52 protein-coding genes and 1 pseudogene (2 of these 53 only partly in view) are annotated in these 56,277 nt (G+C 72.3%); 27 read left to right on the top strand and 26 right to left on the bottom strand.

Annotated features, from left to right (window positions below; translation table 11 throughout):
- On the bottom strand, window positions 1–784 hold the 5' portion of the coding sequence (locus IE264_RS22250; protein WP_032759383.1) for a sensor histidine kinase. The gene continues 383 nt to the left of window position 1, outside the view; the window shows 784 of its 1,167 coding nt (coding positions 1–784); its start codon is at window positions 782–784; its stop codon lies off the left edge, out of view.
- On the bottom strand, window positions 781–1,500 hold the full coding sequence (locus IE264_RS22245) for a response regulator transcription factor (RefSeq protein ID WP_032759382.1): 720 nt from the start codon (window positions 1,498–1,500) through the stop codon (window positions 781–783). The genes IE264_RS22250 and IE264_RS22245 overlap by 4 nt, the downstream gene beginning before the upstream one ends.
- A 133-nt stretch (window positions 1,501–1,633) precedes the next feature.
- On the opposite strand from IE264_RS22245, the gene IE264_RS22240 reads away from it, so the two are divergent.
- The 5 genes from IE264_RS22240 to IE264_RS22220 all read left to right on the top strand — a co-directional run bounded on the left by IE264_RS22240 (window position 1,634) and on the right by IE264_RS22220 (window position 6,846).
- Window positions 1,634–2,137, top strand: coding sequence for a hypothetical protein (locus IE264_RS22240; protein ID WP_032759381.1), 504 nt, complete (start codon window positions 1,634–1,636; stop codon window positions 2,135–2,137).
- Window positions 2,134–3,192 (top strand): efflux RND transporter periplasmic adaptor subunit, encoded by a 1,059-nt coding sequence (locus IE264_RS22235; RefSeq protein ID WP_190167680.1) that lies wholly within the window; start codon window positions 2,134–2,136, stop codon window positions 3,190–3,192. The genes IE264_RS22240 and IE264_RS22235 overlap by 4 nt, the downstream gene beginning before the upstream one ends.
- Entirely contained in the window at window positions 3,189–3,977 is a 789-nt protein-coding gene (locus IE264_RS22230; RefSeq protein ID WP_229887683.1) for an ABC transporter ATP-binding protein, read from the top strand. Before IE264_RS22235 ends, IE264_RS22230 begins: the two co-directional genes overlap by 4 nt.
- Window positions 3,974–5,188, top strand: a complete 1,215-nt coding sequence (locus IE264_RS22225) for an ABC transporter permease (RefSeq protein WP_015610513.1) — start codon at window positions 3,974–3,976, stop codon at window positions 5,186–5,188. The genes IE264_RS22230 and IE264_RS22225 overlap by 4 nt, the downstream gene beginning before the upstream one ends.
- 194 nt (window positions 5,189–5,382) lie before the next feature.
- A complete protein-coding gene (locus tag IE264_RS22220; RefSeq protein ID WP_229887681.1) occupies window positions 5,383–6,846 on the top strand; it encodes a hypothetical protein in 1,464 nt (487 codons plus the stop codon).
- Between the two features lie 96 nt (window positions 6,847–6,942).
- Here IE264_RS22220 and IE264_RS22215 read toward each other — a convergent pair whose 3' ends face one another.
- Together IE264_RS22215 and pdxH are read right to left on the bottom strand one after the other, a co-directional pair.
- Complete coding sequence (locus IE264_RS22215; RefSeq protein WP_032759379.1) at window positions 6,943–8,469, bottom strand: PAS domain-containing protein; 1,527 nt, start codon at window positions 8,467–8,469, stop codon at window positions 6,943–6,945.
- 406 nt (window positions 8,470–8,875) lie between these two features.
- Window positions 8,876–9,502, bottom strand: a complete 627-nt coding sequence (gene pdxH, locus IE264_RS22210) for a pyridoxamine 5'-phosphate oxidase (RefSeq protein WP_032759377.1) — start codon at window positions 9,500–9,502, stop codon at window positions 8,876–8,878.
- Window positions 9,503–9,789: 287 nt separating this feature from the next.
- On the opposite strand from pdxH, the gene IE264_RS22205 reads away from it, so the two are divergent.
- Both IE264_RS22205 and IE264_RS22200 read left to right on the top strand, forming a co-directional pair.
- Window positions 9,790–10,890 (top strand): citrate synthase 2, encoded by a 1,101-nt coding sequence (locus tag IE264_RS22205; protein WP_032759376.1) that lies wholly within the window; start codon window positions 9,790–9,792, stop codon window positions 10,888–10,890.
- Between the two features lie 82 nt (window positions 10,891–10,972).
- Window positions 10,973–11,524 carry a VOC family protein gene (locus IE264_RS22200; protein ID WP_032759375.1) on the top strand — a complete coding sequence of 184 codons (552 nt, stop codon included), beginning with the start codon at window positions 10,973–10,975 and terminating at the stop codon, window positions 11,522–11,524.
- Window positions 11,525–11,538: 14 nt separating this feature from the next.
- Here IE264_RS22200 and IE264_RS22195 read toward each other — a convergent pair whose 3' ends face one another.
- Window positions 11,539–12,228: a DUF4232 domain-containing protein gene (locus IE264_RS22195; protein ID WP_032759374.1), complete on the bottom strand. Its 690-nt coding sequence runs from the start codon at window positions 12,226–12,228 to the stop codon at window positions 11,539–11,541.
- 185 nt (window positions 12,229–12,413) lie between these two features.
- Window positions 12,414–13,028 carry an SMI1/KNR4 family protein gene (locus IE264_RS22190; RefSeq protein ID WP_032759373.1) on the bottom strand — a complete coding sequence of 205 codons (615 nt, stop codon included), beginning with the start codon at window positions 13,026–13,028 and terminating at the stop codon, window positions 12,414–12,416.
- Window positions 13,029–13,662: 634 nt separating this feature from the next.
- On the opposite strand from IE264_RS22190, the gene IE264_RS22185 reads away from it, so the two are divergent.
- The 7 genes and pseudogenes from IE264_RS22185 (at window position 13,663) to IE264_RS22155 (ending at window position 19,339) form a co-directional block, all read left to right on the top strand.
- Entirely contained in the window at window positions 13,663–15,054 is a 1,392-nt protein-coding gene (locus IE264_RS22185) for a cytochrome P450 (protein ID WP_032759372.1), read from the top strand.
- A gap of 140 nt (window positions 15,055–15,194) precedes the next feature.
- Window positions 15,195–15,527: an SCO4225 family membrane protein gene (locus IE264_RS22180; protein ID WP_032759371.1), complete on the top strand. Its 333-nt coding sequence runs from the start codon at window positions 15,195–15,197 to the stop codon at window positions 15,525–15,527.
- A gap of 188 nt (window positions 15,528–15,715) precedes the next feature.
- A complete protein-coding gene (locus tag IE264_RS22175; protein WP_032759370.1) occupies window positions 15,716–16,714 on the top strand; it encodes a GNAT family N-acetyltransferase in 999 nt (332 codons plus the stop codon).
- Between the two features lie 436 nt (window positions 16,715–17,150).
- Window positions 17,151–18,176, top strand: coding sequence for a MarR family transcriptional regulator (locus IE264_RS22170; protein ID WP_190167684.1), 1,026 nt, complete (start codon window positions 17,151–17,153; stop codon window positions 18,174–18,176).
- An 88-nt stretch (window positions 18,177–18,264) separates the two neighbouring features.
- Window positions 18,265–18,501, top strand: a complete 237-nt coding sequence (locus tag IE264_RS22165) for a FitA-like ribbon-helix-helix domain-containing protein (RefSeq protein ID WP_032759369.1) — start codon at window positions 18,265–18,267, stop codon at window positions 18,499–18,501.
- Window positions 18,498–18,914 carry a type II toxin-antitoxin system VapC family toxin gene (locus IE264_RS22160; RefSeq protein ID WP_051821978.1) on the top strand — a complete coding sequence of 139 codons (417 nt, stop codon included), beginning with the start codon at window positions 18,498–18,500 and terminating at the stop codon, window positions 18,912–18,914. Before IE264_RS22165 ends, IE264_RS22160 begins: the two co-directional genes overlap by 4 nt.
- 26 nt (window positions 18,915–18,940) lie before the next feature.
- Window positions 18,941–19,339: pseudogene (locus IE264_RS22155) on the top strand (nuclear transport factor 2 family protein).
- A 261-nt stretch (window positions 19,340–19,600) separates the two neighbouring features.
- On the opposite strand, the gene IE264_RS22150 reads toward IE264_RS22155, so the two are convergent.
- The 9 genes from IE264_RS22150 to IE264_RS22110 form a co-directional block, all read right to left on the bottom strand.
- Complete coding sequence (locus tag IE264_RS22150; RefSeq protein WP_032759367.1) at window positions 19,601–24,796, bottom strand: hypothetical protein; 5,196 nt, start codon at window positions 24,794–24,796, stop codon at window positions 19,601–19,603.
- 251 nt (window positions 24,797–25,047) lie between these two features.
- Window positions 25,048–25,653 carry a TetR/AcrR family transcriptional regulator gene (locus tag IE264_RS22145; RefSeq protein WP_032759366.1) on the bottom strand — a complete coding sequence of 202 codons (606 nt, stop codon included), beginning with the start codon at window positions 25,651–25,653 and terminating at the stop codon, window positions 25,048–25,050.
- Window positions 25,641–26,375 carry an enoyl-CoA hydratase family protein gene (locus tag IE264_RS22140; RefSeq protein WP_015610496.1) on the bottom strand — a complete coding sequence of 245 codons (735 nt, stop codon included), beginning with the start codon at window positions 26,373–26,375 and terminating at the stop codon, window positions 25,641–25,643. Before IE264_RS22140 ends, IE264_RS22145 begins: the two co-directional genes overlap by 13 nt.
- Window positions 26,372–27,973, bottom strand: coding sequence for a 4-coumarate--CoA ligase family protein (locus tag IE264_RS22135; protein WP_032759364.1), 1,602 nt, complete (start codon window positions 27,971–27,973; stop codon window positions 26,372–26,374). Before IE264_RS22135 ends, IE264_RS22140 begins: the two co-directional genes overlap by 4 nt.
- A gap of 143 nt (window positions 27,974–28,116) precedes the next feature.
- Complete coding sequence (locus IE264_RS22130; RefSeq protein ID WP_015610494.1) at window positions 28,117–29,277, bottom strand: acyl-CoA dehydrogenase family protein; 1,161 nt, start codon at window positions 29,275–29,277, stop codon at window positions 28,117–28,119.
- Window positions 29,274–31,301: an ATP-binding protein gene (locus IE264_RS22125; protein ID WP_078657580.1), complete on the bottom strand. Its 2,028-nt coding sequence runs from the start codon at window positions 31,299–31,301 to the stop codon at window positions 29,274–29,276. Before IE264_RS22125 ends, IE264_RS22130 begins: the two co-directional genes overlap by 4 nt.
- Window positions 31,302–31,386: 85 nt before the next feature.
- Window positions 31,387–32,985 (bottom strand): acyl-CoA carboxylase subunit beta, encoded by a 1,599-nt coding sequence (locus IE264_RS22120; protein ID WP_015610492.1) that lies wholly within the window; start codon window positions 32,983–32,985, stop codon window positions 31,387–31,389.
- Window positions 32,982–34,724: an acyclic terpene utilization AtuA family protein gene (locus IE264_RS22115; RefSeq protein WP_032759361.1), complete on the bottom strand. Its 1,743-nt coding sequence runs from the start codon at window positions 34,722–34,724 to the stop codon at window positions 32,982–32,984. Before IE264_RS22115 ends, IE264_RS22120 begins: the two co-directional genes overlap by 4 nt.
- Window positions 34,721–35,527, bottom strand: coding sequence for a TIGR03084 family metal-binding protein (locus IE264_RS22110; protein WP_032759360.1), 807 nt, complete (start codon window positions 35,525–35,527; stop codon window positions 34,721–34,723). Before IE264_RS22110 ends, IE264_RS22115 begins: the two co-directional genes overlap by 4 nt.
- Window positions 35,528–35,742: 215 nt before the next feature.
- Here IE264_RS22110 and IE264_RS22105 point away from each other — a divergent pair, with 215 nt between their 5' ends.
- The gene (locus IE264_RS22105; protein WP_032759359.1) at window positions 35,743–36,456 is read left to right on the top strand and encodes an NUDIX domain-containing protein; all 714 of its coding nucleotides are present in this window, start codon (window positions 35,743–35,745) and stop codon (window positions 36,454–36,456) included.
- 22 nt (window positions 36,457–36,478) lie between these two features.
- Here IE264_RS22105 and IE264_RS22100 read toward each other — a convergent pair whose 3' ends face one another.
- Entirely contained in the window at window positions 36,479–37,465 is a 987-nt protein-coding gene (locus tag IE264_RS22100) for an EamA family transporter (protein WP_032759358.1), read from the bottom strand.
- 166 nt (window positions 37,466–37,631) lie between these two features.
- On the opposite strand from IE264_RS22100, the gene IE264_RS22095 reads away from it, so the two are divergent.
- Complete coding sequence (locus IE264_RS22095; RefSeq protein ID WP_051821977.1) at window positions 37,632–38,549, top strand: LysR family transcriptional regulator; 918 nt, start codon at window positions 37,632–37,634, stop codon at window positions 38,547–38,549.
- Between the two features lie 111 nt (window positions 38,550–38,660).
- Here IE264_RS22095 and cpt read toward each other — a convergent pair whose 3' ends face one another.
- Both cpt and IE264_RS22085 read right to left on the bottom strand, forming a co-directional pair.
- Window positions 38,661–39,182, bottom strand: a complete 522-nt coding sequence (gene cpt, locus IE264_RS22090) for a chloramphenicol phosphotransferase CPT (protein WP_032759356.1) — start codon at window positions 39,180–39,182, stop codon at window positions 38,661–38,663.
- 54 nt (window positions 39,183–39,236) lie between these two features.
- Complete coding sequence (locus IE264_RS22085; RefSeq protein ID WP_032759355.1) at window positions 39,237–42,092, bottom strand: FAD-binding and (Fe-S)-binding domain-containing protein; 2,856 nt, start codon at window positions 42,090–42,092, stop codon at window positions 39,237–39,239.
- Between the two features lie 252 nt (window positions 42,093–42,344).
- Here IE264_RS22085 and IE264_RS22080 point away from each other — a divergent pair, with 252 nt between their 5' ends.
- The 9 genes from IE264_RS22080 to IE264_RS22040 all read left to right on the top strand — a co-directional run bounded on the left by IE264_RS22080 (window position 42,345) and on the right by IE264_RS22040 (window position 50,299).
- Window positions 42,345–43,889: a sensor histidine kinase gene (locus IE264_RS22080; RefSeq protein WP_032759431.1), complete on the top strand. Its 1,545-nt coding sequence runs from the start codon at window positions 42,345–42,347 to the stop codon at window positions 43,887–43,889.
- Window positions 43,886–44,308: a roadblock/LC7 domain-containing protein gene (locus IE264_RS22075; RefSeq protein WP_015610482.1), complete on the top strand. Its 423-nt coding sequence runs from the start codon at window positions 43,886–43,888 to the stop codon at window positions 44,306–44,308. Before IE264_RS22080 ends, IE264_RS22075 begins: the two co-directional genes overlap by 4 nt.
- Window positions 44,305–44,676: a DUF742 domain-containing protein gene (locus tag IE264_RS22070; RefSeq protein ID WP_015610481.1), complete on the top strand. Its 372-nt coding sequence runs from the start codon at window positions 44,305–44,307 to the stop codon at window positions 44,674–44,676. Before IE264_RS22075 ends, IE264_RS22070 begins: the two co-directional genes overlap by 4 nt.
- Window positions 44,657–45,322, top strand: coding sequence for a GTP-binding protein (locus tag IE264_RS22065; RefSeq protein ID WP_015610480.1), 666 nt, complete (start codon window positions 44,657–44,659; stop codon window positions 45,320–45,322). The genes IE264_RS22070 and IE264_RS22065 overlap by 20 nt, the downstream gene beginning before the upstream one ends.
- On the top strand, window positions 45,319–46,581 hold the full coding sequence (locus tag IE264_RS22060; RefSeq protein WP_032759354.1) for a cytochrome P450: 1,263 nt from the start codon (window positions 45,319–45,321) through the stop codon (window positions 46,579–46,581). Before IE264_RS22065 ends, IE264_RS22060 begins: the two co-directional genes overlap by 4 nt.
- The gene (locus IE264_RS22055; RefSeq protein ID WP_032759353.1) at window positions 46,578–47,807 is read left to right on the top strand and encodes a cytochrome P450 family protein; all 1,230 of its coding nucleotides are present in this window, start codon (window positions 46,578–46,580) and stop codon (window positions 47,805–47,807) included. Before IE264_RS22060 ends, IE264_RS22055 begins: the two co-directional genes overlap by 4 nt.
- A 98-nt stretch (window positions 47,808–47,905) precedes the next feature.
- Window positions 47,906–49,024 carry a phosphoserine transaminase gene (gene serC / locus IE264_RS22050; protein WP_032759352.1) on the top strand — a complete coding sequence of 373 codons (1,119 nt, stop codon included), beginning with the start codon at window positions 47,906–47,908 and terminating at the stop codon, window positions 49,022–49,024.
- Between the two features lie 93 nt (window positions 49,025–49,117).
- Complete coding sequence (locus tag IE264_RS22045) at window positions 49,118–49,729, top strand: Uma2 family endonuclease (RefSeq protein WP_032759351.1); 612 nt, start codon at window positions 49,118–49,120, stop codon at window positions 49,727–49,729.
- Between the two features lie 36 nt (window positions 49,730–49,765).
- Complete coding sequence (locus IE264_RS22040; protein WP_051821976.1) at window positions 49,766–50,299, top strand: DinB family protein; 534 nt, start codon at window positions 49,766–49,768, stop codon at window positions 50,297–50,299.
- 15 nt (window positions 50,300–50,314) lie between these two features.
- Here the strand turns inward: IE264_RS22040 and IE264_RS22035 are convergent, their stop codons facing one another.
- The 6 genes from IE264_RS22035 to IE264_RS22010 all read right to left on the bottom strand — a co-directional run bounded on the left by IE264_RS22035 (window position 50,315) and on the right by IE264_RS22010 (window position 53,203).
- Window positions 50,315–50,728 (bottom strand): DUF4259 domain-containing protein, encoded by a 414-nt coding sequence (locus IE264_RS22035; RefSeq protein ID WP_032759349.1) that lies wholly within the window; start codon window positions 50,726–50,728, stop codon window positions 50,315–50,317.
- A gap of 10 nt (window positions 50,729–50,738) precedes the next feature.
- Window positions 50,739–51,461 (bottom strand): class I SAM-dependent methyltransferase, encoded by a 723-nt coding sequence (locus tag IE264_RS22030; RefSeq protein WP_032759348.1) that lies wholly within the window; start codon window positions 51,459–51,461, stop codon window positions 50,739–50,741.
- 38 nt (window positions 51,462–51,499) lie between these two features.
- Window positions 51,500–51,895, bottom strand: coding sequence for a nuclear transport factor 2 family protein (locus IE264_RS22025; RefSeq protein ID WP_015610472.1), 396 nt, complete (start codon window positions 51,893–51,895; stop codon window positions 51,500–51,502).
- Complete coding sequence (locus IE264_RS22020; protein WP_015610471.1) at window positions 51,892–52,158, bottom strand: (4Fe-4S)-binding protein; 267 nt, start codon at window positions 52,156–52,158, stop codon at window positions 51,892–51,894. Before IE264_RS22020 ends, IE264_RS22025 begins: the two co-directional genes overlap by 4 nt.
- A gap of 13 nt (window positions 52,159–52,171) precedes the next feature.
- Window positions 52,172–52,480 (bottom strand): GNAT family N-acetyltransferase, encoded by a 309-nt coding sequence (locus IE264_RS22015; RefSeq protein WP_032759347.1) that lies wholly within the window; start codon window positions 52,478–52,480, stop codon window positions 52,172–52,174.
- 72 nt (window positions 52,481–52,552) lie between these two features.
- Window positions 52,553–53,203: a hydrolase gene (locus IE264_RS22010; protein ID WP_031124760.1), complete on the bottom strand. Its 651-nt coding sequence runs from the start codon at window positions 53,201–53,203 to the stop codon at window positions 52,553–52,555.
- Window positions 53,204–53,358: 155 nt separating this feature from the next.
- Between IE264_RS22010 and IE264_RS22005 the strand changes: the two genes are divergently transcribed.
- Window positions 53,359–53,823, top strand: a complete 465-nt coding sequence (locus tag IE264_RS22005; RefSeq protein ID WP_015610468.1) for a MarR family winged helix-turn-helix transcriptional regulator — start codon at window positions 53,359–53,361, stop codon at window positions 53,821–53,823.
- Between the two features lie 48 nt (window positions 53,824–53,871).
- Here the strand turns inward: IE264_RS22005 and IE264_RS22000 are convergent, their stop codons facing one another.
- A complete protein-coding gene (locus tag IE264_RS22000; RefSeq protein WP_078657579.1) occupies window positions 53,872–54,909 on the bottom strand; it encodes a MarR family transcriptional regulator in 1,038 nt (345 codons plus the stop codon).
- A gap of 487 nt (window positions 54,910–55,396) precedes the next feature.
- Here IE264_RS22000 and IE264_RS21995 point away from each other — a divergent pair, with 487 nt between their 5' ends.
- Window positions 55,397–56,059, top strand: coding sequence for an HAD family hydrolase (locus IE264_RS21995; RefSeq protein ID WP_015610466.1), 663 nt, complete (start codon window positions 55,397–55,399; stop codon window positions 56,057–56,059).
- Here the strand turns inward: IE264_RS21995 and IE264_RS21990 are convergent.
- Window positions 56,040–56,277, bottom strand: the 3' portion of a protein-coding gene (locus tag IE264_RS21990; protein ID WP_373301930.1) for a helix-turn-helix domain-containing protein. The gene runs 1,025 nt beyond the window's last position; 238 of the gene's 1,263 nt are visible here — the last part of the coding sequence; its start codon lies off the right edge, out of view — the gene reads right to left on this strand; it ends in the stop codon at window positions 56,040–56,042. The two genes, IE264_RS21995 and IE264_RS21990, sit on opposite strands and share 20 nt — an antisense overlap.

Below are 56,277 nucleotides of genomic sequence, written 5' to 3'. Positions count from 1 at the left end.
CCTCCGCCGCCAGCGCCTCGGTGACCGTGGCGGTGGTCGCGTCCAGGTCGACCCGTTCGCGCCGCCGCAGCCCCTCGTCGGAGACGGCGAGGAGCAGCAGCCCCTCGATGAGCTGCTCGCTGTTGTCTGCGGTGTCGATGAGCTTGTCCCGGATCCAGGCGACCTTCTCGGGCGTCGGGTCGTCGGCGAGACCGATCTCGGCGGCGGCCCGCTGCACGGCGAGCGGGGTGCGCAGTTCGTGGGCGGCGTTGGCGGCGAACCGCTGACGGGCGGCGACCAGCTGCTCGATCCGGTCGAGCATCCCGTCGAAGGTGTCGGCCAGCTCCTTGAGCTCGCCGGGCGGGGCCTGGAGCGCGATCCGCTCGTGGAGGTTGGAGCCGGAGAGCCGGCGGGCCCGGGCGGTGATCACGCCGACCGGCCGCAGCACCCGGCCCGCCATCCACCAGGCGAGGGCGACGGAGAGCGCCGAGTAGACGGCGAGGGAGATCCCGGAGACGGTGAGGAGCTGGTTGAGGGCGGCGTCCCCGGCGGCGGTGGAGACCTTCCGCGCGACCGCGTACTGGCCGGGCTGGATGACGGTGGTCTGCGCCCAGTCGGAGGACGGCAGCGCGGGGGCGGCGGACTCGCCCAGCTCGGAAGCGGGGACCGTGGGGACCACCGCGGTCATGACGCTGCTGTAGAGGCCCTCGCTGACCAGCACGTAGACGAGCCCCATGAGCAGGACCCCGGCCAGCACCAGGAGTCCGCCGTACAGCGCGGTGAGGCGGGTGCGCTCGCTGTTCACCGGGCGTCCTCCGGTCCGGTCAGGGGTGCGGGGCCGCTCCCCGTGCCCGCCGCGGGGCCGTCCCCGATGCGGTACCCGGCCCCCGGCACGGTCTCGATCACGGGCGGCGCCCCCAGTTTCGTACGGAGCTTGGAGAGGGTCACCCGGACCGCGTTGGTGCGGTAGCTGGTGTCCTCCTCCCACACCTCCTCGATCAGGTCGTCGCCGCTGACGACCGCGCCCTCGGCCCGCAGGAGGGTCTCCAGCACGGCGAACTCCTTGCGGGAGAGAGACAGGTAGCGGCCGTCGCGGCAGACCTGGCGGCGGGCGGTGTCGAGCGTCAGCCCGGCCCGCTCCAGCACCGGTGGGAGCGCGGGGCGGGAGCGGCGGCCGAGCGCGAGGACCCGGGCGAGGAGTTCGTCGTACGCGAACGGCTTGGTCAGGTAGTCGTCGGCGCCGAGCCCGAGGCCGGCCACCCGGTCCCGTACGGTCCCCGAGGCGGTGAGCATCAGGATCCGGGTCAGCAGGCGGGCGCCGACGACCCGCCGGCACACCTCGTCGCCGTGCAGGCCGGGCAGGTCGCGGTCGAGGATCATCACGTCGTACGCGCCGAACCGGAGCTTTTCGAGCGCGCTCGGCCCGTCCGGGGCGATGTCCACCGCGACGGCGTCACGGCGCAGCCCCTCGGCGATCATCTCCGCCAGGAATTCCTCGTCCTCCACCACCAGCACGCGCATGGGCCCTGTGTACCCGAAAGCGATGTTTCGTCGGTGTAAGCATCGGCGCTGAGAGAAACGAAACCGCCTCCTCGCGCACGCTCGGGCCGTCCGTTCCGGACCTGCCCTGTCAGCAACGTACGAGGAGCCCTTCATGATCTTTCTCCCTGCACGGCAGCGCGGCATGGCCGCCGCCTGTCTGCTCGCCGCGACCGTCGTCCTGTCCGCCACGGCCTGTTCGGGCGACGGCGGCGGGACGAAGAGCGGCGGGTCGGCCTCGGACACGAAGAAGACGAAGGAGGACCAGGCGCTGGAGCACCGCAAGTGCCTGCGGGAGCAGGGCCTGAAGATCCCCGAGCCGAAGCCGGGTGAGGCGGGCGTGGGCATCACCCTGGACGGCGGCGGCATGAGCCAGAAGGAGATGGAGAAGGCGTTCAAGGCCTGTCAGGACAAGGCGGTCGGCGGCGGGCCCAAGGAGCTGACCCAGGCCGAGAAGGACAAGATGGTCGCCTTCGCCCGGTGCATGCGCAAGAACGGCTTCGACATGCCCGACCCGAAGTTCGAGGGCGGGGCGATGCAGGCGGCCCCCGCGCTGAAGGCCGAGGACATGAAGAAGTTCGAGAAGGCCGGCAAGGCGTGCGAGAGCGTGGGCCGATGAGGCGCGGACGGGTCGTCGCCGCGGTGGCGGCGGTGCTCGCCGTGACGGCCGGGACCATCGCGGTCACCCAGCTCGGCGGGGCCGAGGAGCCCGCTGGCTCCAGGAACACCGGGCTGCCGCCGGCCACCGCCCCGGTCGAGCGCGGCGACCTGCGCGACAGCGCCCAGGCCGACGGAACCCTCGGCTACGACAAGCAGCGCAAGATCAACTCCGGCGCGGCGGGCACCCTGACCTGGACCCCGCGCACCGGCTCGACCGTCGAGCGGAACGAGCGGCTGTACGAGGTCGACGGCCGGGCGGTCCGGCTGATGTACGGCTCGGGCCCGATGTACCGGACGCTGAAGGCGGGCGACAAGGGACGGGACGTCGAGCAGCTGGAACGCAACCTCGCCGCCCTCGGCTACACCGGCTTCACCCCGGACACCGAGTACACCGAGCTGACCGAGGCGGCCGTCAAGCGCTGGCAGAAGGCGCAGGGCAGCAAGCGGACGGGCAAGGTGGGGCCGCAGGACATCGCGTTCGCCCCGGGGAAGGTCCGGATCAAGAGCGTGGAGACGGCCGTGGGCGACCTGGCCCAGCCGGGTGCCCCCGTCCTCACCACCACCGGCAGCGAGCGCATCGTCACCTTCCAACTGGATGTGGCGGAGAGCCAGTTGGCCAAGGCGGGCACGGAGGTCAGTGTCGATCTGCCGGACGGCACGAGTGCGCCCGGCACGGTCTCCTCGGTCGGCCGGACCGCGAAGCCCGGCGACGACCCGCAGGACAACAGCCCCAAGGTCACGCTGACCGTCTCCTTCGACAAGCCGGACGACGTCGGCGGCTTCGACCAGTCACCGGTCACGGTGAACCTCACCGGCGAGACCCGCAAGGACGTCCTGACCGTCCCCGTGAACGCGCTCCTGGCCCTGCCCGGCGGCGGTTTCGGCGTGGAGGTCGTACGCGGCTCCGCGGTCCGCGAGGTGAAGGTGGAGCTCGGCATGTTCGCCGAGGGCCGGGTCGAGGTGTCCGGCGGCGGGCTGAGCGAGGGCATGAAGGTCGGGGTGCCGAAGATATGAGCGGTACGAACGAGGTCGAGGACGGCAACCGTACGGCCGCCGGCCTCCGGGGCGTCCCGAACGAGGACGGCACCCGTACGGTCGTCGGCCTCCGGGGCGTCACCAAGGAGTACGCGGGCGGGGTCACCGCCCTGCGCGGGGTGGACCTCACCGTGGCGGAGGGCGAACTCCTCGCCATCGTCGGCCCGTCCGGCTCCGGCAAGTCCACGCTGCTGCACATCGTCGGCACCCTGGACCGCCCCACCGCCGGATCCGTCCACATCGCGGGCCACGACGTGGCGGCCCTCTCCGACCGCCGCCTCTCCGCCCTGCGCGCCCAGCACGTGGGCTTCGTCTTCCAGGCGTTCCACCTGGTCCCGGGCGTCAGCGCCCGCGACAACGTGGCGGAAGGCCTGCTCTACTCCGGCCTCCCCCGCTCCGCACGCCGCCGCAAGGCCGCCGAGGCGCTGGACCGGGTCGGGCTCGCGGACCGCCAGCACCACAAGCCGCACCAGCTCTCGGGCGGCCAGAAGCAGCGGGTCGCCATCGCGCGGGCCGTCGTCGGCGAACCGGCCCTGCTGCTGGCCGACGAACCGACCGGGGCGCTCGACTCGGCGTCGGGGGCGGCGGTGATGGAGCTGCTGCGGGACCTGAACCGGGAGGGGGCGACGATCGCGGTGATCACGCACGACACGGAGATCGCGGGGAGCCTGCCGCGCGAGGTGCGGATCAGGGACGGCGAGGTGGTGGCGGACGTACGGAACCCGCCTTCCGTCCCGTCCATGGCGGCGGGGGCGGAGCTGTGAGCCGCACCGGCAGGGGCAGGGGCCGGCTCAAGGCGGCCCGGCTGGGCCCCCGGGACGTCCTCCACGTCGGCTCGTCCGGCCTGCGCAGCCGCCCGATGCGGGTCGTGCTCTCCGCCCTGGGCATCGCCATCGGCATCGCGACGATGATCTCGGTGGTCGGCATCTCCGCCTCCAGCCAGGCCCAACTCCTCCGCGAATTGGACAAGTTGGGCACCAACCTCCTCGTGGCCTCCCCGGGCGACTCGATGTTCGCCGGGCAGGACGTGACACTGCCCGAGGGCTCGGTCGGGATGGTGGGCCGGATCAAGGGGGTCCAGGAGGTGGGGGCCACCGCCGACCTGGACGCGACCGTACGCCGCAACGAGAAGATCGACGAGGGCGATACGGGCGGGATCGCGGTCAGGGCGACGACGGCCGACCTGCTCCGCGTGCTGCGCGGCGAGGTCAGCAGCGGCAGCTGGCTCAACGCGGCGACCGGCCGCTACCCCTCCGTCGTACTCGGCCATGTCTCCGCCGAACGCCTGGGCATCACGAAGCCGGGGCAGCAGGTATGGATAGGTGACCGGTACTTCACGGTCACCGGCATCCTCGCCCCGCTCCCGCTCGCCCCGGAGATCGAACGCTCCGCCCTGGTCGGCTGGGAGGGCGCGAAGCGCCTGCTGGGCTTCGAGGGCCACCCGACGTCGGTGTACGAGCGGTCGGACGACGCGGCGGTGCAGGACGTACGCAAGGTGATGGCGGCGACGGTCGACCCGCAGAACCCGCAGAACGTCAAGGTGACCGACCCGTCGTCGGCGCTCCGCGCGAAGGCGGCGACCGAGGGGGCGTTCAGCAGTCTGCTGCTGGGCCTGGGCGGCATCGCGCTGCTGGTCGGCGGGGTCGGGGTGGCCAACACCATGATCATCTCGGTCCTGGAGCGCCGGTACGAGATCGGCCTGCGCCGCTCGCTGGGCGCGACCCGGGGCCAGATCCGCATCCAGTTCGTCACGGAGTCCCTGATGCTGTCCGGCCTCGGCGGCCTGGCGGGGGTGGCGCTGGGCGCGGCGGCCACGGGGGTGTACGCGCACTCCGGCGGGCTGCCGTGGGTGGTCCCGCTGTGGGCGGTCGGCGGAGGCTTCGGCGCGACGCTGGTGATCGGCACGGTGGCGGGCCTCTACCCGGCGGTCCGGGCGTCCCGCCTCTCCCCGACGCTGGCGCTGCACGCGGCGTGAGGACGGAACCCGGCAATCCCCCGGAGGTGTCGGCGCGCAGAGCAAGCGCCGCCGCCTCCGGTGGTTGCCGGAAGCAGGAAGGCAACGGCGCCCCCCACTGCCCGCTCCCGCCCTGGTTCAGCGGGCCGGGCCCGGCCGATACTGGGCTCGCCGGACGTACTGCCGTCCTGCGGGGGAGACACGGGGGAAACCGGATGAGACACGTGCCTCTGTTCCGGTGGGTGCTGGCCCTCGGGCTGGCGCTGATCGCATGGTCGGGGTACCTCTCCGCGACCACGCCGGACTTTCCCGAGCTGAGGCAGGTCCAGTTGACCGTGCTCGACGAGAAGCCCGACGGTGCGTGCACGGTCACCTGGACCGACCCCTTCCGGGGCGGTGACCGGAAAGGCACCTATCAGTGCGACGCCGGGCGGGACCCCGTCCTGAAGGCGCCGCGCTGGGACGGCTCGGATCTCGGTTGGGACACCGGATGGGTGCGCGCCGAGGGCCCGGGCCACGGCGAGCTGTACTCGATGGAGGACGACGGCGGGGCCGCCGCTGAGCGGATGGACCGCTCCGACACGGCCATCGTGTTCGGGCTGCTCCTGACGGTCGTCGCCCTCGTCGGCGGGAACATCCGCTCGCTGTCCCGGGCGCGCGGGGTGCGGCCGCGCCTCATCCGCCGGGCGCGGCGGCTGCGGGAGGCCGCCGACCTGGTGGCCCGGGACCACCGCAGGGCCGTGGAGGCGGTGCGGACGGCCTGGACCCCGCTGCACCGGGAGCTGGTGGACGGGGAGCTGGCCCGGATTCCGGTCACCCGGCTGAAGGGCGTGACCGAGCAGCGGCTGCGGGCCGCGGAGCTGGAGAAGGCCGGCGTCCGGACCGTGCGGGACGTGCTCGACGCCGGGACGTGGACGCTCGCGCACTTCTTCGGCATGGAACGGGATGCGGCCGAGCAGACGGTGGCCGCCGCACACAGGACGGCAGACACGGTGGGCCGGGACGTGGCCCGACACATGGGCCTGCGGATGGACACGTACGGCCCCGAACCGCGCACCACGGCGCTGCTCGCCGCGCTGCGGGTGCTGGTGGACGCCGGGCCGCAGGCGCGGAGCGCCGGCCTGGCGGGTGAGGAGCTGGCCGCGCGGCTGGAGCCGCTGCTGGTCACCGCCGCACCCGCGGCCGGGTTCCGGGAGATGCTGCGGACGGGGAGCCGCGAGCGCAAGAACGTCCTGGCGGCGGTGGACAAGCTGCGCCTGGTGCTGGCCGAGGCCGAACGGGAAGGCTGGACGGAGCAGTTCGCCCAGGCCTCGGTCGACCTGCTGCGCGGGCCGGACGCCGACGCGGACGAGCTCGCCACCTGGACGGACTTCGAGGCCCGGCCGTCGGCGTACTACGCCACGCTCGCGGAGGTCACCGGGGACGGCACCTCCGCGACGGACCGAAGCTCCGCAGGGACGAGGACCGGGACCGGGACCGGGGCGGTGGCCAGGGTCGTGGCCAGAGCGAGAGCGAAAGCCGGGGCGAGGACCGGGATCGGGGCCGGGGCCGGGACCGGGGCCCGGGCCGGGACCGGGGCCCGGGCCGGAATCGGGGCCCGGGCCGGAATCGGGATCGGGCCGGAATCGGGATCGGAGCCTGGATCGGGGCTGCGGCCCGCCGCCGGATCCAGGCGCTGACGAGACGGGGTCCAGGGAGCCTCTAGCCCCCACCGGACCGGGCGGCCCGGCTACCCCACTCCCCCGGGCCCCCGCTCCCCCCGCCACCTCGGCTTCCTATCCCCGCTCCTGCCCCGCCCGCGCCAGGTCGGCGGCCGCCGCGACGCGGGCCGCCACCGTCTCCGCGTACGCCGTGTCCGGGCGTTCGAAGGCGGACCGGTTCGCCGCGCGCAGGAAGGTCAGCACGCCCAGCGTCCGCCCCCGGCTCCGGAGCACCGTGCACAGGGCGTGGGCCGCGTCCCGGGGCCAGCGGCGCTCCGCCGCCCAGGCCGCCCCTCCGGCCTCGCCGGTGCCCGCGCTCGTACGGACCGAGCCGATGCGCTCGACCGCCTGGAGGGCCGGGTGCCCAGGGCCGTAACGGACCGGGATGGAGCCGCCCGCTACCAGCAGGCACGGACCGGGGGCGTCCGAGGGCGTGGCGGCGGTACGCACCAGGCGCTCGCCCGCGGTCAGCTCCCCCGCCGTCAGGCCGCCCGGCGTCAGGTCGAGCAGGACGTGGTCGGCGAACCCGGCCAGCGCGAAGTCGAGCAGGGAGGTCGCCGCCTCCATCGGGTCCTCGCACTCGGCGGCCGCGCGGGCCGCCCGGTGCAGCTGGCTCGTCCGGAACCGCAGCCGGTCCGCCTCCTGCTGCGCGAGCTTGGCGGTGGTGACATCGCGGAAGAGCCACCCCACCCCGAGCGGAACCGGTTCCTCCGCCAGCGGGGAGGCCAGTCGCAGGAACCCGCTGCGCCAGCACCGCCGCCGCTCGCCCTCCGCCGTACGCAGCGTCACCCAGAACTCGGCCGGGGCGCCCGGCGCGCCTTCGGCGAGCACATGCTGCAGGGCCGCCTCCAGCTCCTCGACGCCCTGGACCACCAGCTCACCGAGCGGCCGGCCGAGGAGAGTGGTGCGGCCGCCGCCGAGCGCCCGGGAGGCGTACGCGTTGACCACGGTCGGGCGGAGGTCGACGTCGACGAGCACCACGCCCCAGGACGCGTCCTCCAGGAGTGCCTCGCTCAGCGCGATGGCCCGCTCCAGGTCGATCTGGGCGTGCACCTCGCTGAACGCGCAGTACACCCCGGCCGGCTTGCCGTCGGCGCCCAGCACCCGGGCGGACTGGGTGCGCACCAGCACCCGGCTGCCGTCCTTGCGCAGCAGCGCGAACTCGTGGACCTGGCGCCCCGGCGCGTCCATGGCGGACATGAGCCGCCCCTGCACCTCGTGCGCGTCGGCCCGGCGCACCGCCCACCCCGCGAACCCCGTACGCCCCACGGCCTCCTGCGCGGACCAGCCGAGGATGCGCTCGGCCTCGCGGTTCCAGTGGGTGACGGCGCCGCCCGCGTCGAAGGCGCAGAGGGCCGCGTCCATGCCGTCGAGCAGGGCGGCGAGCAGCTCGGCCCCGGAGTCGGCGGCGGGAGCCCCGGCACCGGAGGCGGGCGGTCCGGGGCACATGGGCTCCCCCGTGTCCCCGGCATCGACGGGCCCGCCGGAACCGGCACCCGAGCCGCCGCCGGAGCCACCTCCGGGGCCTCCCGGGGGCCCGCTGCCGGGGCCCTCGTCCGGTCCGAGCGCATCGGTGGTCCCGCTGCTCCTGGAAGCACCCACTCCGTACCCCCCGCAGAACGTGTCGGCCGTTTCCCCGCGCGTCACCGCGCGTATTGCTGCACGTCAGACCATTCAACTCGAACGTGACCCAGCGCACATCCCACTTCGCCAAATAAATGGGTTGAACGGCCGCCGGGGCCGCTCGTAGGCTTCTCAGCACACAGGAAAGGAGGTGTTCCGGAAGTGATTTCTTCTCGGACTCGTGAGGTGACTGCGGGCTGACGCCCGTCGTCACGCACTTTTCGCAGTGCATGGCCGGATGCCGGCCAATCCCAAGCAGTCACCGACCCGCAGGCTCGCCGGTAAGTCCGGCCGGCTCCTCTGTGCACGGAGGACCCAGAGCCTGCGGGTTTCTGCGTTTCCCGGACGTTTCCCCAGCTGAGGACCGGTCCAGCGGCCCTCAGCCCTAGGGACAGAGCCGCTCCACCTTCCAGGAACCTTCCTCCCTGACATACCGCAGCCGGTCGTGCAGCCGGTTCCCGTGCCCCTGCCAGAACTCGATGGTCTCCGGGACCACCCGGAAGCCGCCCCAGTTCGGCGGGGCGGGCACCTTCTCGCCCTCCGGGTAGCGCGCGGCCAGCTCCTCGTACCGGCTGATGAGCTCCGCGCGGGAGCCGATCACCGTGGACTGGTCACTGGCCCAGGCGCCGAGCTGGGAGCCGTGCGGGCGGGTGCGGAAGTAGCCGACGGTCTCCTCGCGGGAGACGCGGGAGGCGGTGCCGGTGACGATCACCTGGCGGGCCATCGGGTGCCAGGGGAAGAGCAGGGAGACGTACGGGTTGGCGGCCAGCTCGCGGCCCTTGCGGGAGCCGTAGTTCGTGAAGAAGACGAAGCCCCGGTCGTCGTACTGCTTCAGCAGGACCGTACGCGAGGAGGGGCGGCCGTCCGGGGTCGCGGTGGAGACGACCATCGCGTTGGGCTCGTGGAGGACGCCGCCCGCGGCGACCTGGCGGAACCAGCGGGCGAACTGGTCCATCGGGTCCGGGCTGAGGTCGGACTCGGTGAAGTCCTCGGAGCGGTACTGCTCGCGCATGGCAGCGGGATCGATGGTGGAATCGTCGGGGAGGGGTCCCGAAGAACCTTCTGGTGTGGGCACGGGGCCATCCTGCCGCAGCGGCCGAGTGTGCCCGGCGAGGAGGTCCCGTAACCACGCACCGCCGAAATGGGGTCCTGTGCCGGATGTCACGCTTCCCCGCTCCGTGGGAACCCGCCAATATCTTGGGGCGGGCCTTGTAGAAGGCCCCCGGGGCGCCGAAGCACGGGGGCGCCGGGGCCGCAGGGGCCGTCGCCCGCCCGCCGCCGAACTGAGGGAGCCGCCTGATGTCCGACTTCGTACCCGGTCTTGAGGGAGTCGTCGCGTTCGAAACGGAGATCGCCGAACCGGACAAGGAAGGTGGTTCGCTCCGCTACCGCGGGGTCGACATCGAGGATCTGGTCGGTCACGTCTCCTTCGGCAATGTCTGGGGCCTGCTGGTGGACGGGGCGTTCAACCCCGGGCAGCCGCCGGCCGAGCCGTTCCCGATCCCGGTGCACTCGGGTGACATCCGGGTCGACGTACAGTCCGCGCTCGCGATGCTGGCCCCCGTCTGGGGCCTGAAGCCGCTGCTGGACATCGACGAGGCGACGGCCCGGGACGACCTGGCGCGGGCCGCGGTGATGGCGCTGTCGTACGTCGCCCAGTCGGCGCGCGGCCAGGGCCTGCCGATGGTGCCGCAGAGCGAGATCGACAAGGCGCACTCGGTGGTCGAACGCTTCATGATCCGCTGGCGCGGCGAGCCGGACCCGAAGCACGTGCAGGCGGTCGACGCGTACTGGACGTCGGCGGCCGAGCACGGCATGAACGCCTCGACGTTCACGGCCCGGGTCATCGCCTCGACGGGTGCGGACGTCGCGGCCGCGCTCTCCGGCGCGGTGGGCGCGATGTCGGGCCCGCTGCACGGCGGCGCCCCGTCCCGGGTCCTCGGCATGATCGAGGAGATCGAGCGTACGGGGGACGCGACGGCGTATGTGAAGGGTGCCCTGGACCGGGGCGAGCGCCTGATGGGCTTCGGCCACCGCGTCTACCGGGCGGAGGACCCGCGCGCCCGCGTCCTGCGCCGCACGGCCCGTGAGCTGGCGGCGCCGCGCTTCGAGGTGGCGGAGGCGCTGGAGAAGGCCGCGCTGGAGGAGCTGCACGCGCGGCGCCCGGACCGGGTCCTGGCGACGAACGTCGAGTTCTGGGCGGCGATCGTGCTGGACTTCGCGGAGGTCCCGGCGCACATGTTCACGTCGATGTTCACGTGTGCCCGTACGGCGGGCTGGTCGGCGCACATCCTGGAGCAGAAGCGCACGGGCCGCCTGGTGCGCCCGTCGGCGACGTACGTGGGCCCCGGCACGCGGAACCCGCGCGAGATCGAGGGGTACGCGGACATCGCGGGGTGAGTGGCCCCGTAGGCGTACGGGTGGTGGATGTGCCGGTACGGGGTACTCGTACCGGCACATCTGCGCCCCGAGGAGGCCCACGGTGACCGCTCCCCGACCGTCCCTGACCCTGTCCAGCACGGTGCTCGAAGCCCCGGACGCGGCGGAGCTGGCGGACTTCTACCGTCGCCTGCTGGGCTGGGAGACGGTGCAGGAGGAGCCGGACTGGGTGAAGCTCCTGCCACCGGGCGGTGGATCGGGCCTGGGTTTCCAGACGTCGAAGCCGTACGTCCCCCCGGTCTGGCCCGCCTCCCTCACCTCGCAGGGCGACCAGCTGATGATGCTGCACCTGGACTTCGAGGTGACGGACCTGGAGGCGGGCGTGGCCCACGCGGTGGCGGAGGGCGCGACACCGGCGGAGTTCCAGCCGCAGGGCGACGTACGGGTGCTCTTCGACCCGGTGGGCCACCCGTTCTGCCTGTTCGTCCGCGACCATGTCCTCGGCGAGACCCCGGCGATCAGCCCCGAGTGGGTCGCGGAGCAGGCCCGGGACATCAGGACGCAGAACCCGGTGGCGGCGGAAGCCGTGACGCCGGACCGCCGGGAGGCGGCGGGCACGGCGGAGCCGGGCTCCGGGGACGCGGTTCCGGCCTAGCTGCCCTGGCTGCCCTAGCTGAAGGGAACGGCGTCCTTCGGCGCGGTGTGCCAGTTGGTGACGACCGGCTTGTCGACGTTGATGGTGCCGACCTTCAGGGAGACCGGGTTGGCGTCGTCGTTGCCGATGGCGACGATGATGCTGTCGAGCTCCTTGCCCCAGTCGGTGTTGGTGGTCTTCGGGTTGACCCCCGCATAGGCGACGGTTCCCCCGCTGAGCGTGATCGCCTTGCCGACGGACTGCTCGGCGGGCCCGGCCTCGGTGCCGTCGGACCCGAAGGCGATGGTGGGCAGCGCGGCCGGCAGGACGCAGGTGATCCCGGACTTGGCCTTCGCCATGACGAGGATGTATCCACCGGCCTGGCTCTCGGACCGGGTGCTCCAGGAAAGGTCGTTGGCGCCACAGACCTGCCCGACCTGCTCCCGCTCCCCGGACCCGGTGTCGGCGCCGGAGCCTTCCCTGCCGCCGGAGGCCGAGGCGGACGGGTCGGCGTCCGGGGCGCCCGCGCTGGCGGACGGGGTGGCTGCGGGTCCATCGGCACTGGCGGACGGCTCCGAACCGGCGGAGGGCGAACCGCTCTGCGCGGCACCGGTGTCCACGGCCCCGCCCCCGTCGCTGTCCTGGCACGCCGTCATCAGCAGGGCGCCGCCGACGAGTGCGGCGGAGACGAGGAGGGCCTTGCGACGGTTGCGGTTGCCGAACATGAAATCCCCTGGGTGTGTGGTCGATGGCCGGAGCCGGACATGCTTTCCGGCTTCCTGCTGCGCTCCGGATCACCCACTAGGAGCGCGCCCCGACCCGCGGGGATCCCGGCGTCTCCGTTCCCGGACAGCGCTGTCACCGACCGGTGACATGCCCACAGGGCGCCCGACCCCGCCTTCCTGTCATTTCATTCCATGTCCTCGTACCCTTCGTGGAACAGCGCGGAGAAGCTGGAGAACTCCTGCAGATCGCCGTACTTCGGCGCGAACAGGTAGGCGGCCCACTCACCATCGGGCCCGGCAGAGGTCGGATCGAGCAGCCAGAAATCCTCGCCTCCGGCGACTTCGATGGACCGGCGGAACAGCTGCACGTAGTCGTCGTTGGCAGGATCCTCCCCATAGATCCGTATCACGCTGGAACCGGCATCGCTGTCCCGCATCCAGGCGACCTCGCCGCACGGACGAACGAGATCGACCCACCCCTTCACCCGCTTCCACCCGTTGCTGGCAAGGAAAAACCCCCTGAGGCTCGGCGGGAACCTCACCCCGAGCCGTTCCTCGGCCGCCGCCAACTCCTCGTCAGAAGAGGGCGCTTCACCCAGCCACTGCTCAAGCCGCCCCTCCTCCTCCAGCAGATCCCACTCGTCCTCGTCCAGCAGGTCGGCCAGCTCTTGATCGGAAGCCTCGTTCTTCATGTACCGCTCGTCGTACCGCCCCAGGAAGCCACGCCATTCCTCCGGCGTGGTCAGGGTGTCGGTAACTCCGCTTTCTGCAGCCTTGGTTGTCTTATCCATGCGGGTCATGCTCGCAGGCCCCTATGACATCGCAGCCGGGACCAGGGCCGGCCGCCGAGACCCGGCACGACCACCCGTACCGGCGATAGGGGCGATCACCCGCTGCCACCCGGCCGAGGGGACCACACCAACCGGATGCGGTTGGCGCTCGTATGCCACAGGCGGTGTCGAAGAGGGGCAGAATCAATCCTGAAGTAGTGGGCTCAAGTGGGGACTCTTTGCTCGACGGGGGAGATATGTCCGTTTCTCAAGAAGTCAGCAAAAACGAGCCTTCGGCCGCATAAACCCGCAGGTCACGAACTGTGGTCCCCGCGCGTGCGGGGGTGGTCCCCCCTGCCGAGGTCCAGGGTCGCGAGGCCCAGGGTGGTCCCCGCGCGTGCGGGGGTGATCCCCACAACCGCAACTCGAAGGGGGTGTGGGGTCCGTGGTCCCCGCGCGCGCGGGGATGGTCCGCCAGGCATCGGCGAACCGCTCGTCATGCCCCAAGGCCAGGCCCCCGGGCACCGAGCACCAATCACCAAGCACCAAGCACCAAGCACCAAGCACCAAGCACACGTAACGCCGCCCTCCTCCAACTCGTTGTCGCCAGAGGCGAGAGACATGGGTGGTCGGCGCCCGTGAAAGCCCAGGAGGCTTGGGAAACATGATCGAAGACGGCGGCGGCGCCCGAGGATGCCCGGCATCGCGGGAGGAGCCGCGCGTCGCGCACTCCCGTACGCTGCGATTCTGGCTCGATCCGGCGAATATCGCGGTGCGCCTCGGTCAGGCAGGTCCCGTCGTCAGGACGAAGGCCGGACCAGCGGTCGCCTTCCAGGTCAACGACCCGTCGCTGATCCGCAAAGTCGGCTGCGGGGAGGACATCTTCCAGGCCTGGAGCGCGGACCCGTGCCTTCGGGACTTCACCGGAGACGGCTTCGCCGGGGCCGAGGGCCAGGCCCACCGGGACCGGCGCGCGCTGATGAAACCGGCGCTCGCGGCACCCCGTCTGACGGCTCTGGGACCGTCCGTACGGGACAGCACCGAAGGTCTGCTCGCCGGGCTTCCCGCCGACCGCCCCGTCGACGTCCCCGTCGAGATGAGCCGCCTCGTGGCGGGACTCGTCATTGAGACCGTGCTGAACAGCGGCATCTCCCCGGACACGCTGGCCGCACTCGCACGAGCACGTTCCGTGCTGTCCGCAGGGGTGTTCTGGAAGTACGCGCTGTCGCCGTGGCCCTGGGTGCCCGCGCCGCGCGGCCGCGCCTTCCGCCGTGCCTTGGGGACGCTGAACGAGGCCACCCGGGAGGTGTACGAACGCCACCAGCCGGACGGGGACGGCAACGACGTCGTCTCCCTGCTCAAGCGCTCGTCCGACAACCGGCCGGACGCGGCGCTGCACGACCTGCGGGCGCTGCTGTTCGCCGGCATCGAGGCCACGGCCTCGACCCTCGCCTGGGCCTGCTACGAGCTGGGCCGCCACCCCGACCACCAGGCGGCCATCCGGGCCGAAGCCGACGCCGTCCTGGGCGCCGACGCACCGGCCGATGCGGTCCGGCCCGAGCAGATGCCCCGTACCGCCGGCTTCATCAGGGAGGTCACGCGACTCCACGGCATCCCGTTCCTGGTACGCCGCCCCCGCCACGCGACGTACGTGGGCGAGCAGCCGGTACCCGCCGGCGCCCTGGTGACCCTGCCCATGGGCGCACTGCGTCGTGACCCCGCCCGGTACGCGCGGCCTGAGGAGTTCGACCCGCTGCGCTGGTCGCCCGAGGCCCACCCCCAGCTCTCCCCCGCCGCCCTGCTCCCCTACGGACTCGGCCCCCGGTACTGCCCCGGCGCCGCAGCCTCCGAGATCCTGACGCCCGTCGCGCTGGCGAGCCTGGTCCGCTCGCGGACGCTCCGTACGACGACGCCCGACAGGACCGTACGCGTCAGCCTGGAACTGACCCCCATGCCCAAGGGCCTGACCATGCTCGCAGCACCCCGTGAGCCGCACCCGCCGCTCGTTCCCGGACCGGCATCCGGTGAGCAAGCCGACCCCGTCCGACGGCCCTGAGCGCAGGGACCCCTGGTTGATTCACAGATACGAACGTGAGTACGGCAGCTCATGTGGCGGGCGTCAACAGACGGCAGAGTTCGGTTCGTTGGCAGAACAGCCGCCGCACCGGGCATACCGGCATCCCAGGGAGAACCGACATGGCCAAGACCACTCGTTCGCTGCCGCAGTCCCTTCGCCACTACTTGGTGAACCCTCTGGCTCTGGGCTACCTGGGCATCGTGCTCGGGGTGTGCCTGTGGGTCGCCGCGGACGCCTTCTTCGCCTCCTCCTCCGGAGACGCCAGCTTCGCCGGAGTCTGGGCCGTGCTGGCCACCGCCCCGACGTCGCTTCTGGTTCCCTTCGAGGGCCCCGTAGCCCTGATAGGGATCCCGATCGGCGCCATCGTTCAGGCCTTCGCACTCGGCGCCATGTACCGCTACGCCACCGAGCGGCGGGCCCACGGCACCGCGAACGGCGTCAGCAGCGCCTGAACCCCGGAATCCGGATCGCTCCGGATCACTCCGAAATCCACCAGCGCCGCCTCGTCATCCGTGGCCGATCCCCCTCCGCGCCGGTCCGGCCCCCGCGAACAGTCCTGCTGCCGAAATCGAGTTACGTTGTCCGATCGGCCCGGCCTACGCTCGCTGACCTCAGGTCCGACATGACGGGAGGCCCGCGAATGGACGTGAACAGGGGCGGCGGCCTTGGGGCTCCGGGACGATTGCCCGGCTATCTCTTCCGGCCGTACCGCGGCGACGAAGACCACCTCGCGATGGCGGCCGTGCGGCTGGGTTGTGCGGGGCGGGACGAGGTCGACGCTCGCTCGGTCGTGGAGGGAATCCCGACGGCAGCCGAGATCGCCGAAGCCTCCGCCGAGCTGGACAACCCGTCCGAGAACCAAGTCCTGGTGGAGCACAACGGGGACATCGTCGGCTACGCGACGATCAGGTGGTGGCAGGAGCGGGACGGCACATGGCTGTATCTGCACCGTGGCTACCTACTGCCCGACCACCGCGGCGCGGGCATCGGCTCGGACATGCTCAGCTGGGCCGAGAGCCGTATCCGTCACCTCTTGCAACACCACGGAACCGCACGGACAGCCGTGTTCGGCGCGAACGCGATGGCCTCCGAAACGGATTCGACGCAACTGCTGCTCGAAACCGGGTACCGGCGTGTCTTCAGCCTGGTCGAGCTGGAACTGGCCGATCTCCGAAGCCTTCCCGAGTACGACGGCCGTTTGCCGGCTGGTGTCACCGTGGGTGCCGTTGATCCGACCAGTTACCACGCGGCCTGGAAGACGGTCGTTGATTCCTACGCACAGGCTGCCTTCACCGAGAAGTGGACCTTCGAGCGCTTCCTCGCCACGGCCGTCCCGACCTGCTGGCGAGCTGCTTGGCATGAGGACCAGTTGGCCGGCGTCGCCCTGTGCTCCCTCCGCCGGCACGACCCCACCGTGGGCGAGGTCGAAGAGTTGAGCGTCCGGGCAGAGTCGAGGCGTCTGGGGCTGGGGCGTGCACTGCTGCTGGACGGATTGCGGTCTCTCCGCGAGCACGGCGCGGAGTCTGCCCGGCTGTACACCGGGACCGCGAATCCGCACCGCTCCTACGACCTCTACGAGAGCGTCGGGTTCCGGCGCCAGAACGAACACGTCCGGTACCGGAAGCCGATCGGCATCTGATGCGACGGAGGCGGCCCGGGGCTCGGGGCCCAAGCTCCGGGGCCCAAGCGTCGGGGGCGGTCGGTTCGCTCTTTCGGGGGTACGTAAACGGGGTCCCGGCCCGAAGCTCGGGTCTCGGGATGCGGGGGTCGGGATGCGAGGTTCGGGGTTCGAGCGCCTTCTTTAACCAGTAGGTAAGAGAAGGGGGTTGGGATAACCTCCCCCCCCCTCCCTGACCCGTCACGGCTGGGGAAGTATGACTAATTGTGACAGCTTGCGGCGCAGCGTCACGACTGCTTACGGTTCGAGAACTACAAGAACCAAACGACCCCGACACGGTGTTGCAAGCACCAGGCCGGGGTCTGACCGCAAGATCGATCCCGTGGAAGGCGATCCCGTGGCTACTCAGCACACTAGCTCTGCCCTGCGTGCCCCCGCACGCTCCGCCGCGTACCCGATGGCCAAGCCCGGGTACGGCAAACGCTCCGCGCCCAACCAACTTCCTCGTACCCGAGCGGACTTCGCTCTCCTGCCTGCGCGTGAGCGGTACGTTGCCGGGTTCGTCGACCATCTCCCCGAGGGTGCGGCGATGAGTGTGAAGCAGCTGGCCAAGCAGCTCCCGCTCTACGGGCAGCAGGCCATCAGCAGCGCCCTGACCGCCCTGTCGGTGGCCGGGCACCTGCGGCGCGTCCGCTGCGCGCTCGGCGCGGGCGACGAGACCCGGTGGGTGTTCCGCACCTTCTGGTCCCGCACCGCACACGACAACGAGTGGTGGCAGGCCTACCTCACCGCCGAGAACACCACCCAGGCCGACAGCTCCGCGCCGGATACCCCGGCCCCCGACACCGCTCCGCCGTCTTGGGTCCCGGACGAGGAACCGCCGCCGCCCGCATCCGAGGAACCCGGTACGGAACAGGGCCCCGAACCCACCCCCGTACCGCATCAACGCACGCCGGACCAGGCGCCGGACACACAACCCGTGCCTCCCGCCCCAGCACCTCACCCTTCCGAAGCCGGCCCTTCCCCCGCCTACCTCGCCCTGGCCCGCCTCGGCCACGAGGACCACCGCCTCCCCCTCTCCGCCGACGACTGCGCAGAACTCGAACCACAGGCAGCGGAGTGGCTCACCAGGGGCGTCAGCGTCGACTACCTGATCACCGCCCTCACCGCAGGACTCCCCGCCCGGGTCGACACCCCCCTTGGCTTCGTCCGCCGCCGCCTCACCGACAAGATCCCGCCCCGGATCCCCACGACCGCGAGCGCTTCACCCGGCGCCCCCGGCACCGCCCCAACTCGCCGCATCCTCATGGAATGCACCGACTGCGGCCGCCCCGGCCAACCAGAAGCCCTCCCCGACGGCCTCTGCCGCCCCTGCCGCACCACCCACCGACCCGACACCGATCAGGTCCCGATCCACCCCACCGACACCGCCGACGTCAAGGCACGCATGAGCAACCTACGCGGCCTCCTCAGAACCGTCTGAGGCCAACGATCGGCGGATCAGCTCGCGCCTCTCCGCCAGACGACAGAAGCCACTAGCAGAGTGCAGGCAATGGGACTAAAATGCTTGCATGGCTACCATCCACCTCCGAGAGGTACCGGACGAAACGATGACCACCTTGAAGGTCCGGGCTGCCCGATCGGGGCAGTCCTTGCAGGCCTACCTCCTGCAGCTTCTGATTGGCGAGGCAGCCTTGCTAACCCCGGAAGAAGCGGCCGAGCAGGCACGTGGAATCGCCGCACGAGGCCAGGTCACCGCCGACGACGTATCCGATGTCCTGGCCGAAATGCGTGAGGCGCGTTCGTGAAGGTGCAGGTTCTCGATACCTCCGCGCTCGTGGAGTTCCTCGTAGGTTCGGACACCCTCGCCGAGCGGGTGCGGAACCACACTGCCGGGAACCGGCTCGCCGCCCCACACGTAGTCGACCTGGAGTGTGCGTCGGTCCTACGGGGCCTGGTTCGAGGCAACAAGCTTCCCGAGGACGAGGCGACCCGCGCGCTGGACCTGCTGGGCTGCATGCAGTTGCACCGCTACGACCACACACCCCTCATGCCCCGCATCTGGGAACTCCGTCACAACATGTGGCCTTACGACGCCTCTTACATCGCCCTGGCAGAGACACTGGACGCCGAACTCGTGACAGCGGACCGCAAGCTCGCGGGAGCCCCCGGTCTTCGCTGCACAGTGACTGACCTGCGGGGCGATCAGGGACTTCGCTGATGACCCCTCTTCGACAGAATTACGGGATGAGCGAAGAGACGACGGACGTGGGCACGGCAATAGCCGGCGAATTGCAGCTGATGGATCCCGATGTGCGTGCGTCACGGTCACTCGCCTAGCGGCTCCTCGACCCGGAGTTCATCGAGGTCGGGGCTTCGGGACGGCGGTGGACGTATGAGGAGATGCTCGCCGCACTCCCCGAACTGAGCGGCGGGGACGTGGACGGCCCGTGCCACGAGACATCCAGCATGACCGGTGTCGTACTGGCCCCAGGGGTGGTGCACCTCACCTACGAGAGTGTCCTCGGCGGCAACCGGGCCCGCCGGAGTTCGTTGTGGCGCAGGAAGCACGGCGAGACGGCGTGGCAGATGTACTACCACCAGGCGACGCCTGTCCCTGCGGGTGAGGGGCAGAATCGCTCCTGACGTGCACGGCTTACAGCGAGGACCGTTCGCGGCACGGGGGGGATATGTCCGTTTCTCAAGAAGTAAGTAAAAACAGCCCATCGGCCACGTAAACCCGCAGGTCGCGAACTGTGGTCCCCGCGCGTGCGGGGGTGTTCCCGTTCCGCCGGTCGGGCCGCCGGTGACGGTGAGGTGGTCCCCGCGCGTGCGGGGCTCGTCCCGCTGCCCGGCGGCCCCGGTGGTCGGGGTGCGGGTGGTCCCCGCGCGCCCGGTGCCGCCCCCTCACACCCCCGTAGGCGGCGGCACCGCCGTAGTCCGCAGGCCCAGGCGGTCGTGCTGGTCCGTGATCTCCGTCGGGTGGGCGGCCAGTAGGCGGCCCGCTACCGGGAGGGGCATCCGGATCACCACCGGGCGCGGGAGCGTCAGGTCGCGTTCCGCCACCTCCGTACGGGAGGTGCTTACCCGGTTCGTCACCCGGGCCACCACCCTTACGTCCAGGGTGAATTGGACCAGCACCGACGTGAACTTCGGTTTGTGCAGGGGCATCGAGCCCGCTCCGTTCGCCGCAGCGCCGCTCGCCGAGCCCGCTCCGTCCACGTTGCCCATCAGCTGGTTGAGGCGGAACTGGTCGGCGTTCAGCACTCCGGCGCCGAACAGGCCGCGTGCCTGTCTGCTCTGCTCGGCCTGGCTCTGGCCCTCCGTCTGGGTGGGGCGGGGCGCTCCCAGGCTGCTCTGGGCCGCCGTTTCGAACGTCATCTTGTCCCCGGCCCCCAGGATCCGGCCCGCCCGCAGCCGCGCGTGCACCGATGCTTGCAGGTCCTGGCCCGCCGCCCCGCTCGCGTGGACCGGCGGCAGCTCGGCCCCGGCGTTCGTGAGCAGGGGCAGGGCCGCGATCAGCCACTCGGTGGAGACCGCCTCGCCCAGTGTGTAGGCCGCGGCCTGGCCCTTCTGGCGGAAGCGGTCGCCGCCGCCTGCCGCCCGTACGGTTGTGTTCACCAACTCTCGTACGTGGGCCGCTCCCTGGAAGCCGTTCACCTGGGCCTCCATCGGAAGCGGGATGCCGTCGGCCCGCCAGGCGCCGAGGCCGGCCACTCCGCTCGTCGGGACGCCCGGTGCGGGGCGCGGGGCCCGGCGTGGGACGCTCACCCGGCGCAGTGCCGTGAGGTCGCTCTCCAGGATCCGGTGGACCAGTGACGTACGGCCCGAGCCCGCCATCGCCAACCGGCGGTCACCCTTGTGGAGTTCGAGGCTGGCCACGATCGGCACCCGCATCTTCGCCGACTTCGCCGTCTTCGCCTCCGCGACCGTCTTCATGCCCAGCTGGCCGCGTGCCGCCTCGCCCCCGCGGCGCCCGGAGCCCGACGCGACGCCCAGCCCTGCCGCCGCGCCCGCGCTCTTGACCTGCCCCGCTCCGGCGTCCGGCTTCCCGGAGCCCGCGAGGATGCCCTCCACGCCGGTGGTCTCGCCCTCGCCGTGGGAGGTGGCCTGCTGGGCGGCGGCCGAGGTGATGTACTCCATGTCCCGGCCGTCGTCCGCCTCGCCCTCGCGGACTCCGTCGCCGCTGCGGACGATCTTGAACACCGCCCAGTACGGCGTGTTACGGCCGTCCAGCAGCTCCACCGTCACCCCGCCGTCCATGGCACTCGCCAGCAGGCCGGTGGAGCCGTCCCGGTCCAGGACCCGCAGCAGGCGCTGCACGTTGTCGTTGCGGTCCCGCAGCTGTTGGCGGGGCAGGATGTCGTCCGCCAGGTCCTGCTGCCCGGTGATCGCGAGGTTGCCGCGCAGCCGGTCCAGCAGCGGGACGAAGTCCGGCAGGTCCTCGATCATGCCGAAGCCCAGCGGCAGTTCGCGGGCGAGCGCCGGCCCTTGGCGGACCGGGCTCGCTGCCTGGCCGCCGGTCGCCGTCGATGCCGATGCCCGCGCCCGGGACGGGGCCGGAACCGATGTCGAAGTCGAGGCCGCCGCAGTCGATGCTCCCCCGCGTTCCCCGCCCCCGGAGGCCTCGGCCGTCCGCTCGGCAGCCGGCCGCCGGTCCTCCACCTTCAGCGCCTTCCGCGCCGACTCCGGCAGGTCCACCCCCGCCGCCCGCAGCTGCTCCGCCGTCAGCCACACCGCCGCCGTGCCCGGCAGCGTCCGCGCCGCGCTCGCCACGTACGGGCCGCCGCCCGTCACCTTGACCTCCGCCACCATCGTGACGAGCAGATCGCACCGGACCAGATACAGCGGGGCCTTCTTCGGTGTGTGGGCGTTGCGTTCCACGGTCCCCGACACGGTCGCGGACTCGGTGTCACTCCTGCTCGTCGACCGGTACCCCGACAGGCCCTCGCCGACCCGCCACTCGGTGCCGTTCTGTACGCCGGTGACGCCGACCTGCACCGTGCTGGACGTGCCCTCCCCCTGCTGGCCGCCGGCCTGGTGGCCGCCCATCACGAACGTCTCCGTCCCTGGACCTGCGGCCTCGTGAACCAACTGGGGCGCGGCAAGGGCCAGCCTCGTGCCCACCGCGCCGTTCAGCGCGGCCAGCCGGCGCGGGTACCGCAGGTTCTTCACCACCCACCCCGAGGACGCGGCCTGCCGCAGCGCGGCCGTGATCGCCCGCGGGCCGAAGCGTTCCTCGACCGCCAGCCGGGGCGCCAGCCCCTCCGTGGCGAGGGCCGTGTCCTGGCGGCCCGCCTCGCCGCGCGCAGCGGCGCGGGACAGCAGGGCCAGGGCGAGGTCGCGCACCGGCTGCCCGTCGCCGAGCGTCTCCACCAGCTGCCAGTCCCGTACCACCTGCCCGGCCGTCGGCGTCGGGGCCAGGCCCGCCAGGTCGCCGATGCCCGCCGCCCCGGCCACGGGCCGCGCCGGGCCGGGGGCCTGGTCGGCGCCCGCGTCCAGCCGCGCCTTCTCGTCCGTGCCGACGGTGAACTCGGACGGCGTCAGCAGGCGTACGTCCTGCTCCTCCATGTGCAGCCCGGTCAGCAGCTTGGCCTCCGGCACGTCCCGGCCGGGGCCGCCCGGGGTCAGCGCACGGGCCAGCTTGCGCTGCCGCGAGGTCATGGTGACGTCCACGTTCAGCCGCAGCGCCGCCCCGAACGCGCTCGCCTTCTCCGAACCGTTGGTGAGGACGTCGGTACGGGTGGTGGGGCCGCCCTGGTTACGTCGGGTGCCCGAGCTCTGCCGCTCGTAGCGGGCCGATCCGGTGAGCACGCCCGGTATCAGCCGGGCCTGGGCCAGCACCATGCCCCCGATGGAGCGCGAACTGCTGCGGCCGCTCTGTGCGTTGGCGGCGACTCCGGAGTGCGCGCGGACCAGCCAGTCGTCGATCTCGCCGAGATGGCGTGTCGCGCCCATGGTTCCGTGCACCCGCAGCTGTACGTCATGGGAGTGCATCGTGGTCTTGCGGCGCAGCCGGACCCGGATGCCGGTGGACAGCAACTGTTCTTTGTTCACGCGCAGGTTGGCCTCGGAGAGGGCGGCCATCAGCTCGCGGTAGTTGGTGCGCTGCGCCTCGTCCTCCTCCCGGCTGAGGTCGGCCGGGGGTGGCGTGGCGCCGAAGGCGGGCAGGTATCCGGCCAGCCGGGGGTCGGTGGCGAACATCTCCCGTACGGCCTTCACCATGGGGGCGGTGTCGAGCCGGCCGATCGTGACGCTCGATCCCATCGCGCCGAAGGGCAGGTGGCGTGCGTCCCCTCCGCCCTCGGACTCGGATTCGGTGTCGGTGTCGGTGTCCGCATCCGAGTCGGTGTCCGCCGCCGGCTGTTGCGGGTCCGGCTTCTTGATGAACTCGCCCGCCGTCACCCCGGGCGGCAGCGGCAGCCCCAACTCCTTGACCTCGTCGGCCCGCAGACCGATCCAGACCCGCATCGCGTGCGTGGCCACCCGCGCCTGTGGGTTCAGGATCGCCCGGACCGACCGGGGGCCGGTTCCCTCCACGGTGAACTGGGCGGTCCCGAGGTAGAGGACCTTCTCGCCCCGCACCTCCGCGCCCTGTCTGCTGGAGACGGTCTGCTCGTTGACGCTGAACCGGGCCTTGCGGGCGGCGGCGACGGGCATCGCGGTGGCCCGTACGACCGCCGCGTTGGCCGCGGCCCCGACCCCGATCGCCGGGCCGATCCCGCCCGCCACGGACCGGCCCTTGCCCGCCGACTCGGTCGCGGTGTGCTGGGCCTGCTGATGCGTACGGAGCTGGGTCTTCCCGGTGCCCCAGGCGGGGGTCAGTCCGGTGACGACCGCGCGCATGCGGTAACTGCCCGCGCTGGTGCCGTCCTTGGAGTACAGGTCGTCCCCGGTGACGCCGTCGCCGCCCAGCAGCCGGGGCAGGTCCTCCAGCACGGTCGGGGTGGCCGTCGCCTCGTACAGCCGGGAGCGACCGGGGGCGCCGGGCGCGGTCAGCGAGGGGTGCAGGACGGAGGCGACCGCGTCGAAGAGGCCGCCGCCGCCCTGGTGCGGGCCTGCGGTGTCGGAGACGCCGACCGGGGCCAGCGAGTCGGCCAGCGCGACCCGCCGCGCGAGGTCCGGGTCCACCTGCTGCGACCGGCCCGACGGCCCGGTGGCGGGGGCGGCGAGGGTCGGAGCCTCGGTGCCGGCCGGGATCAGGTGCTCGGTGGGCACCCGCTGGGTGAGCCCTCCCGAGCCCCGGAAGACCTGCTCGTCCCCGCCCGCCTGCGGCCGGACCCGTACGACGTACAGCACCCGGCGCGGTACCTCCACCGAGCCCTTGTCGCTGCGCAGCACCCGCGGTTCGGCCACGCCACGCTGCGAGCGGGAGTCGCGCGAGGACTGCCAGGGCTGCACGCTCCCCGTCGCCGCGGCGCCCAGCCACAGCCCCGGCAGCACCGGGGCGAGCCCGAACGCCGTACCGCCCGCGCCCTTGCTGGAGGAGTTGCCGACCGTGCTGCTCGCGGTGGCCCCGCTGTTGTGCTGGACGTCGACCTTGGTCTCCTTGCCCTCGGCGTCGTCCACGGCGGCGAGCGGCGCCCCGCCCGGATCCGGCGGGGCGCTCGCCAGGTCGGCGGCCGGGTGGAACGTGGGCGGCAGGTCGTCGGGGGCGGGCGCGATGCTCACGGTGACGTCGAACCCGTCACCGCCCTCCGCGCCCTCCACCGCGAACGCCCGGCCCCGGCCGAAGAACGACTCGGGCCGCCCGGCCAGCTCGGCGGAGATCCCGGCCACCGTTCCGCCGCCGTGCCCCACGACGGCCGCGACCGCGGTGCTCACGAACTCCTGCCCGGTCAGCCCGTACGCCGTGGAGAGCCCGCCCGCCTCCAGCTCCATCAGGTACGGCGGCAGCACGAGCCCCTGTTCGGCGCGCTCGTCGATGGCGGGGGGCCGCGGGGCCATGGGCCGCTTCCCGCGCCGCACCGCACGCGTGGTGGCCTCGTTGCCCAGTGTCTGCTGCATGCCCTGGAGGGAGCCGGGGCCGCCGCTGAGGACCCCTGGCCCGGCCGGGCGCATGAGGCGGGGCGCCCGCCCGGTGTCCTCGGACACGCCCCTCATGCTCGCGGTGGGACTCGTCCTCGCGGTCGGATTGGTCCTCGCGCTCGCGCTCGGACTTCCGCTCGCGCCGTCGCTCCCTGACCCCTGCGACCACTGCTGCTGCTTGCGCACAGCGTCAACGTAGCCAGCGGTACGGCGGCCTACGGCCGATCCTGCGGCCGTACGGACGTTCGCCGCCGACTTCTCATCCGCGCGTCAACTCCCGTACACCGCAAGGTCCGCATCGGACCCGGTCCGGCACCGCGGAGGCCTTACCCCAGCCCCTCCTCCACCAGCGCCGCCCACTGCGCCACCACTCGCGCGCGGCGGGCGGTGTCGTCGGTGAGGAGGTTGGCGAGGCCCAGGCCGCGGGCCATGTCCAGGAGGCCCTGGACCGTCTCGCGGACGCCGGGGCGGGACTCGTCGGCGGCCAGGAGTTCGACGGCGATGCGGTGGGTCTCCCGGCCCACCCGCGCCTCCAGCTCCGTCACGCGCGGGCGCAGCTGGTCCTCGTTCGACGCCGCCACCCACAGCTGCAGCGCGGCCCGGAACAACGGCCCCGTGTACAGGTCCACCAGGGCAGCGACCACCTCCGCGCGGCCCTGCACGGGGAGCGCGCGCAGGGCGGCCGAACGTTCCTCGGCCACGTACTCCACCGCCCCCGTGAACAGGTCCTCGCGGGTCGGGAAGTGGTGCTGGGCCGCGCCGCGCGAGACCCCGGCCCGCTCGGCGACCACCGAGACGGTGGAGCCCGCCCAGCCGTGTTCGGCCAGGCAGGCCACCGCCGCCTCCAGGAGCCGCTGCCGGGTCGCCCGGCTGCGGTCCTGCTTCGGCGCGTGGGCCGATCGCGCAACACTGGAGGATGTCACCGCACCCATGCCGGGTCCCGTCGTTCAAGGAAGGCCGTCATCCCCTCCCTGGCCTCCTCGGAGGCGAACAGCGCGGCGGAGCGGGCGATGAGGTCTTCGGCGTACTGGTCGAAACTCTCCAGCACCGTAGCCGTGACCAGCTCCTTCGATGCGGCCAGCCCCTGCGGTGACGCCCTGCGCAGGCCGTCCAGGACCGGGACGAGCGCCTTGTCCACGTCCTCGGCCGCCAGCGTGACCAGGTTGATCCTGGCGGCCTCCGCCGCGTCGAACCGCTCCCCGGTGAGGAAGTAGCGGTTCGCCGCCGTACGGTCCATGCGCGGCAGCAACGTCAGGGAGATGACCGCCGGTGCCAGGCCCAGGCGTGATTCCGTGAGCGCGAAGGAGGACGACGGCCCCGCCACCGCGATGTCGCAGGCCGCCAGCAGGCCCAGGCCGCCCGCCCGGACGTGGCCCTCCACCCGGGCCACGACCGGTTTCGGCAGGGCCACGATCTCCCGCATCAGGCCCACGAACACCTCCGGGTCCGGCGGCGCCTTGAGGTCCGCCCCGGCGCAGAACGTCGTACCGGTGTGGGTCAGCACCACCGCCCGTACGGTGTCGTCCGAGGCGCACCGCGCGAGCGACTCCCGCAGCTCGCCCACCAGAGCGGCGGACAGCGCGTTGCGGTTGGCCGGGGAGTCGAGCGTCAGCGTCGCGACACCCCGCTCCCCCGTCCGTACGATCAGGGTCACTTCTCCTCCGATGTTCCTGAATGATCCGTCTTCTCGCGGTCGCGCAGCTCGCGCCGGAGGATCTTGCCGGACGCCGCCCGGGGCACCGCATCGATGAACTCGGCCTGCCGCACCTTCTTGTACGGGGAGACCCGCTCGGCGACGTACGCCATCACGTCGTCCTCCGTCAGCCCCTCCCCCGCCGGGCTCCGGACCAGGAACGCCTTCGGGACCTCGTTGCCGTCGGCGTCGTACACCCCGATCACCGCCGCGTCCGCCAGGTGCTCGTGGGTCAGCAGCAGCGCCTCCAGCTCGGCGGGCGCGACCTGGTACCCCTTGTACTTGATCAGCTCCTTGACCCGGTCGACCACGTACAGCCAGCCGTCCTCGTCCGTCCGGCCGACGTCCCCGGTGTGCACCCAGCCCTCGGCGTCGATCATGTCGGCGGTGGCGTCGGCGCGGCCCAGGTAGCCCTTCATCACCTGGGGGCCGCGGATGAGGATCTCGCCGTCCGCCCCCGGCTCCGCGTCCTGCGCCGGGTCCTCCAGGGACACGATCCGCATCTCGGTGTTCGGCAGCAGCTTGCCCACCGTGCCCGGCGGCGGCTCCTCCACGGAGAGCGGCACCACGTGCGTGCCGGGCGACAGCTCCGTCATCCCGTACGCCTGCCGTACCGGCGGGAGCCCCAGCCGGGCCGAACACGCGGCCGCGAGCTCGGCGTCGAGCGGCGCCGCCGCGCTGACGATGTACTGGAGCGAGGACAGGTCGTACTCCCCCACCAGCGGGTGCTTCGCCAGCGCCAGCACGATCGGCGGAGCCACGTACAAACCGGTGATCCGGTGCGTCTGGATGGCCTCCAGGAACTGCGCCAGGTCGAAGCGGGGGAGGACGACGACCGTGGAGCCGCAGCGCAGGGGTGCGTTCATGAGGGCGGTGAGGCCGTAGATGTGGAAGAAGGGCAGGACGGCCAGAATACGGTCGCCCTCCCCCATCGGGATGAACGGTCTCAGCTGCTCCAGGTTGGTCGCGATCGACCGGTGCGTCAGCATCACGCCCTTGGGCGTGCCCGTCGTGCCGGAGCTGTACGGGAGAGCCGCCACGTCCTCGCCGGGGTCGATGGCGATCTCCGGCTCGGGGGCGGGCGAGGCCAGCATGTCCAGGATCGAGGTGTGGCCCTCCGCCTGGTCGCAGACGTAGATCTCCTGAACTCCGCCGGTCAGTTCGGCCGCCCGGCGGGCCGTCTCCAGGAGCGGGGAGACGGTCACGATCCACTTCGCGCCGCTGTCCGCGAGCTGCTTGGCGAACTCCTCGGCCGTCGCCAGCGGGTGGACCGTCGTGACGGAGGCTCCGGCGCGGGTGGCCCCGTAGAAGACCGCCGGGTAGGCGATGGTGTTCGGGCTGTGCAAGGCCAGGACGTCGCCCTTCCTTAGCCCCGCGTCGGCGAGTGCGGCGGCGATGCGGCGGTGGAAGCCGTCGAGCTGGGCGTACGTGAGGGAGGTGCCGTTCGTCCCGTCGATCAGGGCGACCGTGTCACCGAACCCGGCGGCCCCTCCGAGGACCGCTTCGTGGATGGGCACATCGAGGGCCGGTACGTCTGCGTACTCACTGCGGAACACCATGGCAGTACCCCTGTCGTCGCGGAGGCCCGCGCCGCCCGGGAGGCGGCGCGGGGCGCCGTGCGGGTGTGGAGAGTCAGAATCGCCCCTGGGGATGGAGAAGGGGGAGAGGTCGGACGGCTCGGGTTCTCCGCCGGCCGCGGGTTCTAGTACGACTTCGGCAGGCCCAGCGACTGGTGTGAGACGTAGTTGAGGATCATCTCCCGGCTGACCGGCGCGATCCGGGCCACCCGGGACGCGGTGATCAGGGAGGCGAGCCCGTACTCGCGGGTCAGACCGTTGCCGCCGAGGGTGTGGACGGCCTGGTCGACCGCCTTCACGCACGCCTCGCCGGCCGCGTACTTCGCCATGTTCGCGGCCTCGCCCGCCCCGATGTCGTCGCCGTCGTCGTAGAGTCGGGCGGCCTTCTGCATCATCAGGCGGGACAGCTCCAGGTCGATGTGCGCGGTGGCGAGCGGGTGCGCGATGGCCTGGTGGGAGCCGATCGGGGCCTTCCAGACCTGGCGGGTACGGGCGTACTCGACGGCCTTGCCGAGCGCGAAGCGGCCCATCCCGATGCCGAACGCGGCCGTCATGATCCGCTCCGGGTTCAGCCCGGCGAAGAGCTGGAGCAGCCCCGCGTCCTCGTCGCCCACCAGGGCCTCGGCCGGCAGCCGTACGTCGTCCAGGACGAGCTCGAACTGCTTCTCGGGGGCGTGGAGTTCCATGTCGATCTGGTTCCGCCCGAACCCTTCGGCGTCGCGCGGCACGATGAAGAGGCAGGGCTTCAGCTTCCCGGAGCGGGCGTCCTCGGTGCGGCCCACGATCAGGGTCGCGTCGGCGATGTCGACGCCGGAGACGAAGACCTTGCGGCCGGTGAGCAGCCAGTCCGTGCCGTCGCGGCGGGCGGTGGTGGTGATCCGGTGGGAGTTGGAACCGGCGTCGGGCTCGGTGATCCCGAAGGCCATGGTGAGGGTGCCGTCGGCGAGGCCCGGCAGCCACTTCTGTTTCTGTTCGTCCGTGCCGAAGCGGGCGATGACCGTGCCGCAGATCGCGGGGGAGACGATCATCATGAGGAGGGGCGAGCCGGCCGCGCCCAACTCCTCCAGCACTATGGAGAGTTCGGCCATGCCGCCGCCTCCGCCGCCGTACTCCTCGGGGAGGTTCACCCCGAGGTAGCCGAGCTTGGCGGCCTCCGCCCACAGCTCGTGGGTGTGGGAGCCCTCGCGGATGACGGTGGTCATGTAGTCGCGCCCGTAACGCTTTCCGAGGGCGGCGACGGCGGCGCGGAGCGCCTGGTGCTCTTCGGTTTCGAGGACGGTGCTCATGCGTTCTCCTCCGGTACGGATGCGGATGCGGGTGCGGGTGCGGGTGCGGGTGCGGATGCGGCTACGGGGGTGGCGTCCGGGTCCTCCTGGACCACGGCGAGCAGCGCGCCCACCTCGACCTGGTGGCCGGGGGCGGCGTGCAGGGCGGTGAGGGTGCCGGAGGCGGGGGCGAGGATGCGGTGTTCCATCTTCATCGCCTCCAGCCAGATCAGCGGCTGCCCGGCCTCGACCCGGGCCCCAGGCGCCAGGCCCTCCGCGAGGCGGACGACGGTGCCGGGCATCGGGGCGAGGAGGGAGCCGGGGTCGGTCTGCGTGGCGGGGTCGGTGAAGCGGGGCAGGGCGGTGAAGGTGTACGAGGCTCCGGCGGTGTCCACGTGGAGCCGGTCGCGGTCCCTGGCGAGCTCGAAGTGGCGGGTCACGCCGTCCAGTTCGAGGGTGACCCGGTCGGGGGCCGCGGCGAGGACCCGGACGCCGGGGGCGTCGTACGGCTCCGGGGTGCCGGTGCGCGGGGTGCGGTAGGCGATCTCGTGCTCGGTGCCGTCCGGTTCGCTGCGGAAGCGCTTGACCTGTGGCTGGGAGGGGAGGTTGCGCCAGGCGCCGAAACGGGTGGGGGCGGGGCCCGGGGAGGCCGTGGCGCGTACGGCTTCCGCCAGGGCGGCGGCGAGGGCGGCGGTGGCGGGGTCACCGGCTCCCGGGGCGGTCAGGTCCGCCAGGTGCCGGTCGTAGAACCCGGTGTCCAGGCGCGCCGCCGCGAAGTCCGGGTGGCGCAGGGACCGTACGAGCAGCTCGCGGTTGGTGACCGGGCCGTGGATACGGGTCCGTTCCAGGGCTCCGGCCAGCAGCCGGACCGCCTCGGTGCGGGTCGGGGCGTGGGCGATGACCTTGGCCAGCATCGGGTCGTAGTGCACGCCGATGGTGTCGCCGCCGGTGTACCCGGTGTCCAGGCGCAGTCCGGGCGCGTCCGGCACCTCCAGCGTGAGCAGTGCTCCGGTCTGCGGCTGCCAGTCGCGCGCGGGGTCCTCGGCGTAGAGCCGGGCCTCCACCGCGTGGCCCGAGGCCGCAGGAAGCACCGGGTCCAGTGGTTCCCCCTCCGCGACCCGCAGTTGCAGGGCGACCAGGTCCACCCCGAACACGGCCTCCGTCACCGGGTGTTCGACCTGGAGGCGGGTGTTCATCTCCAGGAAGTACGGCCGCCCCTCGGCGGAGACGAGGAACTCCACGGTCCCCGCCCCCCGGTAGCCGACCGCCCGAGCAGCCGCCACGGCCGCATCGTGCAGCCGGGTGCGCAGGCCCTCGTCCAGACCGGGTGCCGGGGCCTCCTCGATGACCTTCTGGTGGCGGCGCTGGAGCGAGCAGTCCCGGGTCCCGAGCGCCCACACGGTGTCGTACGCGTCGGCCATGACCTGCACCTCGACGTGCCGGCCCCGCTCCACGTACGGCTCCGCGAACACCTCCCCGTCCCCGAAGGCGGACGCGGCCTCGGCGGCGGCCGCCAGCAACTCGGCCGGGAGTGAGCCGAGTTCGCGGACGATCCGCATCCCGCGCCCGCCCCCGCCCGACGCCGCCTTCAGCAGCAACGGCAGATCGTCCTCGCTCGCCGTGGCCGGGTCCACGGGGGCCAGCAGCGGCACCCCCGCCCCGCCCATCAGCTCCTTGGCCCGGGTCTTGGAGGCCATCAGCTCGATGGCCTTGACCGGCGGCCCGACCCACGTGAGCCCCGCGTCCTGGACGGCGGCGGCGAAGGCGGCGTTCTCGGAGAGGAAGCCGTAGCCCGGGTGGACGGCGTCCGCCCCGGCGGCCAGGGCGGCGGCCACGACGAGGTCGCCGCGCAGATAGGTGTCGGCGGGGGCGGACCCCGGCAGCCGTACGGCGAGGTCCGCCTCCCGTACGTGCAGGGCCCCGGCGTCCGCGTCGGAGTACACGGCGACCGTGGTGATGCCCAGGTCACGGCAGGTGCGGAAGATCCGGCAGGCGATCTCGCCCCGGTTGGCGACGAGCAGGGAGTGGATCACGTCTCTCCTCATGAGCGGGTCACATCCGGACGGTTCCTCGTGGGGCCTCATGCGCGGGTCACATCCGGACGGTTCCTCGTGGGGCCTCATGCGCGGGTCACATCCGGAAGACGCCGAAGCCGCCGCGGGCGCCCTCGACCGGTGCGGTGTGGATCGCGGACAGGCACATCCCGAGGACGGTCCGGGTGTCGCGCGGGTCGATGACCCCGTCGTCGTACAGCCGCCCGGACAGGAACATCGGCAGCGACTCCGCCTCGATCTGCTGCTCCACCATCGCGCGCAGCCCGGCGTCCGCCTCGTCGTCGTACGGCAGCCCCTTCGCTGCGGAGGACGCACGGGCCACGATGGAGAGGACCCCGGCGAGCTGCTGCGGCCCCATGACGGCGGACTTGCTGCTCGGCCAGGCGAAGAGGAAGCGCGGGTCGTAGGCGCGGCCGCACATCCCGTAGTGCCCGGCCCCGTACGAGGCACCCATCAGGACCGACAGGTGCGGGACCTTCGAGTTGGCGACCGCGTTGATCATCATCGCGCCGTGCTTGATGATGCCGCCCTGCTCGTACTCCTTGCCGACCATGTAGCCGGTGGTGTTGTGGAGGAAGAGCAGCGGAATGTCCCGCTGGTTCGCCAGCTGGATGAACTGGGCGGCCTTCTGCGACTCCTCGCTGAACAGCACCCCCTGCGCGTTGGCGAGGATCCCGACGGGATACCCGTGCAGCCGCGCCCACCCCGTCACCAGGCTCGTCCCGTACAGCGGCTTGAACGCGTCGAAGTCCGAGCCGTCGACCAGCCGGGCGATCACCTCGCGCGGGTCGAAGGGCACCTTCAGGTCGCCCGGCACGATCCCGAGCAGCTCGTCCTCGTCGTACTTCGGCGGCTCGGCGGGGCCCGGATCAGCATGTGCCTTACGCCAGTTGAAGCGGGCGACGATACGCCGGGCCTGCCGGATCGCGTCCTGCTCGTCGACGGCGAAGTGGTCGGCGAGACCCGACGTACGGGCGTGCATCTCGGCCCCGCCCAGGGACTCGTCGTCGCTCTCCTCGCCGGTCGCCATCTTCACCAGCGGCGGTCCGCCCAGGAAGACCTTCGACCGCTCCCGGATCATCACGGCGTGGTCGGACATCCCGGGGACGTACGCGCCTCCGGCGGTCGAGTTGCCGAACACCACGGCCACGGTGGGGATTCCGGCGGCGGAGAGCCGGGTGATGTCCCGGAAGAGCGCCCCGCCAGGAATGAAGATCTCCTTCTGCGACGGCAGGTCGGCGCCACCCGACTCCACCAGGCTGATGCAAGGGAGCCGGTTGGCGAAGGCGATCTCGTTGGCGCGCAGGGCCTTCTTCAGCGTCCACGGGTTCGACGCTCCGCCGCGTACGGTCGGGTCGTTGGCGGTGATCAGGCACTCGACGCCCTCCACCACCCCGATCCCGGTGATGAGCGAGGCGCCCACCGCGTAATCACTGCCCCAGGCGGCCAGGGGCGACAGCTCCAGGAACGGGGTGTCGGGGTCCACGAGCAGCTCGATCCGCTCCCGCGCCGGGAGCTTGCCGCGCCCCCGGTGCCGGGCCACGTACTTCTCGCCGCCGCCCGCGAGCGCCTTGGCGTGCTCGGCCTCCAGCTCGGTCAGCTTCTCCAGCAGGGCGGCCCGATTCGCCGCGTACTCGGGGCTGTTGGTGTCGAGCCCGGTGGGCAGGACGGTCATGCGGACACCTCCGGTGACGGGCCGTGGCCGTGGTCGCGCTCCAGCAGGGGTACGGGAATGGGCAGCCACCGCGACCGCAGCCACTCCCCCACTGCCTTGGCTTGGGGGTCGAACCGGGCCTGCGCGGCCACTCCCTCCCCCAGGAGCCCGTGCACGGTGAAGTTCAGGGCGCGCAGGTTGGGCAGGACATGGCGTACGACGGTGAGTTCGGCGGTCTCCGGGAGGAGTTCCCGGAACCGCGCCACGGTCAGCTCGTGCGCCAGCCACCGCCACGCGTCGTCGTCCCGCACCCAGACACCCACGTTGGCGTCGCCGCCCTTGTCGCCGCTGCGGGCGCCCGCGACGAGTCCGAGGGGGGCGCGGCGGGTAGGCCCGGCGGGGTACGGGTCGGGGAGCGGCGGCTCGTCAAGTCCCTCCAACAGCCGGGTGCTGGAGGGTGGTTCAAGGGCTTCGCGGCCTCCGTCCGGCAGCACGGCGGTGTGCTCGACGTCCCCCGCCGGTATGTGGACGGCCTCGAACACCCCGTAGGGAGCGCCCTTTCCGGGTGGGGCGGTGACGTGGAAGCCCGGGTAGCTGCCGAGGGCCAGTTCGACGGCGGCTCCGGAGACGGCCCGGCCCACCGCGTCGGAGTCCCGGTCGCGGACGACGAGCCGGAGCAGGGCGCTGGCCCGCTCCTCGGTGTCGGCGTCGTCCCGGTCGGTGCGGACCAGCTCCCAGCGCACCTCCTCGGGCCGCCGCGCACCGCCCCGCTCCAGGGCATCGTCGAACTGGGCTTCCACCAGGCGGGCCTTGGCCTCGATGTCCAGGCCCGTGAGGACGAAGACGACCTCGTTGCGCCAGCCGCCGAGCCGGGAGAGCCCGGCCTTGAGGGTCGGGGGCGGTGCCTCGCCGCGCACCCCGTCGATGCGGACCCGGTCGGGGCCGTCTGGCGTGAGCCGTACGGTGTCGAGGCGGGCGGTGACGTCGGGGCCGGCGTACCGGGCTCCGCCGGTCTCGTACAGGAGCTGGGCGGTGACGGTGGAGAGGTCGACGACGCCCCCCGTACCGTCGTGCTTGGTGATCACGGAGGAGCCGTCGGCGTGGATCTCGGCGAGCGGGAAGCCGGGGCGGCGGATGTCGTGGGTGCTGAAGAAGGCGTAGTTGCCGCCGGTCGCCTGCGTACCGCACTCCAGGACGTGCCCGGCGACCACGGCCCCCGCGAGGGCGTCCAGGTCGTCGGGGGCCCAGCCGAAGTGGGCGGCGGCCGGGCCGGTGACGAGGGCCGCGTCGGTGACCCGGCCGGTGACGACGATGTCGGCCCCGGCGCGCAGGCAGGCGGCGATGCCGGAGCCGCCGAGGTAGGCGTTGGCCGTGAGGAACCCGTCCGGCACGGGCAGGCTGTCGCCCTCGACATGGGCGACGGCGACCGGCACCCCGACCCTGGCGGCCAACTTCCGTATGGCGTCGGCCAGTCCGGCCGGGTTGAGGCCGCCCGCGTTGGTGACGATCTTCACCCCGCGCTCGTGGGCGAGGCCGAGCCCTTCTTCGAGCTGGCGCAGGAAGGTGGTGGCGTAGCCCTTCTCCGGGTCCTTGAGGCGGCTGCGGCCGAGGATCAGCATGGTCAGCTCGGCGAGGTAGTCGCCGGTGAGGACGTCGAGGGGGCCGCCGGTGAGCATCTCGCGTACGGCGTCGAAGCGGTCGCCGTAGAAGCCGGAGGCGTTGCCGATCCGGAGGGGCCCGGGGGCGGGGGTGCCGGTCACCGGTTGCCGTCCTGCTCCGCGCGGGGCAGGCGGCCCGGCCCGGGAGGGCCGGCGAAGGCCTGGGCGATGGAGAGCCACTGGTCCGCCTCATGCCCCTCGGCGGTGACGGCGAGGTCGGCGCGGTGGGCGCGCTGGGTGACCAGGAGGCAGAAGTCGAGGAGCGGCCCGGTGACGCGCTGGGCGGCGCCCTCGGGGCCGTAGGCGATCAACTCACCGTCCGGTGCCTGGAGTTCGACGCGGAACTCGGTCTCGGGTGCGGTGATGCCCCGTACCGCGTAGGCGTAGTTCCGGGCCCGCACCCCGATCCGTGCGACGTGCCGCAGCCGGGCGGTCGGGGCGCGGGTGGCACCGAGGGCGTCGGCGATGTCCTGGCCGTGGGCCCAGGTCTCCATCAGTCGGGCGCTCGCCATGGACGCGACGCTCATCGGCGGCCCGTACCAGGGGATCCGGGTCCCGGCGGGGGCGTCCCGCAGCACCTTGTCCAGCCGCTGCCGCCCGTCCCGCCACCGGGCGAGCAGGGCGTCCGGGGCGTGGGCGTCGACCAAGGCCTGCGCCGCCTCGTCGACGAAGGATTCGGGGGCGGCGAGGGCCTTGGTCACCTCGTCGCCGAACCGTTCCGGCTCGGTGGCCGCCAGCAGCGCGACCTCGTCGGTCCAGGCGAGGTGGGCGATCTGGTGGGCGACGGTCCACCCCTCGGCGGGGGTCCGGTCGGCCCACCGGCCAGGCTCCAGCACCCCTACCAGGACGTCGAGTTCGTCGCTCTCCTCGCGCAGATCGTCGACCACCGCTGCGACATCGGACACGTGCGCTCCCCTCGGGACCGGGTGTGGTGCCCAGGAGCATGGCAGCGGTCCGGGAAACAATCAAGCACGCTTGCATGATTTTCTGCCCGGCCCCGGCTCTCGGTATCGGAGCCGTCGGAGCCGCCGCCGTCGGAACCGTCGGAGCGGCCGACCCGGTGTCCGGTTCTCGTTCCCGGCGCCCGTGTGACGTTCCGCCCCGCTGCTAACCTCCGCCGATGACTGCCGAACCCCAGCTGGTGGAACCGCGCTTCGACGGCGACCGGCTCGTCCTGGAGGAGCGCCGCGACGCAGGACCCGTCCGCTACGCGTTCCCCGGTACGGCCACACCCCCGGGCCCGCCGCACGCGCTCTCCCTGGACGAGGCCCTGCACGCCCGCATATGGCCGGTCGGCACGGCGGAGACCGTCCTGCGGGCCTGGGCGGAGGGGGCCGGGCCCACCGGGGCGGTGCAGGTGGACGATCCGGCCGCCGTTCCTCCCGTACGGGTCCGGGCCGGGGCGATCCTGATCCGGGACGGGCACCTGCTGCTGATCCGCTTCCAGGACCCGGACGAGGACGGCCCGTACTACGAGATCCCGGGCGGCGGGGTCGAGGCCGGCGAGACGCCCGAGGAAGCCGCCGTACGGGAGCTCCGCGAGGAGACCGGTCTGCTCGGGAGCGTCGGGCGGGAGGTGGCGCGGGTCTGGAAGGGGGGCCGGTACGAGCACTACTTCCTCATGACGGCCGAGGGACGCATCGGCCCTCCCGAGACGCTGGACACCTACGGCGGCACCCCCGTCTGGATCCCCGTGGCCGAGCTGCCCGCCACCCCGCTGTGGCCGCGCCGGCTCTCCTGGCGGATCGAACACTGGCACCGGACGGGGTGGCCCGCCCACCCGGCCGAACTCGCCGACTCCATCACCGACCTCCGGGCGCCCTGCACGTGGTGACCGGCGCCCACGGCCGAAGCCCTCAGCCCTTCCGCCGCGCTCCCGTCTGGCTGCGTACCGCGCCCATGCTCGCCCCGATGACCAGCGCGATGGCGAGGGCGTCCGTGGTGGACAGGGCCTGGTTCAGGATCAGGAAGCCCGCCGTGGCCGCGATCGCCGGTTCCAGGCTCATCATGACCGCGAACGTGGAGGCGGGCAGGCGGCGCAGGGCCATGAGTTCCAGGGTGTACGGGAGGACGGAGCTCAGGACCGCCACCGCCGCGCCGAGCGCGAGGGTCGAGGGGACCGTGAGCTTCGACCCGGACTCCCAGATGCCCAGGGGCAGCGAGAGGACCGCGGCCACCACCATCGCCAGGGCCAGGCCGTCCGCCTGCGGGAAGCGGCGGCCGGTGCGGGCGCTGAACACGATGTACGCGGCCCACATCCCGCCGGCCGCCAGCGCGTACGCCGCACCCACCGGGTCCAGACGGTCGAAGCCCCCGCCGCCCAGCAGGACGACACCGACCAGGGCGAGCCCGGCCCACAGGACGTTGATCAGGCGGCGCGAGGCGAACACGGAGAGCGCGAGCGGGCCGAGCACCTCCAGGGTGACGGCGATACCGAGCGGGATGCGGTCCAGCGCCTGGTAGAAGAGCGTGTTCATGCCGCCCATCGCGACGCCGAAGGCGACCACCGTGCCCCAGTCCGCGCGCGAGTGGCCGCGCAGCTTCGGCCGGCACACCACCAGCAGGATCAGCGCGGCCGCCGCCAGCCGGAGCGTGACGACACCCAGCGCCCCCGCCTTCGGCATCAGCAGCGCCGCGACGGCCGAGCCGAACTGGACGGAGAGGCCGCCCCCGACCACCAGCACGATGGGCACCAGCGCAGCCCGGCGCCCGCTCCCCGGCTGCCCGGGGCCGGTGCCGGCCTCGCGCCCGGCCTTATGTCCGGCACCGTCCAGGGCGGACACCGCCTCGGGTACGGCGACGGCTGCGGCCGCCGGCTCTGCGGCACTGCGCTGGACGTTCACGGGCGGCCTTCCGGAGGTACGAAGGAGGTACGAGGGGGGTACGAAACGGTGTGCCGCGCTGTCGGCGGTCCAGGCTCCACGTTAGGGACCCGCGCGCGTCCCGTGAAATGAGTTCTGGGCTCTCGTTATGCTCCGGACGCATGAGCAGCCGAACGGAACGCCCTGCATGAGCCGCCCCGAAGACCCGCCCGGCCCGGGCGGCACAGGACGCCCGGCGATCCCCTCCCGGGCCGTCGAACTCCGCCATCTGCGGGCCTTCCTCGCCGTCGCCGACGAGGGCAACGTCACCCGGGCCGCCGCACACCTCGGCCTCACCCAGCCCGCCGTCTCCCGCACCCTCGCCGCCCTGGAACGCCACCTGGGCCTCCGGCTCGTCGACCGCTCCACCCACCACCTCGCCCTCACTCCCGAGGGCGTCGCCTTCCGCGACAAGGCCGCCGCCGCGGTCGCCGCCTTCGACGAGGCGCTCGACACCGGGCGGCTGCGCCACTGGCCCCTGCGGCTCGGGCACGCCTGGTCGGCCTTCGGCCCGTACACCACACCGCTCCTGCGGAGCTGGCAGGAGCGGTATCCGGCCACCCCCCTGGAGCTGCTCCGGATCGACGACCGCACCGCCGGGCTCACCCGGGGCGAGGTCGACGCGGCGCTGCTGCGCGGGCCGGTGGAGGCGCCGGGGCTCGTCACCGAGGTGCTGTTCACCGAGGCCCGGGTGGCGGCGGTGACCGCGGATGGCCCGCTCGCCTCCCGTACGTCGCTGCGCCTCGCCGACCTCGCGGACGGGCCCGTCGTCGTGAACACCGTCTCCGGCACCACGACCCCCGAGCTGTGGCCGCCGCACACCCGGCCCGCCGCCACCCTCACCGTCGCCAACACCGACGACTGGCTGACCGCCATCGCCGCCGGGCGCGGCCACGGCGTCTCGGCCGCCTCCACGGCCGCCATGCACCCGCACCCGGGCGTCGCCTATGTGCCGCTGGACGACGCCCCGGGCGTCCCGGTCCTCCTGGCCCGCCGCGACGGACCGGGCCACCCCGCCCTGCCGAAGCTGGCGGCACTGGCCCGGGAGATCGTCGCGCGGGGATGAGCCCGGGGCCCCCGGCCCCGAACGGCTGCCCCACGGCCTACAGCCCCGACAGCTCCGGCCGAGACTGCTCCACGGCCTCCGGCGGCTGCGGACCGACCGGGCCGGGGCGCCTCACCTCACCTGCCCGGCGATCGTCCGCGCGCAGGCCATCGCTTCGGTACGGGTGGTGTCGACCTCCACGTCGTAGACCACGCCCCGGTGGACGAGCTCCGCCTGTGCCGCGGCCATCCCCGCGACCCGGTCGCCCCGGGCGATCTCCCGACCCGCCGCGACCTCTCTCTCGCACCGGACGCCGACCCACAACACCCCGATCCCGCCGAGCCGTTCACGCCACCGCCGCTGACCCGCCGCCCCGCTGAGGAACACCTCGTCGACGATGATCCGGGCGCCCGCGCGGGCCATCGCGGCGATCCCCTCGGTCCACGCGTCCTCCAGCTCCCGGAACTCCGGGCCGATGCTCACCCCGCCGTCCGGGCCGAACGCGATCCCGGCGTCCGAGGCCTGGAGGGATGCGGGCATCGCGTCGACCATCGTGTCGGTCCCCAGCGCGAGCCAGGGGTCCGGCAGTACGGCCTGCAGACACCGGACGATCCCCGACTTGCCGGAGCTGGAACCGCCGTTGAGCACGATCACTTGAGTCTTCACGCGCGTCACCGTACAAGCGCCCCGAAGCGCGCGAAACGCATTTCAGCGGCCGCCACCCGCCTCCGCGTCCAGCCCCTCCGCGATCACCTCCGCCAGATGCCGTGCCCGCCGCCCGGCCAGCTGGTCCAGCTGCGTACGGCAGGAGAACCCGTCCGCCAGCACCTCCGTCCCGGGCTCCGATCCCCGCACCGCAGGCAGCAGTTGCTCCTCCGCACACGCGACGGACACCTCCCAGTGCCCCTTCTCGAAGCCGAAGTTCCCGGCGAGGCCGCAGCACCCGCCGCTCAGTTCACCAGTCAGCCCCATCCGCTCCCGCAGCCGCCTCTCCGCCGCGTCCCCCATGACCGCGTGCTGGTGGCAGTGGGTCTGGCCGACGGCCGGGCGGTCCAGGCGGGGCGGGGTCCAGTCGGGGGCGCGCTCCTCCAGGTACTGCGCCAAGGTGCGCACCGAAGAAGCGAGTTGAGCCGCGCGCGGGTCGTCGGGGAGGAGTTCGGGGAGGTCGGTACGGAGGGTGGCGGCGCAGCTCGGTTCGAGGACGACGACCGGGTGGCCTGGGAGCAGGCCGATCCGGTCCAGGGTGCGGCGCATCACCCGGCGGGCCGCGTCCAGTTGGCCCGTGGAGACGTACGTCAGGCCGCAGCACACCCCGCTCGGCGGCGGCAGCACCGTACGTCCGGTCGCCTCCTCCAGCACCCGGACCGCCGCCCGGCCCACCTGCGGGGACAGGTACTCGGTGAAGGTGTCCGCCCAGAGGTGCACCACCCGGCTGGAAGAGAGGATGTGCGCCCCCCTGCCCTGTTGCCCGCGCAGCCAGCGGCTGTACGTCTCCCGCGCCAGCACCGGGATCGTCCGCTCGGGTGCGATGCCCGCCAGCCGTTTCGCGAGCGCGGCGAGGGGGCGGAGCCGGGCCAGGGCGTTGAGGGGCCGGGCGAAGGGGGCGGCCAGGCGCAGCCACCGCGGGAGGCGGCCCATCGCGTAGTGGGCGGCGGGGCGGAGCCGGCCCCGGTAGTGGTGGTGCAGGAACTCCGCCTTGTACGTGGCCATGTCGACGCCCACCGGACAGTCGCTGCGGCACCCCTTGCAGGAGAGGCAGAGGTCGAGCGCGTCCCGTACCTCCGTGCTCCGCCAGCCGTCCGTGATCACCTCGCCCGCGAGCATCTCGTGCAGCAGCCGGGCCCTCCCCCGCGTCGAGTGGGCCTCCTCGCCGGTCGCGCGGAAGGACGGGCACATCACGCCCGCGCCCGGCGCCGCCTCCGTACGGCACTTGGCGACGCCGACGCACCGCCGCACCGCGCCCGCGAAGTCGCCGCCGTCCTGCGGGTAGCCGAAGGCCACGTCGACCGGGCGCTTCGGCAGCACCTCGAAGCGGAGGTTCTCGTCCAGGCGGGCCGGGCGGGCGAGTATGCCGGGGTTGAGGCCACCGTCCGGGTCCCACAGGTCCTTGAACCGGCCGAAGAGGCCGACGAGTTCGTCCCCGTACATCCGGGGCAGCAGCTCGGCGCGCGCCTGGCCGTCGCCGTGCTCGCCGCTGAGGGAGCCGCCGTGTGCGACGACGAGGTCCGCCAACTCCTCGGAGAAGCGGCGGAATCGGGCGATGCCCGGCGGGGTGAGCAGGTCGAAGTCGATGCGTACGTGGATGCAGCCGTCGCCGAAGTGGCCGTACGGGGTTCCGCGCAGGCCGTGCCCGGCGAGCAGGGCCCGGAAGTCGCGGAGGTAGGGGCCGAGGCGGGCGGGCGGGACCGCGCAGTCCTCCCAGCCGGGCCAGGCCTCGGTGCCGTCGGGCATCCGGGTCGCGGTCCCGGAGGCGTCCTCGCGGATGCGCCACAGGGCCCGCTGCCCGGCCGGGTCGGTGACGACGGTCCCGTCCACCGCGTCGGCTCCCCGCAGGATGCGCTCGGCGTGCGCCTTCGCCTCGGCCGGGGTGTCGCCGCCCGTCTCCACGAAGAGCCACGCGGCCCCGCGCGGCAGCCCGGCAGGCTCTCGTACGAGGTCGGCGGCCATGCCCTCGACGGTGAGCGGGCGGTACGGGAGGAGGCCCGGGGCGGCTTCGGCGGCGGCCGGCTCGTCGGCGTACCCGAGGACGGCAAGGGCGCGGGCGCGCGGGGCCTCGACCAGGCGGACGGTCGCCTCGGTGACCACGGCGAGGGTGCCTTCGCTGCCGCAGAACGCCCGTACGGGGTCGGGGCCGCCGGGGTGTTCGGGGAGCAGGGCGTCGAGCGCGTAGCCGGAGATGCGGCGCGGGAGGTCGGGGTAGCCCGTGCGGAGGAGGGCGAGGTGGGCGCCGATCAGTTCGCGTACGCCTTCGGGGCCGTGAGCCGCTCCCCGCCGAGGCGCCCCCCGCTCCAGCCGCAGCGCCTCGCCCCCGTACCGCACCACCGACAGCCCCCGCACGTTGTCCGCCGTCGTGCCCCAGGCCACGGAGTGCGCGCCGCAGGAGTTGTTGCCGATCATGCCGCCGAGGGTGCAGCGGCTGTGCGTGGACGGGTCGGGGCCGAAGGTCAGGCCGTGCGGGGCGGCGGCGGCCCGCAGGTCGTCCAGGACCACGCCGGGCTGGACGGTGGCGGTGCGGGCGGCCGGGTCCAGGTCGAGGATCGCGTTCAGGTGGCGGGTCAGGTCGAGGACGAGGCCGGTGCCGGTCGCCTGCCCGGCGATGGATGTGCCACCGCCGCGCGGAACGACGGGGACTCCGTACTCCCGGCAGACCGTCAGTGCGGCCGCGATGTCGTCGGCGTCGCGCGGGGCGAGCACCCCGAGGGGCACGCGGCGGTAGTTGGACGCGTCCATGGTCATCAGGGCCCGGGCGGCGGCCCCGAAATCGCTCTCGCCGCGCACGGCGGAGCGGAGCGCGGCGGCGAACCCTTCAGGAGCCTCTACGGTCGGGCGATGCTGTTCGGCCATGGCTTCAGGATGCCGCCGGTACAGATGAACTCTTGGGATGCGGGCGGACAAAATCCATCAAGCCGCACAAAGAAGCCCACAAGAACTTCCCAAACAGACCGTCAAGTCTCCTATAGTGACCAAGACTTGAGCAGGAACTATCAGCTCCAGTTGTGCATGATCGCCCGCACCCGTGACGAACTGTCCTGTTTCGGCCGGTACAGCTTCGCCCCGAACGTACCCGTCCCGCACGTCCGCCACCGAGGACTCCGATTGCGCCCCTCACTCCGGTCCACCGCACTCGCCCTGCTGATCTCGGCAGCCGTCACCGGCACGCTGACGCTGTGGGCCGTGGCCGCGGCCCCCGACGCGGTACGGACCCCGCTGGCCTGGGGCGCGGGCGCAGCCGCCGTGCTGCTGAGCGTCTGCGTGGCCGTCACCGTCCACACCCTGGGGACCGCGCGGACACTGCGCACCCTGCGTGCAGCCGACTCCCAGCGGTTCACCTCCGAGACCTCGCGCCTGGTCTCCGCCTCCGCCGTCGAGGCCCAGCGCTTCACCGCGGAGACGGCCAGGATCAAGGCCGCCGCCGCCGGGGAGACCGCCCGGGTCACCGCCGAGGCCCGCGCCGAGACCGAGCGGATCGCCGCGGCCTCCGCCGCCGAGCAGTCCCGGCTGTCCGTCTCCGTCGACCGGCTCACCGCCCGCGCCACCCGCGCCGAGACCGAGCGGTCCGCCGCCGTCGCGGCCTGCGCCAACGCGGCCGGCCGGATGCAGGCCCTCGCCACCAGCATGCTGGCCGACCTGCGGGAGATGGAGCACCGGCACACGGACGAGTCCGTGCTCGGGGACCTGCTCTACCTCGACCACCGCACCGCACAGGCGGGCCGGCTCGCGGACTCCATCGCCGTACTGACCGGGGCGCGTTCCGGGCGGCGCTGGGCCAAGCCGATCGTCATGGAGTCGATCCTGCGCGGCGCGATGGGCCGCATCGGCAGCTACCAGCGCGTCCGCCTCCACTCCACCAGCGATGTCGCGATCGCCGGGCACGCGGCCGAGGGCGTCATGCACGCACTCGCCGAACTCCTCGACAACGCGGCCAACTTCTCGCCGCCCACCGCCGAGGTCCACGTCTACGTGGAGGAGGTCCCGGCGGGCATCGTCATCACCGTCGAGGACAGCGGCCTGGTCATGAGCGAGGTGCAGCTGCGCCGCGCGGAGCGGGCCGTCTCCGCGGAGAACCAGGACCTCACCAACCTGTCCGGCACCCGGCTGGGGCTCGCCGTCGTCGGTCGGCTGGCCCGTAAGCACGGACTGACCGTCTCCTTCCGGCCCTCGGCCCGCGGCGGCACCGGCGCGCTGATGATGCTGCCGCAGGACCTCATATCCCGGGCGACCACGCCCGCGCCGGGTCCGGCCGCCGCACTCCCGGCCGCGGTCGCCGCTCCCGCCGAGCCGGAGCCCTCGCACGCCTCGGCCGCCGGCGCGGACACCGCCGACGCCGCGCCCACGGCCCGGACCGCGTCCGCCCCGGACTCCGAGGAGGCCGCGCCCCTGACCCCGGCGACGGATTCGGGGCCGGAGTCGGATTCCGAAACCACCGGCGCCGTGCCCGCGTTCGGCGAGAGCGGGCTGCCCAAGCGCCGCCGCGGCCGCACGCTGGCCGCCGCCGAGTCCCGTACCGGCAACGCCACCCCCGGCGGAGCCGAAACCCCCCGGGCCCGTACCACCGACCCGAAGGTCCAGGCAGCGCGCTTCAGCACCTTCAGCCGGGCGGTACGTGCCAACTCCCAGCACCCGGAAGGCAACACCCGATGACCGCGACCACCGACGAGAAGCTCAACTGGCTGCTGGAGGGGCTGCTCGACCGCACCCCGGGCACCCGCCACGCCCTCGTCCTGTCCCGCGACGGCCTCAAGCTGTGCCGCACCCCCGAGCTCTCGGTCGACCAGGCCGACCAGCTGGCCGCGATCTCCGCCGGGATCCAGAGCCTCTCGCACGGCGCGTCCATCGAGTTCGGTGACGGCACCGGCGGCGTACGGTCCGCGATGGCCGAGTTCTACGGCGGTGTGCTGTTCATCGTCGAGGCGGGCGCTGGCGCGCACCTGGCCGTCGTCGCCGACGAGGACTCCGACGTGGGCCTGGTGGGCCACAACATGAGCGAGCTCGTCGAACAGCTCGGCGAGCACCTCGTGGCACCGCCCCGCACTTCCGCCGTCGGGAACACCGCCGTATGACGACGGCACCTCGCCCCCGCCCGGGCCGCGACGACGATCCGGACCGGCTGTACACCCTCACCGGGGGACGCAGCCGCTCCGACTCGGCCGCGTTCGACCTGGTGACCCTCGTGGTCGCCGAGTGCGACCCGGCCCCCGGCATGCAGTCGGAGCACGTCGCGATCCTGCGGATGTGCCAGGGGCCCACCGCCGTCGTCGAGATCTCCGCGACCCTGAACCTGCCGGTCAGCATCGTCCGCATCATGCTGTGCGACCTGCTGGACACCGGCCGGATCAGCGCCCGCCACCCCCGTACTTCCCGTGTCGCGGACCGGCTCCCCGACCCCGACATCCTGGAACAGGTGCTCGTTGGACTCCGCAACCTCTGACCGCCCCGCCGCCTCCGACCGCGCCGCCCTGAGCGCGACGGCCGACAACGGACTCAAGATCGTTGTCGTGGGCGGCTTCGGCGTCGGCAAGACGACCATGGTCCGATCCGTGAGCGAGGTCCGCCCGCTCAGCACGGAGGAGACGATGACCCGCGCGGGCGAGGCCGTCGACCACCTCGACGGCGTACAGGCCAAGACGTCCACCACCGTGGCGTTCGACTTCGGCCGCATCACGCTCGACGAACGCTCGGTGCTGTACCTCTTCGGCGCGCCCGGCCAGGAGCGGTTCTGGTTCCTGTGGGACCGGCTCTTCTCCGGCACGCTCGGCGCGGTCGTCCTGGTCGACACCCGCCGGCTCGCCGACTCCTGGTACGCCATCGACCGCCTGGAGCACCACGGCACGCCGTTCATCGTGGCGTGCAACGACTTCGGCGGGCCGCTCCACAGCGAGCAGCAGATCCGCGAGGCCCTGGACCTCTCGGACGACGTCCCGCTGGTGGAGTGCGACGCCCGCGACCGGTCCTCCAGCAAGTACGTGCTCATCACGCTCGTGGAGCACCTCGCCGCGCTCTCCGCCGCCCGCCTGCTCGCCGCCCCCGAGGCGGCGCTGGCGGCGGCTGCCCCGACCCCGGAGCCCGCCCCGTGACCACCACCTCCGGCTGCCCCGTCACCCACGGGTCCGTACCCCTGTCCGGGCCCCGCTTCCAGAGCGACCCCGTCCAGCTCTACCGGGACCTGCGGCGCGACCACGGCGCCGTCGCCCCGGTCGTGCTGGACGGCGACGTGCCCGCCTGGCTCGTCCTCGGCTACCGCGAGCTGCACCAGGTCACCGGCGACCCGGTCCTCTTCAGCCGGGACTCCGACCTGTGGAACCAGTGGGACCGCATCCCGGACGACTGGCCGCTGCTGCCGATGATCGGGCGCAAGCAGCCCTCGATCCTCTACACGGTCGGCGAGCGCCACAGCGTCCGCGCGATGATGATCAGCAACGCGCTGGAGGGCGTCGACCCGTTCTCCCTGAAGCGGTACGCGGAGGAGTTCGCGGACGAGCTGATCGACCGGTTCTCCACCAAGGGCTCGGTCGACATCATCGCGGAGTACGCCAAGCTGCTCCCCGCCCTGGTCCTGGCCAGGATCTACGGCTTCTCCGACGAGGAGGCGTACCCCCTGGTCGGCGCGATCAACGACATGATCGACGGCCGGGAGCGGGCGCTCGCCGGACAGCAGCACCTGGCGACCTCCATGTTCCAGCTGCTGGCCGACAAGCACGCCGAGCCCGGCGACGATGTCGCCACCCGGATGATCGCCGACCCCGGCGGCTTCACCGACGAGGAGGTCGCCCAGGACCTCATGGTGATGATGGCGGCCGGGCACCAGCCGACCGCCGACTGGATGGGCAACTCGCTGCGCCTGATGCTCACCGACGACCGGTTCGCCGCCTCGCTCTCCGGCGGCCGGCACAGTGTCGCCGAGGCGATGAACGAGGTCCTCTGGGAGGACACCCCGACGCAGAACGTGGCGGGCCGCTGGGCCGCCCGCGACACCCACCTCGGCGGCCGCCACGTCCGCGCCGGTGACCTGCTGCTGCTTGGCATCGCCGCCGCCAACGGGGACCCGCAGGTGAGGACCCACGCCTCGGCGCTGACCGGCGGCAACAACGCCTTCCTCTCCTTCGGCCACGGCGAGCACCGCTGCCCCTTCCCGGCCCAGGAGACCGCCGAGGTCATCGCCCGTACCGGCATCGAGGTCCTGCTGGACCGGCTGCCGGACGTGGACCTCGCCGTCCCCGCCGAGCAGCTCACCCGACGCCCGTCGCCGTGGCTGCGCGGTCTGACGGACCTGCCGGTGCTCTTCACGCCCACGCCCGCCCTCGGCAGACCCGGAAGCCTCGGAGGCCCCGCATGACCCGCATCGCGCTCGACCCGTTCGTCACCGACCTCGACGGCGAGAGCGCCGCGCTGCGGGCCGCCGGGCCGCTGGCCGAGGTGGAGCTGCCCGGCGGTGTACACGTGTACGCGGTCACCCGGCACGCGGAGGCCCGCGCGCTGCTCACCGACAGCCGGGTGGTCAAGGACATCAACGTGTGGGGTGCCTGGCAGCGCGGCGAGATACCGATGGACTGGCCGCTGATCGGCCTGGCCAACCCGGGCCGCTCGATGCTGACGGTCGACGGGGCCGACCACCGCCGTCTCCGTACGCTGGTGGCGCAGGCGCTCACGGTGAAGAGGGTGGAGCGGCTGCGCGCCGGGATCGAGGCGCTGACGAACGCGAGCCTGGAGAAGCTGGCGGCCCTCCCGGCCGGGCAGCCGGTGGACCTGAAGGCGGAGTTCGCCTACCCGCTGCCCATGAACGTCATCAGCGAGCTGATGGGCGTGGACGCGGCGGACCACCCGCGGCTGAAGGAGCTGTTCGAGAAGTTCTTCTCGACGCAGACGCCGCCGGAGGAGGTCCCGCAGATGATGGCGGACCTCGGGGCCCTCTTCACGAAGATCGTCGACGCCAAGCGGGCGAACCCGGGCGACGACCTGACCAGCGCCCTGATCGCGGCCTCCGAGGACGGTGACCACCTCACCGACGAGGAGATCGTCAACACGCTGCAACTGATCATCGCCGCCGGACATGAGACCACGATCAGCCTGATCGTCAACGTGGTCGAGGCGCTCCAGACCCACCCCGAGCAGCGCAAGCAGGTGCTGAACGGGGAGATCGGGTGGGACGGCGTGATCGAGGAGACGCTCCGCTGGAACACACCGACCTCGCACGTCCTGATCCGCTTCGCGACGGAGGACATCGAGGTCGGCGACCGGATCCTGCCGAAGGGCGAGGGCCTGATCATCTCGTTCGGCGCCCTGGGCCGGGACGAGGAGGCCTACGGCCCCACGGCTGGCGAGTTCGACGCCACCCGCACCCCGAACCGCCACATCGCCTTCGGCCACGGCCCGCACGTCTGCCCGGGTGCGGCCCTGTCCCGTCTGGAGGCGGGCATCGCACTGCCTGCCCTCTACGAGCGGTTCCCCGAACTGGAACTGGCGGTACCGGCCTCCGAGCTGCGCAACAAGCCGATCGTGACGCAGAACGACCTGTACGAGCTGCCGGTGGAGCTGGGCTGCCCGTTCGGCCACGACGCGTAGTTCCTGAGGTTTGCCCGGTCGTCCACGGGCCGGAGCGTGCGTCTCATCGGACGGACACGGTTGCTGAGCCGTGCCACCGAGGGACTACGCTCCGTCCCGTGGCCGACATCCAGATTCCCGCTGACATCAAGCCCGCAGACGGACGCTTCGGCGCCGGTCCTTCCAAGGTGCGGACGGAGGCGCTCGACGCGCTGGCCGCCACCGGCACCTCTCTCCTCGGTACGTCCCACCGCCAGGCCCCGGTCAAGAACCTGGTCGGCGAGGTACGCGACGGTGTGCGCAGCCTCTTCTCCCTCCCCGAGGGATACGAGGTCGTCCTCGGCAACGGCGGCTCCACCGCCTTCTGGGACATCGCGACGCACGGTCTGATCGAGTCGAAGTCCCAGCACCTGAACTTCGGTGAGTTCTCCTCCAAGTTCGCCAAGGCCGCGAAGCTCGCGCCCTGGCTGTCCGACCCCACCGTCATCGCCTCCGACCCGGGCACCCACCCGGACCCGCGGGCCGAGGCGGGCGTCGACGTCTACGCCTTCACCCACAACGAGACCTCGACGGGTGTCGCGGCCCCGGTCAAGCGCGTCGCGGGCGCCGACGAGGGCTCCCTCGTCCTGGTGGACGCGACCTCCGGTGCGGGCGGCCTGCCGGTCGACATCACCGAGTCCGACGTCTACTACTTCGCCCCGCAGAAGTCCTTCGCCTCCGACGGCGGCCTGTGGATCGGCGTGTTCTCCCCGGCCGCCCTGGAGCGCGCCGCCCGGATCCACGCCTCGGGCCGGCACATCCCGGAGTTCTTCTCGCTGCCGACGGCGATCGACAACTCCCTGAAGAACCAGACGTACAACACCCCGGCGCTGTCCACCCTCTTCCTGCTGAACGAGCAGCTGAAGTGGATGAACACCCAGGGCGGCCTGGACTTCACGACGGGCCGCACCGCCGCCTCGTCCGGCCACCTCTACGGCTGGGCCGACGAGTCCAAGTACGCGACCCCGTTCGTCACGGACCCGGCGAAGCGCTCGCAGGTCATCGGCACGATCGACTTCGCGGACGAGATCGACGCGGCGGCGGTGGCCAAGGTGCTGCGCGCCAACGGCATCGTGGACACCGAGCCGTACCGCAAGCTGGGCCGCAACCAGCTGCGCGTGGCGATGTTCCCGGCGATCGACCCGGCGGACGTGCAGGCGCTGACGGCGTGCATCGACTACGTGATCGAGAAGCTTTAGTCCCCACCGGCTTCACCGCTGTACGGAGACGGCCCGGCACCCACACGGGGTGCCGGGCCGTTTCGGCACCAGCCCCTTCACAGGAGACCCGCGATGTCCGCAGCAGCAGTCGACCACTCCTGCGGCGATGAGCCGGAACCGCTGCTCGGAACAGCGAACCGGCTCATGGACCGGCTTCCGGGGTACCGCGTCGAGATCATCGGCGGCATGATCACCGTGGCACCGCTCCGGGACGGGCCCCACGCCAACGCCCTGACCACCGTCATGGTCCCCCTCCTTGCCGCCGGGCTCGACAACGGCGAGACCGAAGTCCTTCAGGGCATCGGCCTCTGGCTCCCCAGTGGCCCCGAGGACTACGTGATCCCCGACCTGGCGATCGTGGATGCCGACCTCGACGAGCACCTGATCGCGAACAACTGCTACGACCCCGCCTGCTTCCGCCTGGTCCTGGAGGTCACCTCCGGGAACTACCAGACCGATCTGCGCCACAAGGTCATCGCCTACGCCCAGGCCAAGATCCCGGGCTGCGTGATCGTCGACCGCAAGCACGGTCGGGTCCACGTCCTGACCGAGCCGCTGCCCGGCGGCTACGACCGCCACGAGGTCTACGCCCCCGGCCAGGAGGCCCCGCTGCCCGCCTCCATCGGCGCCGAGGTCACCCTCGATGTCGCCGAGCTGGTGCGGGCGGGCCGCCCGAAACGCTGAGGACGAGGGCCGGGGCACCCCACTAGGGTGCGGCCCATGAGTTCACCCGAGCCTCCGGTGCCTTCTGCCGCCCCCGTCCCCCATGTTCCGTACACCGGAGGCGAGAAGGAGAGCCTCCACGCCAGCCTGGAGCTGCACCGTGATGCTGTGCTGTGGAAGCTGGAGGGGCTGGACGACGAGCAGGTGCGGCGGCCGATGACCCCCACCGGGACGAATCTGCTCGGCCTGGTCAAGCATCTCGCGGCCGTCGAATACGGCTGGTTCTGCTCGACGTTCGGCCGGGAGACCGAGCCGTTCGGGTTCGACCCGGCTACCGAGGACATGGCAGCCGGCCCGGACGAGACGACCGCCGACATCCTGGCCTTCTACGCACGCGCCCGCGCGGCCGCCGACGCCTCGATCCGGGAAACGGACCTGGAAACGACGGGCACCGCCTGGGACGGCCGGGTGGTGTCGATGCGGTGGGTGCTCATCCATATGCTGGAGGACACGGTGCGGCACGCCGGGCACATGGACATCGTGCGCGAGCTGATCGACGGCGCGGTGGGCCGCTACCCGGGCGCCAACTGACGAGGCACCCGGCCCTCACTCCCCCGGGGCCGCCGCCAGCACCGCGCGCAGGGCGGCTATCCCCGCGAGCCACTCCGCCCCGGCCCCGGCCTCTTCCCACAGGTCGAACGGCTCCGCGTTCGTGCCGGTGAGGCGGTCCAGGGCGCGGACCGCCAGCGGGCGCAGGTCGGCCGGGAGCGGGGGCAGCGGGTCCTTGGGGCCGTACGCGGTGGTGACGGGCTCCCCGCCGGGGCACTGGGCGGCGACCAGCGCGGCGGCCGCCACCGCCTCCTCCCCGCTGTCCAGATAGTCCTGCTCGGCGGTGCCGGCGGCGGCCGACAGGACGGCCCGGAGCACGTCCGCCTTCTTCTCCGGCTCCGCGTCGTCGACCCGCCCGCCGAAGTCGGCAGCGGTGTCGTTGTCGAAGTGGCCGATGTCCCAGGCGCCCATGGGGTCCCCCTCAGTTCGCTGTACTGATGTCCCCATCCTCACAGCCACCACTGACAACCGGCCGGCGCGCCAGCACGAACCCCTGCGGCGCCCGCTCCGGGAACGGCCCGTCCGTCTCCCGCTCCCGCCACACCCGGGACACCACCTCCAAGCCCGAATCCCGCAGCAGCCCGGCCATCCGCTCCGGGTGCCGCCGGTGGAAGACGAGCGAGATCTCCCGGCCCAGCGCCTCCGTCATCCGCAGCGGCTCGTCCCCCACCTGGAAGCCGAGCTGCACATACGCCCCCGGGGCCAGCACACGATGGAACTCCGCAAAGACGCGCGGCAGTTCCTCGTCCGGGACATGGATCGTGGAGTACCAGGCGAGGAGGCCGCCCAGCGAGGCGTCCGGCAGGTCGAGGGCCAGCATGGAGCCCTCCTCGAAGCGCAGTCCGGGGTGCTCCTGCCGGGCCACCGCGAGCATCTGCGGCGAAAGGTCGATCCCGAACACATCGATTCCCAGGCCCAGTTCGCGCAGGTGCGCGGTGACCCGGCCCGTCCCGCAGCCGACATCGGCCACGGGCAGGCCGCCACCGCCTGCCGCCGCGAGCTCCGCGAAGACGGCCAGCAGCCCGCGCTCCAGCGGCTTGGCCGCCAACTCGCCGCGCGAGAACTCTGCGTAGGCGGGGGCGATGACGTCGTACGAGTCCCGGGTGGTGCGCTGGAAGTCGGCCGTCGGGCCGGAGGCGGTCATGGCCGCCACTCTAGGCGGCGCCCTTCCCGGCCCCGGTGTCAGACCATCGGGTTGCCGCTGACCGTCTCCTCGGGTGGGACGAGGTCCTGGACGACGTCCCAGTGCTCGACGATACGACCGTCCTCCAGCCGGAAGATGTCGGCGATCGCGACGGGGCCCGGCGCCCAGCCGTGGACGATGCTGTGGGTGAAGACGAGGTCGCCCTGCGCCGCGATCCGCTGCGGCTCCCACCGGAAGCCCCGCAGATCCGGCACTGCGGCGCGCAGCGCGCCCAGCCCGCTGGGCATGTGGGGGCTGTGCTGCACGTAGGGCTCGGCCCAGTACCGGTCGAGCGCCGTGAGGTCCTTCTCGCCGAAGAGCTCCCGCATCGCGGTGAGCACGATCCCGGTGTTGCGCCGGGCCCGGTCCGCCTCGGGGTGTTCGGTCACCGTCATCTCTCCTCGATGGTCCTGACGGGCCGGGGTCCTTCCCCGCCGTCCGTACGCTCGTACCGCAGCGCTCCCGAGGGGCAGCGCCGCACCACCTCGGCCACGCGACCGGCGTCGGCACCGTCGGGCCGGATCCACGGGCGCCGGCCGGTGTCGAACACCTCCGGCAGACCGCGGACGCACTCGGCGGCGTGCCGGCAGCGTCCGGCCTCGAAGGTCACGGTGATCGACCGGCCCTCGTACGACCGCCTGTCCGTCCGCTCGTCCATGCCGGGCCTCCGTTCAGTCACTGACGCTGCTGCGGGACTGATAGAGCAGGTCCTGGTACTCGGGGTGCCGGGCGATCCACCCCGCGAAGAACGGGCAGGTGGGCAACACCCTCAGCTTCGCCGCACGCGCCTCGTCGAGGGCGGTGCGGGCCAGGGCCGACCCGACCCCCTTGCCCTCGTACCGGGGCAAGACCTCGGTGTGGAGGAACGCGATGAGTTCCGTCGTACGGAGGTAGTCCGCGACGCCCGCGATCTCGGACTCCCCCTCGATCCGCGCCTCGTACCGCTTGGCCTCGGGAACGTCCTTCACTTCGACTGCCATGTGTCCTCTTCTCTCCGTCTGTCCGCACCGGCCCGGTCCAGGTGGCGCGTCGTCGTCATACTGGCCTCGACATCAGGCGGCGCGCCCGGCGGCGAGGAGCTGCATCTCCCAGGCGAAAGCGACCCCGGTGGCGCCGCCGTGCTGGGCCTGGACCTCTGCGGCGGCCTGCACGGTCTCCTCGCGGGCCCAGTCCCGCTGCCACTCGCCCAGCACGGCCATCCAGGTGATCGGAACGACGCCCGCCTGGACCATGCGCCGTACCGCCATGTCGTGGGCCTCGGCCGACACACCACCCGACGCGTCGGTGACGGCGTAGACCTCGAACCCCTCACCCGCCGCCTGTATGGCGGGCATCGCCAGACAGATCTCCGTCCAGAGCCCGGCGAGGATCAGCTTCTTGCGCCCGGTCGCCTTGACGGCGTCGACGACGCGCTCGTCCTGCCAGGTATTGATGAAGGTTCTGTCGATCGGCTTCTGCTCCGGGAACACGTCCTGGATGCCCTGGATGAGCAGGCCACCGCGCTCCTCCAGAACGGTCGTCAGGACGGTCGGCACGCCGAACGCCTTGGCGGCCTTGGCGAGCCCGACCACGTTGTTGACGACCATCGTCGGCTCATGGCTGTTCAGGTTGGCGAACTGGAACGGCTGATGGTCGATCAGCACCAGGACGCTCTCCTCGGGCGTCAGCAGCGCGTCGAGTCCGGTCCTGCTCGGGTTGCTCATGGGTTCCCCTTCTGGGCCTGTACATCCGACGGGCCGCCCGTCCGGCGCCCTCACGCCATTTAGTTGACGTGTCATCCACACTAGGCAGAGGTAATTGATACGTCAACCAGTTCCCCTGGGGGCCGACCCGCCGACGGCCTCGCTACGCTCCTCGCATGGACGCACCGCCACACTGGCTGACCTCGGAGCAGCAGGCCGCCTGGGACAGCTTCATCCGCATGCAGGAGAAGCTCATCGGACGACTCTCCCGCCAGGTCCAGGCAGACTCCCGCATGTCCCCGTCCGACTACATCGTGCTGGCCAAACTCACCGAGGCCGGCGGGCGGATGCGCCTCATGGACCTGGCCAAGCTGGTGGAGTGGGAGAAGAGCCGCATGTCCCATCAGGTGGGGCGGATGGCGAAGCGCGGACTGGTGACCAAGGAGGACTGCCCCGACGACGGACGCGGAGCGTTCATCGTCGCCACCCCGGAGGGCCGCGAGGCCATCGAGGAGGCGGCGCCCGTGCACGTCGAACATGTCCGGCGGCTGTTCATCGACGCCCTCACCCAGGAGGAGCTGGACGCCCTCGCCCGCATCGCGAACCGCGTCCTCACGCACATGGAGAAGCAGCCCGACTGACCGGCCGCGGACAGCGCCGCGTCGTACGAATCGCCTTGCGAGGCGAGGTCAGACGGGTTTGAGCAGTTCGCGGAGGTTGCTCATGCGTAGCTTGACGTCGGCGATCTCGGCGGTGCGAGTCGCGTTCTCCTCGCCCATGGAGTGAGCTTCGCGGCAAGGACGGCAGAGCCCGTCGGGGAGGGCTTCGGGGTGGCCGGGGCGGCCGCAGTCGGTGCATTCCATGAGGGTGCGGCGGGCCGGGGCGGGTTTGCCGGGCCGGGCGTTCTCGGCGGGCATCCGCGGTGGGATCTTGTCGACGAGACGGCGGCGGACGAAGCCGAGGGGGCTGTCGACCTGGGCGGGAAGCCCTGCCGTGAGGGCGCCGGTCAGGTAGTCGACGGTCACGCCCCGGGCGAGCCATTCCGTCGCCTGTGCTTCCAGGGCGGCGCAGTCGGCGGCGGAGAGGGTCAGCCGGTGATCGTCGCGGCCGAGGCGAGCCAGGGCGAGGTAGGCGGGGGAAACGGCGTCCGCAGCCGGTTCCTGGTCCGGGGTGCGTTGGTGCGGTACGGCGGGGAGTTCGGGGGCCTGTTCCGCACCAGGGTCCTCCGGGGCGGGCGGCGGTTCCTCGGCCGGGCCGCCGAGTGGCGGGAGCGCCGCGTCGGACGCCGGGATGTCCGGTCCGGAACCCGCCGCCAGGCTGCTGTTCTCGGTGGCGAGATAGGCGTTCCACCACTCGTTGTCGCGTGCGGTACGGGACCAGTAGGTGCGGTAGACCCAGCGGGTTTCGTCGCTCGCGCTGGTGACGGAGCACCGTACGCGCCGCAGGTGCCCGGCGACGGAGAGGGCGTTGAGGGCGGTGGAGATGGCTTGCTGCCCGTAGAGGGGGAGCTGTTTGGCCAGCTGCTTGACGCTCATCGCGGCACCTTCGGGGAGGTGGTCGACGAATCCGGCGACGTAGCGTTCGCGGGTCGGCAGAAGGCGGAAGTCGTCGCGCGTACGGACGCGTTGGTCCGGTGCGGAGCGTTTGCCGTAGCCGGGATTGGCCATCGGGTACGTGGTGGAAAGTGCGGGGGCAGGCAGGGCGGAGCTAATGTGCTGTGTAGCCACGAGGTCGGCTTTCTGCTGTGTGTCGATCTTGCGGTGAGACCCCGGCTCGGTCTGCGAAACCGTGTCGGGGTCGATTAGTTCTCGCACCGTAAACATTCGTGACGCTCCGCCGCAAGCTGTCACGATTAGTCATACTTCCTGGCCGTGACGAGGTGGGGAGGGAGGGAAGGTTTTCCCCAACCCCCTTCTTCTACCTACCGGTTAAAGAAGGCGCTCGCGTCACGGGTCTCGCATCCCGAAGCCCGAATCCCGGGTCTCAAGCTTCGGGCCGGGACCCCGTTCACGTACCCCCGGAAGAGTGACCTGCCCCATCCCCGAAGCTCGGGGCCCGGGCCCCGAGCTTCGGGGGTACCTATCTATTGCGGAGAACGTCGACGCCCGTCGTGGGGCGGAGCCATACACCGGACCGGGCAGAAGACTGCCCGGCCCTGCCGGGCGGACAGGCCTTCCATCGCGCGAACACTCGGCTGCCGCCTACGATCGCAGCATGATTCGTGCAGTCGTGTTCGATGTTGGTGAGTGCCTGGTGGACGAGACCCGTGAGTACGGCACATGGGCCGACTGGCTCGGGGTTCCTCGCCACACCTTTGCCGCACAGTTCGGCGCTGTGATCGCTCAGGGCAAGGACTACCGCGAGACGTTTCAAGTCTTCCGTCCCGGGTTCGATCTCTACGCCGAGCGGGATGCCCGGGCCTCCGCCGGGCAGCCTGAGCACTTCGACGAGTCGGATCTGTACCCCGATGTACGTGACTCCCTCAGTGCTCTGCGCGCGGATGGCCTGTGGCTCGGTATCGCAGGCAACCAGACGGTCCGGGCGGGCAGCATTCTGCGAGGTCTGTTCGCTCAGGATGTCGATCTGATCGGTACCTCTGATGACTGGGGCGCGTCGAAGCCCGACCCGGAGTTCTTCGTGCGCGTCGCCGAAGTGGTCCCGGCCGAGTCCGAAGAGATCCTTTACGTCGGCGACCGTGTCGACAACGACCTGCGGCCGGCCGTCGCCGCGGGTATGCGTACTGCGCTCGTGCACCGAGGGCCCTGGGCCACGATCCAGTGGGAGACGGAAGAAGCGAGGAGGCTCCCCACCTTCCGGGTGGAGAGCCTTCTCGAACTGTCGCCGCTGATCGGACAGTTCAACGAGCGAGAGCGCTGACGGTGGTCGACCAGTCGTAGAGCCGCTCGTCCAGATCCTTCACGCACTGTTCGCCTTGGTGGCCGACCAATGCCTGGCGGACCTCGCGGACTCGATCCATGCCGGTCGCGTACCACGTGCGCTTCAGCTGATCGAGTGCGTGGACGGCGTACTGGCACGCTGCTTCGGGGTCGCCCGCTGCGGCCTCGACGGCGGCGAGGTCGCCCAAGACGACGGAC

The organism is Streptomyces microflavus (genome assembly GCF_014650075.1).
Classification (GTDB): Bacteria; Actinomycetota; Actinomycetes; order Streptomycetales; family Streptomycetaceae; genus Streptomyces; species Streptomyces microflavus.
This window is presented reverse-complemented; position numbering and strand designations above follow the sequence as displayed.

What these genes read in the sequence shown, in the direction of transcription:
- IE264_RS22245 (WP_032759382.1), bottom strand. Translation starts at nt 1,500, where the DNA reads ATGCGCGTGCTGGTGGTGGAGGACGAGGAATTCCTGGCGGAGATGATC.
- IE264_RS22240 (WP_032759381.1), top strand. Translation starts at nt 1,634, where the DNA reads ATGATCTTTCTCCCTGCACGGCAGCGCGGCATGGCCGCCGCCTGTCTG.
- IE264_RS22235 (WP_190167680.1), top strand. Translation starts at nt 2,134, where the DNA reads ATGAGGCGCGGACGGGTCGTCGCCGCGGTGGCGGCGGTGCTCGCCGTG.
- IE264_RS22230 (WP_229887683.1), top strand. Translation starts at nt 3,189, where the DNA reads ATGAGCGGTACGAACGAGGTCGAGGACGGCAACCGTACGGCCGCCGGC.
- IE264_RS22220 (WP_229887681.1), top strand. Translation starts at nt 5,383, where the DNA reads ATGAGACACGTGCCTCTGTTCCGGTGGGTGCTGGCCCTCGGGCTGGCG.
- pdxH (WP_032759377.1), bottom strand. Translation starts at nt 9,502, where the DNA reads ATGCGCGAGCAGTACCGCTCCGAGGACTTCACCGAGTCCGACCTCAGC.
- IE264_RS22205 (WP_032759376.1), top strand. Translation starts at nt 9,790, where the DNA reads ATGTCCGACTTCGTACCCGGTCTTGAGGGAGTCGTCGCGTTCGAAACG.
- IE264_RS22195 (WP_032759374.1), bottom strand. Translation starts at nt 12,228, where the DNA reads ATGTTCGGCAACCGCAACCGTCGCAAGGCCCTCCTCGTCTCCGCCGCA.
- IE264_RS22190 (WP_032759373.1), bottom strand. Translation starts at nt 13,028, where the DNA reads ATGACCCGCATGGATAAGACAACCAAGGCTGCAGAAAGCGGAGTTACC.
- IE264_RS22185 (WP_032759372.1), top strand. Translation starts at nt 13,663, where the DNA reads ATGATCGAAGACGGCGGCGGCGCCCGAGGATGCCCGGCATCGCGGGAG.
- IE264_RS22180 (WP_032759371.1), top strand. Translation starts at nt 15,195, where the DNA reads ATGGCCAAGACCACTCGTTCGCTGCCGCAGTCCCTTCGCCACTACTTG.
- IE264_RS22175 (WP_032759370.1), top strand. Translation starts at nt 15,716, where the DNA reads ATGGACGTGAACAGGGGCGGCGGCCTTGGGGCTCCGGGACGATTGCCC.
- IE264_RS22170 (WP_190167684.1), top strand. Translation starts at nt 17,151, where the DNA reads ATGGCCAAGCCCGGGTACGGCAAACGCTCCGCGCCCAACCAACTTCCT.
- IE264_RS22165 (WP_032759369.1), top strand. Translation starts at nt 18,265, where the DNA reads ATGGCTACCATCCACCTCCGAGAGGTACCGGACGAAACGATGACCACC.
- IE264_RS22150 (WP_032759367.1), bottom strand. Translation starts at nt 24,796, where the DNA reads ATGAGGGGCGTGTCCGAGGACACCGGGCGGGCGCCCCGCCTCATGCGC.
- IE264_RS22145 (WP_032759366.1), bottom strand. Translation starts at nt 25,653, where the DNA reads ATGGGTGCGGTGACATCCTCCAGTGTTGCGCGATCGGCCCACGCGCCG.
- IE264_RS22135 (WP_032759364.1), bottom strand. Translation starts at nt 27,973, where the DNA reads ATGGTGTTCCGCAGTGAGTACGCAGACGTACCGGCCCTCGATGTGCCC.
- IE264_RS22130 (WP_015610494.1), bottom strand. Translation starts at nt 29,277, where the DNA reads ATGAGCACCGTCCTCGAAACCGAAGAGCACCAGGCGCTCCGCGCCGCC.
- IE264_RS22125 (WP_078657580.1), bottom strand. Translation starts at nt 31,301, where the DNA reads ATGAGGAGAGACGTGATCCACTCCCTGCTCGTCGCCAACCGGGGCGAG.
- IE264_RS22120 (WP_015610492.1), bottom strand. Translation starts at nt 32,985, where the DNA reads ATGACCGTCCTGCCCACCGGGCTCGACACCAACAGCCCCGAGTACGCG.
- IE264_RS22105 (WP_032759359.1), top strand. Translation starts at nt 35,743, where the DNA reads ATGACTGCCGAACCCCAGCTGGTGGAACCGCGCTTCGACGGCGACCGG.
- IE264_RS22095 (WP_051821977.1), top strand. Translation starts at nt 37,632, where the DNA reads ATGAGCCGCCCCGAAGACCCGCCCGGCCCGGGCGGCACAGGACGCCCG.
- IE264_RS22085 (WP_032759355.1), bottom strand. Translation starts at nt 42,092, where the DNA reads ATGGCCGAACAGCATCGCCCGACCGTAGAGGCTCCTGAAGGGTTCGCC.
- IE264_RS22075 (WP_015610482.1), top strand. Translation starts at nt 43,886, where the DNA reads ATGACCGCGACCACCGACGAGAAGCTCAACTGGCTGCTGGAGGGGCTG.
- IE264_RS22070 (WP_015610481.1), top strand. Translation starts at nt 44,305, where the DNA reads ATGACGACGGCACCTCGCCCCCGCCCGGGCCGCGACGACGATCCGGAC.
- IE264_RS22055 (WP_032759353.1), top strand. Translation starts at nt 46,578, where the DNA reads ATGACCCGCATCGCGCTCGACCCGTTCGTCACCGACCTCGACGGCGAG.
- IE264_RS22045 (WP_032759351.1), top strand. Translation starts at nt 49,118, where the DNA reads ATGTCCGCAGCAGCAGTCGACCACTCCTGCGGCGATGAGCCGGAACCG.
- IE264_RS22040 (WP_051821976.1), top strand. Translation starts at nt 49,766, where the DNA reads ATGAGTTCACCCGAGCCTCCGGTGCCTTCTGCCGCCCCCGTCCCCCAT.
- IE264_RS22035 (WP_032759349.1), bottom strand. Translation starts at nt 50,728, where the DNA reads ATGGGCGCCTGGGACATCGGCCACTTCGACAACGACACCGCTGCCGAC.
- IE264_RS22030 (WP_032759348.1), bottom strand. Translation starts at nt 51,461, where the DNA reads ATGACCGCCTCCGGCCCGACGGCCGACTTCCAGCGCACCACCCGGGAC.
- IE264_RS22025 (WP_015610472.1), bottom strand. Translation starts at nt 51,895, where the DNA reads ATGACGGTGACCGAACACCCCGAGGCGGACCGGGCCCGGCGCAACACC.
- IE264_RS22020 (WP_015610471.1), bottom strand. Translation starts at nt 52,158, where the DNA reads ATGGACGAGCGGACGGACAGGCGGTCGTACGAGGGCCGGTCGATCACC.
- IE264_RS22015 (WP_032759347.1), bottom strand. Translation starts at nt 52,480, where the DNA reads ATGGCAGTCGAAGTGAAGGACGTTCCCGAGGCCAAGCGGTACGAGGCG.
- IE264_RS22010 (WP_031124760.1), bottom strand. Translation starts at nt 53,203, where the DNA reads ATGAGCAACCCGAGCAGGACCGGACTCGACGCGCTGCTGACGCCCGAG.
- IE264_RS22005 (WP_015610468.1), top strand. Translation starts at nt 53,359, where the DNA reads ATGGACGCACCGCCACACTGGCTGACCTCGGAGCAGCAGGCCGCCTGG.
- IE264_RS21995 (WP_015610466.1), top strand. Translation starts at nt 55,397, where the DNA reads ATGATTCGTGCAGTCGTGTTCGATGTTGGTGAGTGCCTGGTGGACGAG.